Here is a 56,109-nt window from a genome sequence, read left to right as displayed (position 1 = left end):
CGGCTGCTCGGCCTGGTCGTCGAACTGACGACCCGCCGCCGTATCTTCCTGCCCATGACCCGGGTGACCGGCATCGAGTCCGGCCAGGTCATCACCACCGGCGTGCTGAACGTGCGCCGCTTCGAGCAGCGGCCCACCGAGCGGCTCGTCTTCGGGGAGCTGCTGGACCGGCGCGTCAAGCTCGTGGAGACCGACGAGGAGGTCACCGTGCTCGACCTCTCCGTACAGCAGCTGCCGGCCCGCCGTGAGTGGGAGGTCGACAAGGTCTTCGTGCGCAAGGGCAAGAGCGGGGCGTTCCGGCGCAGCAGGGGCGAGACCCTCACGGTCGAGTGGTCCGCCGTCACCGGGTTCTCCCTGGAGGAGCACGGACAGGGCGCCGAGAGCCTGCTGGCCACCTTCGAACAGCTGCGCCCCGCCGACCTCGCCAATGTGCTGCACCATCTGTCCGCCAAGCGCCGTGCCGAGGTCGCCGCGGCCCTCGACGACGAGCGGCTCGCCGATGTCCTCGAGCAGCTTCCCGAGGACGACCAGATCGAGATCCTCGGCAAGCTCCAGAAGGAGCGCGCCGCGGACGTCCTGGAGGCGATGGACCCGGACGACGCCGCCGATCTGCTCTCCGAGCTGCCGGAGGACGAGAAGGAGCGGCTGCTGAACCTGATGCAGCCCGACGACGCGGCCGACATGCGCCGTCTGATGGCGTACGAGGAGAAGACGGCGGGCGGTCTGATGACGACCGAGCCGATCGTGCTGCGGCCCGACGCGACCGTCGCCGACGCGCTCGCCCGGGTCCGCAATCCGGATCTGTCCCCCGCCCTGGCCGCCCAGGTGTACGTCTGCCGCCCGCCGGACGAGACGCCGACCGGCAAGTACCTGGGCACCGTGCACTTCCAGCGGCTGCTGCGCGACCCGCCGTACACCCTGGTCAGCGCCCTTGTCGAGGACGATCTGCAGTCTCTGTCCCCGGATGCCGCGCTGCCGGTCGTGGCCGGGTTCTTCGCCACCTACGACATGGTCGCGGCGCCCGTTGTCGACGAGTCCGGCGCGCTGCTCGGCGCGGTGACCGTGGACGACGTACTGGACCACATGCTGCCCGAGGACTGGCGCGAGGCGGAGTTCGACCTGAGCGACGAGGGGGCCTCTCATGGCACCTGAGCGCGAGAAGACGCCCTCCGGCGCGACGGCCGCCCGCGCCCGCATCCGGCTCGACCAGCCGCAGCCCCGGCGCACCCGGATGCTGCCCGAGTGGGACGCGGAGGCCTTCGGACGCATGTCGGAGCGGATCGCCCGCTTCCTTGGAACCGGACGGTTCATCGTCTGGATGACGGTCGTGATCGTCATCTGGCTGGTGTGGAACATCAGCGCGCCGCACTCCCTGCGCTTCGACCCGTACCCGTTCATCTTTCTGACCCTGATGCTCTCCCTTCAGGCCTCCTACGCGGCTCCGCTGATCCTGCTCGCGCAGAACCGCCAGGACGACCGCGACCGGGTCAACCTCGAACAGGACCGCAAGCAGAACGAGCGGTCGATCGCGGACACGGAGTATCTGACCCGGGAGGTGGCCGCGCTGCGCACCGGCCTCGGCGAGGTCGCCACCCGCGACTGGATCCGCTCCGAGCTCCAGGACCTGATGAGAGAGCTGGACGGGCACCGGCGTCCCGACGGGCATGTCGTAGTCCCGGCGGAACACGCGGGCGGACGTGACGTAGACGACCGCTGACGGGCTTTCCGGGGCCCCGGCCGGGCGCCGTACCATCATGCTTATGGCTACGGAAGACGCGGTGCGCGAGGCACTGGCGACGGTGAACGACCCCGAGATCCAGCGACCCATCACCGAACTGGGGATGGTCAAATCGGTGGAGATCGGCGCGGACGGGGCGGTCGCGGTCACCGTGTACCTGACGGTCTCCGGCTGCCCCATGCGCGACACGATCACCCAGCGTGTCACCGACGCGGTCTCCCGCGTCGACGGTGTCACCCGGGTGGACGTCACGCTCGACGTGATGAGCGACGAGCAGCGCCGTGAGCTGGCGACCGCGCTGCGCGGCGGCCAGGCCGAGCGCGAGGTCCCCTTCGCCAAGCCGGGTTCGCTCACCCGGGTGTACGCGGTGGCCTCCGGCAAGGGCGGCGTCGGCAAGTCCTCGGTGACGGTCAACCTGGCGGCGGCCATGGCGGCCGACGGGCTGAAGGTCGGTGTCGTGGACGCCGACATCTACGGCCACAGCGTGCCGCGCATGCTGGGCGTGGACGGCCGTCCGACCCAGGTCGAGAACATGATCATGCCGCCCCAGGCGAACGGCGTGAAGGTCATCTCGATCGGCATGTTCACCCCGGGCAACGCGCCGGTGGTCTGGCGTGGCCCGATGCTGCACCGCGCGCTCCAGCAGTTCCTCGCGGACGTGTTCTGGGGCGACCTCGACGTGCTGCTGCTCGACCTTCCGCCGGGCACGGGCGACATCGCGATCTCGGTGGCCCAGCTGGTCCCGAACGCGGAGATCCTGGTGGTCACCACCCCGCAGCAGGCGGCGGCCGAGGTGGCGGAGCGGGCGGGCTCCATCGCCGTGCAGACCCACCAGAAGATCGTGGGCGTGGTCGAGAACATGTCCGGGCTGCCCTGCCCGCACTGCGGCGAGATGGTGGACGTCTTCGGCACGGGCGGCGGCCAGCTCGTCGCCGACGGCCTCACCCGCACCACGGGCACCACGGTCCCGGTGCTCGGCTCCATTCCCATCGACGTCCGCCTGCGCGAGGGCGGCGACGACGGCAAGCCGGTGGTCCTGACGGACCCGGACTCGCCGGCGGGCTCGTCCCTGCGCTCGATCGCGGGCAAGCTCGGGGGCCGGCAGCGCGGCCTCGCGGGCCTGTCGCTGGGGATCACCCCCAAGAACAAGTTCTGAAATCGCCCGCCTGCGATCTGCGGCTCCGTCCTTGGTCAACCTTCTGACCAGCGGCGGAGCCGTCGACGTTTTGTCAGCGTTGGTGGTCGTCGGGCGTCCCCGCACGGCTGTTCCCCCTCGATCCGGCTCGCTCATGGCACGACACACCGGGACCACGATCACGCCTTCGGCGGGGTCTCAGGCGGCCGGTCTTTGCCCTGCCCAAGCACCAGCTCGCCTACGAGGAAGGGGGCCGTCACCGCGACGGCGCCCCCTTCCTCACAGGCTCTGTCAGACGACGTAGGCCTGAATGTCCTTGATCATCGCGAAGCCCAGCCCGTAGGCGCTCATGCCCCGGCCGTACGCCCCCACGTGCACCCCGGCCTGCGTGGTCCCGGCGAGGACCCAGCCGAACTCGGACTCCCGGTAGTGGAACGGCGTCGGCACACCGTCCACCGGAAGGGACAGGGTGGACCAGACGGGACCGGCCAGGTCGTCCGCGAGCACCCACGCCGTCTCGGTCTGCTGGTCGAGCCAGTCGTCCCGCAGGCCGTGGTCCAGCTGGCGGGGCCAGGTGAACGACAGCAGGCCCACACCGGCCAGCCAGGCCGCGGACGAGACCGAGGTGGCCTCCAGCAGCCCGGTGCCGTCCGCGCTGCGCCGTACGGGGTTGGCGGCGACGGTCACCACGACCGCGAACCGCTCCTTGTCCTCCGTGGCCTCGTGCCGCACGGAGGGCTCGTCGCCGTGTCCGACCGACCCGTGCTCCACGGCACCGTCGGCGGCGGTGGCCACCTGCATCAGCCAGCGCGGGCCCGTGAAGGCCTCGTCGAGGCCGTACCAGGGGAACGACGCCTGCTGGTAACCGTCGACCGTGCCCCGGGCGTAGGGAAGCCGCGCTCCGCCTTCCGCGGCGGACGTCTGCGCGCCCACCCGACTCGTCGTCTCCATCTGCCCGGACGCCTCCTCGCTCTCGTCGGACCCGAGCGGCCCGCCCCCCGCGGGCGTCCTCGCTCCCAAAACAGTCCGCACAACAACTGGGCAGCATAGCCACCGCAGTCCGAAGCGCAGCGAAACGCCCGGCGCATACGGCCTCTTGGACGTCGCAATACGGCCGCCCGCGCGCCGAAGGGCGTATGGCCTGCGTCACTCTCGGCGGCCGGCCTACCCCGCCACTCGCGTGCGCGGACGGCTCAGGTGGCGTCCGCGTCGAAGGGCGGGCGCTCGTCGGGGCCCGGCTTCTCGGGCCTCTTCGTCATGTCGACGGCGCCACCGGCCGTGGAGGGGCCGGACGGAGAGGACGGCGACTCGGACTCGCGGCCGTGTACCGCGTCCGTGATCTCGGCCATCTCCTTCTTGAGGTCGAAGCCGTTGCGGATCTCCTTCAGCCCCAGGTCGTCGCCCTCGAGCTGCTTGCGGATGAACGTCTTGGGGTTGAGGTCCTCGAACTCGAAGTCCTTGAACTCGGGACCCAGCTCCTCGCGGATGTCCCGCTTGGCGCTCTCCGAGAACTCCCGGATCTTCCGGATGGTGCGCGTGACATCCTGGATCATCTTCGGGAGCTTGTCCGGACCGAAGACGAGCACGGCGAGGACAACGAGCGTCAACAGCTCGAGCGGTCCTATGTCATTGAACACCTGAAGCTCCTTGCGAGGTCCTCGGTCCGCGGCCCTCGGTGGTCGGGCGGGTCTTCCGTGGTCCGGGCCGGATCCACGGTACCCGGCGTTCCCGCCGGATCGGTACTGTCCCGCCCTTCTCCGCCGCGTGTACACGTCGGGATTTCCGGGTTGTTTGCCTTGGGGAGCGGTCTTCGTCCGCATCCTGTGAGGTTGGTGTCAGTTGCCGCCCGTGGAGCCGAGGACGAGGGTGATCCTGCGCTGCCCGCCGTCGCGGGACACGCTCAGCTCCGGACGGTCGCCGGGCGGTGCGCGCGGGTCCTGACGATCCGTTCCTCCCCGGAGTGGACCCGCGCCCCGTCGACCTCCGTGATCGCATGTCCGGGCTTGGCGCCCGCCTTGTCGCCGGGTCCTCCCTGGTGACCGCGGGGCCGCCGTCGGTGCCCTTGGCGGCGACGCGGGCGCCGTCTCCCGTGTAGTTCATGGCGAACGTCACACCGAACGGGGAGGGCGGCCCGGCGGCCACCGAACGGGGTGGGCGGCCCGGCCGGCACTGATCAGCTCTCGGCGACGCGTCGGGCCTGGTTCCAGGGGATCGCGAAGCCGAGCCCGATGGATCCTGCGCCGCCGCTCCGGTCGGTGCTGGAACGTCGACGCCGCGCCCGCAACACTTCTGCGGGCGCGGTCCTCCACGGATTCAACCGGTCCGTGGGCCGACACGCCATCGTCCGGCTCAGTGGGCGAGGGGCGGGGAGACCGAGGGAGACGGGCCGGCGGACGAGGTGGGCGCCGGAGCCATGAGCAGCCCGGGAGCGGTGATCCCGGGGGCCGCCGACCAGGACGTCAGCGTGAGCGGCGCGGTCTCGGTGAACGGGCGTATCAGCGGGGACATCGCGGCGGCTCCGGCCAGCACCGGAGCTGTCAGCGCACGGATCTCCGAGGCGTCCCGCACCGGAGCGGGTCCCCCGGGCAGCAGCGGGGCCGATGCCGTCCTGGAGGCGACGGGTGCCTGGCCCTGCGTCCGCTGGCCGAGCAGCGGTCCGACGGCCCGCCGTCGCTGGACGTCGGGCGTCGTGCCGCCGCCGCCCGTGCCCGGTGAACGCATCGGGGTCACATTGCTTCCGGTGCCGGAACCGCGTGCCTCCGGGCTCATATCGCTCGGGACACCCACCGACACCCCGCCGAGCGCGATCGCGGCCAGGGACACGGCGCCCGCGGCGGCGAAGGCGAACCGCCGTCCTCGCGAGGACGGGCGCTCGGTGTCCGGGCGGCCGACGTGATGGATGCGGAACCCCCGGTCCCCGGTAAGGGTCCGGTCCTCGGACGGGGTCAGCGCCGCGGCGTGGGGTCCCGTCGGCACATAGCCGAAGGGCTCACCCCTCACTCCGAAGACGCCCGGCCCGGCGGGAAGCCCGGCGCCCGACGGAAGTCTTCTGCCGAAACCACCCCCGCCGAGCGGCGTGCCACCGCCGTCGACGTCACCTCCCGCGGACAGGCCCTGCAAGCGGGCCAGGAAGCTCTCGGAGGGCGGCGGCGGGGCCGCCTCCGCGAAGACGTTCTTCAGCCGGCGCTGGGCGTCGGCCTCGGCCTTGCACTTCGCGCATGTGGCCAGATGGGCCAGCACACGCTCGCGCGTGTCATGACCGAGCTCCCCGTCCACGAGGGCGGAGAGGCGGTCTCCCAGGTGTTGCTCTGCCGGTGTAGGGCGAAGGGATCCACTCACGCGGTCGCGCCCCCTCCCCCCAGCGCGGGCACACGCGGCATGAAGGTGCGACGCTCGGCCCGGGCCTCGGGCGAGCGGTGCGCCAGAGCCTTGCGCAGCTGCGAGCGACCGCGGTGGATACGGGACCGGACCGTGCCGAGCTTGACGCCCAGGGTCGCGGCGATCTCCTCGTAGGACAGTCCTTCGATGTCGCACAGGACGACGGCGGCGCGGAACTCGGGCGCGAGGGTGTCCAGGGCCTGCTGGACGTCCGCGTCGAAGTGCGCGTCGTTGAATGCCTGCTGCGGGGTGGGCTCCCGGCTGGCCAGCCGCTCGGCCGCGTCCTCGCCGAGCGCGTCGAAGCGGATGCGCTGCTTGCGGCGGACCATGTCCAGGAAGAGGTTCGTGGTGATGCGGTGCAGCCAGCCCTCGAAGGTGCCGGGCGTGTAGGTCGACAGGGAGCGGAAGACCCGGACGAAGACCTCCTGGGTCAGATCCTCGGCGTCGTGCTGGTTTCCGGTGAGGCGGTAGGCCAGCCGGTAGACCCGGCCGCTGTGGGTGCTGACGATCTCCTCCCAGGTGGGCGGAGTCCACGCCTGCGAGTCCGCGTCGGTGGCGAAGGTCGCGGTCTGCGCGGTGTCAGCGTGGTACGAGTCAGCGATGTCGGTCACGGATTTCGGCTCACCCGACGACCTGAGAAGGCGCCGCAGCACTCCTCCCCGATCCACAGGCGCAGCCGCACCTCCCCTGTCGGCTCTGGTGGTGTCCAGTGGAGCACCTACCATAGCCACCTCGCCCGTTAGCTCCGGATAAGCGGTTTTAGGAGAATTTGATGTGCGCTGATGCGGCTGCGTCAGCACTTGCTCGACGTCCAGATCCACCGGTCGTCCCCCGTCCTTCCCCCGCTGCCTTTCCCACCCTTCCAAACGCCTGGTCCCATCTGCGGGTTCCCGGGGCCAACGGATACAGTCACGCCCAGGCAATCACGGGGACAGGAGAGGGTCATTACCGGCAACCGGCAGACGAGCTGGGCGTTCGCCGACGCCTATGTCGCCGAGGACGAAGCGCTGCGCTGGGCCCGTGAGCGGGCCCGCGATGCAGGGCTGCGCTCGGTGTCGCCCGGCACGGGCGCCGCGCTGCGGTTGCTCGCCGCCACCGTGGACGCGAAGGCGGTGGCGGAGATCGGTACCGGATGCGGTGTCTCCGGAATCCATCTGCTGCACGGCATGCGGCCGGACGGCGTGCTGACCACGGTGGACCCGGAGCCGGAGCACCAGCAGTTCGCCCGCCAGGCGTTCCGGGCCTGTGGCTTCGCCAGCAACCGCGCCCGGTTCATCCCGGGCCGCGCCCTGGACGTGCTGCCCCGGCTCGCGGACGCCGGCTACGACCTCGTCTTCTGCGACGGTGACCGGCTCGAGGTGCTCGACTACCTCGCTGAATCGTTGCGCCTGCTGCGACCCGGCGGCCTCGTCGTCTTCGAGGGTGCCTTCGCCCACGGCCGCACGGTGGACTCGGGACCGCAGCCCAGCGAGGTCCTGCGGCTGCGGGAGCTGCTGCGCACCGTCCGCGAGAGCCCGGATCTGGTGCCCTCGCTGCTCCCGGTGGGTGACGGACTGCTGTGCGCGGTCAAGCGCTGAGCGGACTGCTGTGCGGGCAAGCGCTGAGCGGGACGCGCGGGTGGAAGGGCGAGCCGGGCCGAAAAGCAGTCCCCGGCACCGCGTACGATGCCGGGGAAGCCGGGAATCCGGGGTCGCTTGGGCGTCAGCCGACGACCTTCTTGAGGGCGTCGCCGAGCGCGTCGGCCTCGTCAGGGGTCAGCTCGACGACGAGCCGACCGCCGCCTTCGAGCGGAACGCGCATGACGATGCCCCGCCCCTCCTTGGTCACCTCGAGCGGGCCGTCGCCCGTCCGCGGCTTCATGGCCGCCATGCTCGTTCCCCTTCCTGAAACCAGCTCATCGTCAGCCGACAGCCCTTGAAGGGCACGCGACCCCTCGGGGGACACGCGACACCGGCATCGAACACATTGCTTCCAAGCCATTATCCCGCATCTCAGGACCCGATGACCAACATCAGTCGGCATCGCTTGCGCAACACGCCCGACCAAAACCACTCAATTCGGCGATGCGGCTGTGATACTGCGCCACCGCACCGAGATCGGACGCCCGCATACGGGCCGGCATTATTTGACGCAGGTCACACGTCCGGTCCGGTCCGCGGATGATGATCTCCGTCATGCTGTCCCTCGGACACAGGGCGTACCGACCGGTACGACGGAGCCGTGACACCGGAGGACCACCATGGCCGACACCGTGCTCTACGAGGTGAGCGACGGGCTCGCGACGATCACGCTGAACCGTCCCGAGGCGATGAACGCGATGAACATCGAAGCCAAGGTCGCCCTGCGGGACGCGGCGCAGGAGGCTGCGGCCGACGGGGCCGTTCGGGCGATCCTGCTCACCGCCGCCGGGGAGCGGGCGTTCTGCGTGGGTCAGGACCTCAAGGAGCACATCGGGCTGCTTCAGGCGCAGGACGAGGGTTCCGACTCCGGTGTGATGAGCACCGTTCGTGAGCACTACAACCCCATCGTGCGGGCGCTCACGGGAGCGGCCAAGCCGGTGGTCGCGGCGGTGAACGGGGTCGCGGCCGGGGCGGGCTTCGGTTTCGCGCTCGCCGCGGACTACCGCATCGTGGCGGACACGGCCGCCTTCAACACCTCCTTCGCGGGTGTCGCGCTCACCGCGGACTCCGGGATCTCCTGGACCCTGCCGCGGGTCGTCGGCCCCTCGCGCGCCGCCGACCTGCTGCTCTTCCCGCGCAGCATCAGTGCCCAGCAGGCGTTCGAGTGGGGCATCGCGAACCGGCTGGTCCCGCAGGCCGAGCTGCGCGCGGAAGGCGAGAAGACCGCCCGCTCGCTGGCCGAGGGCCCGACGCTGGCGTACGCCGCGCTGAAGGAGTCCCTCGCCTACGGTCTCTCCCACTCCCTGGACGAGGCCCTGGAGAAGGAGGACGAACTCCAGACGCGCGCGGGGGCCTCACAGGACCACAAGATCGCGGTACAGGCGTTCGTGAACAAGGAGAAGCCCGTCTATCTGGGCCGCTGAGGCCACCTGGGCGGGCCGGCCACCGGACACGGGGCCGCCCAGGATGAGCGGGCGCCTGGCCGCACCCGCGGTCGGCCGGCGCCCCGCACGCCGCCCGGAGTCAGCTGCTCCGGGCGGCGCAGTCCGCCAGGTGGTCGTCGACGAGGCCGCACGCCTGCATCAGTGCATACGCCGTCGTGGGTCCGACGAAACGGATGCCGCGCTTCTTCAGCGCCTTGGACAGGGCCGTCGACTCGGCGGTGACCGCCGGGACGTCGGCGAGGGTCTTCGGAGCGGGGCGGGACGCCGGGTCGGGCGCGTACGACCAGATCAGCCCGTCCAGCTCGCCGGGGGCCCACTCGGCGAGCGCGCGCGCGTTGGCGAGCGTCGCCTCGATCTTGGCGCGGTTGCGGATGATGCCGGTGTCGGCGAGCAGGCGCTCCTGGTCGGCGTCGGTGAACGCGGCCACCTTGAGGATCGTGAAGTCGGCGAAGGCGGCTCGGAAGCCCTCCCGGCGCCGCAGGATCGTGATCCACGACAGGCCCGACTGGAAGGCTTCGAGGCTCAGCCGCTCGTACAGCGCGTCGTCGCCGTGGACCGGGCGGCCCCACTCCTCGTCGTGGTAGGCCACGTACTCCTCGGCGGACAGGGCCCAGGGACAGCGCAGCACGCCGTCGGGCCCCGGCACGGCCGCGCGGCTCACTGCTGGTCCCCCTCGGCCGGCCGGTCGTGGCCCTGACCGGCCGCGCGGGCCCCGGCGAGCGCGGACTCCAGGTCGGCGATGCGGGCGTCCCGCTCGGCGATCTCGGCGCCGAGGCGGCCGAGCGCGTCGTCCACCTCCGCCATGCGATAGCCCCGGAGGGCGAGCGGGAAACGCAGGGCGTCCACGTCCGCGCGGGCCACCGGGCGGTCCGGCGGCAACGGGTCGTCGAAGCGCTCGGGCGCCGCCTCCGGCAGGGGCGCGCTCTCGCCGCCGCCCACCACGGCGAGTGTCACCGCGGCGACCACGACGGCGAGCGCGACGACCAGGAACAAGAACATGAGCATTACAGAGGTCCCCACGCTCGGTGCCGGCGCCCTGCGCGCCGGAACGGAAGTGCAGCTGTCGAATGTGTCCGGCTCCGATCGTGCCATGCGACGCTGACAATCAAGGCCGCAGGCGGCGAAGGAACGGGACGTATCGGAAGGGGTCACAGCGGATGCTCAGGCTGGGCAAGCGGGAATTCGGCGCGCATGAGCCGGTGATCATGGCGATCGTGAACCGGACCCCGGACTCCTTCTACGACCAAGGGGCCACGTTCCGCGATGAACCCGCCCTCGCGCGCGTGGAGCAGGCGGTGGCGGACGGTGCCGCGATCATCGACATCGGCGGGGTCAAGGCCGGGCCCGGGGAGGAGGTCACGGCCGAGGAGGAGGCCCGGCGCACGGTCGGGTTCGTCGCCGAGGTGCGGCGCCGCTTTCCCGATGTGGTGATCAGCGTGGACACCTGGCGCCACGAGGTCGGCGAGGCGGTGTGCGAGGCGGGCGCGGATCTGCTGAACGACGCCTGGGGCGGGGTGGACCCCCGGCTCGCGGAGGTCGCGGCGCGCCACCGGGTGGGACTGGTGTGCACGCACGCGGGGGGCGCACCGCCGCGCACCCGCCCGCACCGGGTGACGTACGAAGACGTCATGGCGGACATCCTGAAGGTGACGCTGGGGCTCGCCGAGCGGGCGGTCGCCCTCGGGGTGCCCTGGGAGTCGGTGCTGATCGACCCGGGGCACGACTTCGGGAAGAACACCCGGCACAGCCTGGAGGTGACGCGCCGGCTGGACGAGATGGTCGCCACGGGCCGGCCGGTGCTGGTGTCGCTGTCCAACAAGGACTTCGTGGGCGAGACGCTGGACAGACCGGTGAAGGAACGGGTCCTCGGCACCCTGGCGACCACGGCGGTGTCGGCGTGGCTGGGTGCGCAGGTGTACCGGGTGCACGAGGTGGCGGAGACACGGCAGGTGCTGGACATGGTGGCGTCGATCGCCGGGCACCGCCCCCCGGCGGTGGCCCGGCGCGGGCTGGTCTAGGGCCGGCCCGGCCGCCCCGCCCCCGCCCGCCGGTGCGGCGTCCGTGCACCGAGCGCCGCACCGGGCTGTACCCCCGAGGACCGGCCCCGCCACCAAGCACCGCTCAGAACCGGCTCCGGAGTCCCCGAGAGCGCCCGCCTAGCGCCCGGCCTCCTTGGAGACCAGCGCGACGGCCTCCTCCACGTCGTCCGTCAGATGGAACAGGAGCAGGTCCTTCTCGGCGGCCTTGCCCTGGGCGACCAGGGTGTTCTTCAGCCAGTCCACCAGGCCGCCCCAGTACGAGGTGCCGTACAGGACGATCGGGAAGCGGGTCACCTTCTGGGTCTGGACCAGAGTGAGGGCCTCGAAGAACTCGTCGAGCGTGCCGAGACCGCCGGGCAGGACCACGAAGCCCTGCGCGTACTTCACGAACATCATCTTCCGGACGAAGAAGTAGCGGAAGTTCAGGCCGATGTCGACGTAGGGGTTCAGCCCCTGCTCGAACGGCAGCTCGATACCGAGGCCGACCGAGATCCCCTTGGCCTCGCACGCGCCCTTGTTCGCCGCCTCCATCGCGCCCGGGCCGCCGCCCGTGATCACCGCCCAGCCGGCCTCCACCAGGCCGCGTCCGAGCCGCACGCCCGCCTCGTACTCCGGCGAGTCCACCGGTGTCCGGGCGGAGCCGAACACGCTGATCGCGGGTGGTAGTTCGGCCAGCGTGCCGAAGCCTTCGATGAACTCCGACTGGATGCGCAGCACACGCCACGGGTCCGTGTGGACCCAGTCCGTGGGACCGCCCGCGTCCAGCAGCCGCTGGTCCGTGGTGCTCCTGGTCACCTGGTCCCGCCTGCGCAGCACGGGACCGAGCCGCTGCTCGTCCGGCGGCACCTTCTTGCCCTGGGGGTTGCCAGTGGGCATCTGCGCTCCCTCCGCATCGGGGCCTTACCCGCTCACCGGGGTCCTCCCGGCTCGGACGGGGCCGGGAGCCGGGGGGAGGCCGGAAGGACGGGGCAGGTCGTTCCACCCCAGCGTAGATCCACGCGGGTTACGGACGGGGGACGTGTGCATGTCCGCCATGGGCCGCGGTACCGCACGGCCGCCGCCGGTCAGGACGTCAGCCAGGCCCGCAGCCGCTCCTCGCCGACGAGGATCTTCGCCGTCTCGACACGTTCGTCCCGCTTGTGCGCCAAGTGCGGATTGCCCGGGCCGTAGTTGACGGCCGGGACGCCGAGTGCGCTGAAACGGGAGACGTCCGTCCAGCCGTACTTGGGCTGGGGCGTGCCGCCGACCGCCTCGATGAACGCGGCAGCCGCCGGGTGGGAGAGGCCGGGGAGCGCGCCACCGCTGTGGTCGGTCACGACGAACTCCGCCACCCCGCAGTCCGCGAACACCTCGCGGACATGCGCGATCGCCTCCTCCTCGCTCCGGTCCGGCGCATAGCGGAAGTTGACCGTGACCACGCACTCGTCCGGGATGACGTTCCCGGCGACGCCGCCCGAGATGCCCACCGCGTTCAGGCCCTCGCGGTACTCCAGGCCGTCGATCACCGGGTAGCGCGGCTCGTACGCGGCCAGCCGGGCCAGGATCGGGGCCGCCGAGTGGATCGCGTTGGAGCCCATCCATCCGCGCGCCGAGTGCGCGCGTTCGCCCTTGGTCTTCAGCTGGACCCGCAGCGTGCCCTGGCAGCCGCCCTCGACCTGGCCGTCGGAGGGCTCCAGCAGCACCGCGAAGTCGCCCTCCAGCCACTCGGGATGGGCCTCGGACACATGCTTCAGACCGTTCAGATGTGCCTCGACCTCCTCGTTGTCGTAGAAGACGAAGGTGAGGTCCCGGTTGGGCTCGGGGACGGTCGCCGCGATGCGGAGCTGGACCGCGACGCCCGCCTTCATGTCGCAGGTGCCGCAGCCCCACAGCACACCGTTGTCGTCCAGGCGGGAGGGGACGTTGTCGGCGATGGGGACCGTGTCGATGTGGCCCGCCAGGACGACACGCTCCGGGCGCCCCAGACGCGTCCGGGCCACCACGTTGTTGCCGTACCGGTCGACCGTCAGATGCGGAAGGGAGCGCAGTGCCGTCTCGATGGCGTCCGCCAGGGGCTTCTCGGTTCCGCTCACGGAGGGGAAGTCGACGAGCCGCGCGGTGAGCTGCGCGGCGTCCAGCGTGAGGTCAAGCGGGGTATCGGCCATGGGCCCGACCCTAGCGCGCCCGGCCGCGCGCGCCCGCGACCCCGGTTGTCCACAGCCCCGGGCAACGCCCTTGAACGCCTCCAGTACCTTGTACGCGTGCCTGAGCCGTCCCCCAAACCCAAGCGCCGTGGCCGCCTTCTCCGTTTCGGGGCGGCCCTCGTCGTCCTGCTCTCCGTCGCGGGCTATCTCGCCGTCCAGTACCTCACGGGCCCGCCGGCGCCGAGTTGCCGCGTGGTCTCCGGCAAGGGTGACGGGGCGTCGTACGAGTTCACCCCCGAGCAGGCGGTCAACGCGGCGACGATCTCCGCAGTGGGCACCACACGCGGCCTGCCCGAGCGCGCGGTGACCATCGCGCTCGCGACCGCGCTTCAGGAGTCGGGCCTGCGCAACGTCGAGCACGGCGACCGGGATTCGCTCGGCCTGTTCCAGCAGCGCCCGTCGCAGGGCTGGGGCACCGAGAAGCAGATCATGGACCCGACGTACGCCGCGACGATGTTCTACGACCACCTGGCCAAGGTGCCGGACTACACCCGGCTGCCGCTGACCGTCGCCGCGCAGCGCGTGCAGCGCAGCGGCTATCCGGAGGCGTACGCCAAGCACGAGCCGGACGCCACGCTGCTCGCCGCCGCCCTGACCGGGCGGTCGCCGGCCACGCTGACCTGTCAGGGGCGCCCGGCCCCGACGAGCACCGGCGGCGCCGACGCGGTACGGGCCGCACTGGTACGGGACTTCGGGCGCGATGTGCTCCAGACGGCCGGGGCGGTGGTGAGCACCCGGACCTCGCCCCCGTCCCCGTCCCCCACGGCCACGGCCACCGCCACGGCGAAGCCGGGCTCCGACGCGCTGACGATCCCGGTGCCCCGGAAGTCCACCGCCTCGGGCACCGCCCGGCAGCGCGGCTGGGAGCTGGCGCACTGGGCGGTGGCCAACTCCTCGGCGCTGCACATCGCGCACGTCTCCTTCGCGGGCCGGGAGTGGTCGCGCGACGGCTTCGCGAACGAGTGGCGTACGACGACCGGCGGCTCGGACGCCCAGGACTCGGCCGGCCAAGTCCGGATCGTCACCGGGGAGTAGACCGGCCGACCGTACGAATCCTCACCCCTCCGGGTCATACGCGGCGCGCCTCGTCGACGGGGCGCGCCGCTGTTCACTTTGCCATCGCCGACGGTGCCGAATTCCTTGGGAACACAGGGCTGTAAGGATTCGGCGGACTTCCGGCCCAATTGCCGTTTGCCCGATTTCCTCCCCACCCGATAATGCGACGCATTGCCAACTCTTTACACCTGGGCACCGCAACCTTCGGGGGTTTCGAGCGGTAGTCACTGCGTCCGAGCCCGGAACGATCAACTTCCGGGCGCGGTCGGACACTTCACCGTTCCCTCCCGTCTAAGGAGCATCATGTCCCTCCCCCTGACCCGCCGGATCGCCCGTGCCGCGCTGCTCATCGCAGCGGGAGCGGCGCCCGTGGTCGGTGCGGCCGGCTCCGCCAGCGCGGCGACGGCCGGCCTGCCGGCCACCCCCGACCTCGCCGGGCTGACCGCCCTGGACCACGCGCAGGTCGGCCCCACCCTCGACGGTGCGACGCAGAAGGTCGACGGCGCGGCCCAGAAGGTGACCGGGCTCGCGGGTGACGCCGGCGGCCAGGCGGTCAAGACCGGCGGCCAGGCGGTCAGGAAGGCGGTGCCGACGGCGGCCGGGACCGTGGGGACGGCCGGCAAGAAGGCCACGCCGCTCGCACAGAAGGTCGCCGGGGACGCGGCCGGCCAGGCCGGCGGGCTGCTCGGCGAGACCGCCAGGAGCGGTCTGCCGGGGCAGCAGCTTCCGGTCCAGGGGCTGCCGCTGCACGGCTGAGCCTCGGCCTCGCACGCCGGAGGGGTCCAGGGAGCTGCTCCCTGGACCCCTCCGTGCATGCTCAGTGGCCGCGTGGCGCTCACGCCAGCCGCTGCACCGCCGCCTGGATCCGTTCGTCCGTCGCCGTCAGGGCCACGCGCACGAACTTCTCGCCCGCGGGGCCGTAGAAGTCGCCCGGTGCGACGAGGATGCCCAGGCCGGCCAGGTGGGAGACGGTCTCCCAGCACGCCTCGTCCCGGGTCGCCCACAGATACAGGCTCGCCTCGCTGTGCTCGATCCGGAACCCGTGCCCGAGAAGGGCCTCGCGCAGGGCCGTGCGCCGCGCCGCGTAGCGCTCGCGCTGCTCACGGACGTGGGTGTCGTCGCCGAGCGCCGCCACGACCGCCGCCTGCGTCGGCGCCGACGTCATCATGCCGCCGTGCTTGCGGATCTCCAGGAGCGGGCCCAGAACCGCCGGGTCACCCGCGAGGAAGGCCGCCCGGTAGCCCGCCAGGTTCGACCGCTTCGACAGCGAGTGGACGGCGACGATGCCCTCGTACGAGCCGCCGCACACGTCCGGGTGGAGCACCGAGACCGGGTCGGCCTCCCAGCCCAGCTCCAGATAGCACTCGTCGGAGAAGACCAGGACGCCGTGTTCCCGCGCCCAGGTGACGATCCGGGTCAGCTCCTCCTTGCCCAGCACCCTGCCCGTGGGGTTGGAGGGGGAGTTGAGCCACAGGAGCTTCAGGTTCGCCGGGTCCAGCTCGGTCGGGTCGTCGTAGACCACGTGATCCGCGCGGGCCAGGCGGGCACCGACCTCGTAGGTCGGGTAGGCCAGGCGCGGGTAGGCCACCGTGTCGCCGGGGCCGAGGCCGAGCTGGGTCGGGAGCCAGGCGACCAGTTCCTTGGAACCGACGATGGGCAGGACGTGCCGGTGGGTCACATCGCGGGCGCCGAGTCGGCGCTCCACCCAGCCCGTGATCGCGTCCCGCAGTTCGGGCGTGCCCCACACCGTCGGATAGCCCGGGGAGTCCGCCGCCGCGACGAGCGCTTTCTGGATCAGCTCGGGGACCGGGTCGACGGGGGTGCCCACGGACAGGTCGACGATCCCTCCCGGGTGCGCGGCGGCCGTTTTCTTGTACGGCTCGAGCTTGTCCCAGGGGAAGACCGGAAGGCGGTCGCGCAGCGACTCCTTCGAAGGGTGGTGGCCGGCGACGGGAGGGGGGTCGGTGACTGCGGACAACGGGATCGGCTCACTTTCTGGACGACGGGCGCCCTGCTACGAGCGTAGGGGCACCAAACGCCGCGGTCCCGTGCGGCGCCGGTGAGCGCCGTACGGGACCGGGACGGCACGTTGTGCTGTCGCTTACTGGTTCATCGGGGGCAGCGCCGCGATGAAGGGGTGGTCGCGCTCGATCAGCCCCAGCTTGCTGGCGCCACCGGGCGAGCCGAGCTCGTCGAAGAACTCGACGTTCGCCTTGTAGTAGTCCTTCCACTCCTCGGGAGTGTCATCCTCGTAGAAGATGGCCTCGACCGGGCAGACCGGCTCGCAGGCTCCGCAGTCGACGCATTCGTCCGGGTGGATGTACAAGGACCGCTGGCCCTCGTAGATGCAGTCGACCGGGCACTCCTCGATGCACGCCTTGTCCTTGACGTCGACACAAGGCTCTGCGATGACGTAGGTCACGCTGTCGTTCCTCCTCGGTAGGGCGCTGGCGGGCCTCCGCAGGCTCCGCCGCCTGGCGCGCGGGAGCGCGGCGTCGTCGATGCCCGCCCCTAGTATCTCCGTTCCCGGGCATGATCCGAACAGGAGGGGTGAACTGACCTGTGGAAATCTCTGCGGGCGGACGGCTGAAGGTCCGAATCACCGCTGCTGACGTGGGAAAACGCGTCTCAGTACGGCGGTGGAGGGAACATGCCGCCGAGGGTGAGAGGTTCACCGACACGGTCGGAGTTCTCACATCATGGGACAACGGTGTGCTACTGATCACACGACGTGACGGCGAGCGGGTCAGCATCGAGGAATCCTCGCTGGTCGCGGGCAAGGTGGTGCCCGCCCCTCACCCGGCCACCGCCCCTCATGGAGGCGCTTCGCGCCACGCGACGACCGCACCCGCCCGTCGGCGAGGTCCCGCGGCGTCCTGGGAGGAGCTGGCGCGGATCTCCGCCCGCGCCTGGCAGCCGGTGGAGCGGGAGCGGCTCGGGGAGTGGGAGCTGCGCGCCGCGGCCGGGTTCACGCGGCGCGCCAACTCGGTGCTGCCGCTCGGCGACCCCGGCCTCCCGCTGGACGAGGCGCTGGCGGCCGTACGGCGCTGGTACGCCGCCCGTGGTCTGCCCGCCTACGCACAGCTCGCGACCGGGGCCGGGGAGGACGCCCAGGAGCCGCTCCGCGCGGAGCTGGAGGCGCGCGGCTGGACCCGGGAGGTGACCGCCGAGCTGTGGACCGGCGCGCTGGCGCCGGTCGCGGACCGGGAGACCTCCGGGGTCGAGCTGTCCCGCACGGCCGACGAGGCGTGGCTCGCCCGCTACCGGCGCAAGGGGCTGGGCAAGGTGGCCCTGAAGGTGCTCGGCGGCGGGCCCTCGGTGTGGTTCGCGACGGTCCCGGGCAAGCGGGGCGCTCCTCCGGCGGCCATCGGGCGGTGTGTGGTGGACGGCCGTTGGGCCGGTTTCGCGGCGGTCGAGGTCGATCCGGAGCAGCGCCGCCGGGGCCTGGCCACGGCCGTGATGGCCGCGCTGGCCCGGCAGGCCCTCGACGAGGGCGCCTCGGCGGCCTGGCTCCAGGTGGAGACCGACAATGCGCAGGCGCGGGCGCTGTACGCACGGCTGGGCTTCGCGGCGCATCATGCGTATCACCACTACCGGGAGCCGGAGGGCTCCCGTGAACCGGGCGCGGGCGGCCCGTCGGGCGCCGGGACCGGACCGGTGGCATGAGAGGTTTCGAGGCTGCCATGCATGGCCCCTATCCCCCGGAGCCGGAGCGGGCCGCCGAGGTGCGACGGCGGTTCGGCGAGGAGGCGCGTGCCGCGCGGCCCGACCTCGCGGCCCTGTGTCTGCTGGTGGGCGCGGCGGCCGACGGGACGGTGGACGAGGCCGGGCTGGACGCGGCGCAGATCGAGTTGGACCGGCTCGCCGGGCTGCTGCCGTTCGCGCCGGGCGGGCCCCGGTCCTGGGCCCTGGCGCTGGCCGACGTCCTCGGCTGGCGCTGCGGGTTCCGCGGCTCGGCCGGTGACTACGAGCGGCTGGAGTCCTCGCTGCTGCACGAGGTGCTGCGACGGCGGCGGGGGCTGCCCATCCTGCTGTCGGTGGTGTGGATGGAGGTGGCCCGCAGGGCCGGGGCGCCGGTCTACGGGGTCGCGCTGCCGGGGCACTTCGTCGTGGGGTTCGGGCCGCAGGAGGACCGGGTGCTGGCCGATCCCTTCGACGGGGGGCGGCTGCTGAGCGTGGCCGACGCCGAGCTGCTGGTGGCCGGAGCGACCGGGGGGCCGCTGGATCCCTCGATGCTGACCCCCGCGGATCCGCTCGACGTCGTGCTGCGGGTGCTGAACAACATCCGCGCCTGGGCCGCCTCCCGGCCGGAGCGGACCGATGTCGCGCTGTGGGCGGTCGAGCTGTCCCTGCTGCTGCCGTCGCATCCGGCGCGGCTGCGCTACGAGCGGGCCCAGCTCCTCGTCCAGCGCGGGGACTTTCTGCGGGGTGCCGCGGAGCTGGACGCGTACGCCGATGTCGTGGCCGGCGTGGACGAGACGACCGCCGAGCGGGTGCGGGGGCAGGCGCGGGCGGCGCGGGCCCTGCTCAACTGAGCGAAGCGCCCGCTAGAGCCAGCCCTTCTCGCGGGCGATCCGGACGGCCTCCGCCCTGTTGCGAACCGCCAGCTTCTGTATCGCCGTGGAGAGGTAGTTGCGGACCGTGCCCTGGGACAGGTGCAGGGCCGCGGCGAGTTCCGCGTTGGTCGAGCCGTCGGCCGCCGCGCGCAGGACCTCGCGCTCGCGGTCGGTGAGCGGGTTGGCGCCGTCGGCCAGGGCGGCCGCCGCCAGTGTGGGGTCGATGACACGCTCCCCGGCGAGCACCTTGCGCACCGCCTCGGCGAGTTGGGCCGCGGGGGCGTCCTTCACCAGGAAGGCGTCGGCGCCCGCCTCCATCGCGGACCGCAGATAGCCGGGGCGCCCGAAGGTGGTCAGGACGACCACCTTGAGGTCCGGAAGCTCCCGCCGCAGGACGGCCGCCGCCTCGATCCCGGTGGCGCCGGGCATCTCGATGTCCAGCAGCGCCACGTCCACGTCGTGGGCGCGGGCCGCCGCCGGCACCTCGTCGCCGCGGGCGACCTGGACGACGACCTCCATGTCCTCCTCCAGGCCGAGCAGGGCGGCCAGCGCCTCGCGGACCATGGACTGGTCCTCGGCGAGCAGGACCTTGATCGTGCGGCTCATGCCCGGGATCCTACGTCCGCGGCGGTGCCCGCGGGCACCCGTGCCACCAGCCGGAACCCGCGCTTCTCCCAGCCCGCGTGAAGCGTCCCGCCGACCTTGTCCAGCCGCTCGGTCAGGCCCGTCAGACCGTTGCCCGGGCCCTTGCCGGCGCCGCCCGAGCCGTCGTCCTCGACGGAGAGTTCCAGCACCGGGCCGTCCAGCGTCTGCCGCCGGAGCACCTCCACCGTGCAGCGCGAGGCGCCGCTGTGCCGGACGACGTTGGTGACGGCCTCGCGCAGCGTCCAGGCCAGGGCGGACTCGCTCTCCTCGGGGACGCCGGTGAGGTCGGCCTCCGCGGGGATGTCCGCGCTGACCGCGGCCGCCGCGAGCGCGACCTGGGCGCCGGCGAGTTCGGCGGCGAGGCGGGGGCGGCGGTAGCCGGTGACCGCCTCGCGCACATCGACGAGGGCCTGACGGCTCACCTGCTCGATGTCGGCGACCTGCTGGGCCGCCTTGTCGGGGTGGTCGGGCAGCATACGGCCGGCCAGCTCGCTCTTGAGGGTGATCAGCGAGAGGGAATGGCCGAGCAGGTCGTGCAGATCGCGGGCCAGCCGCAGCCGCTCCTCGTTGGCCGCGAGCTGGGCGACGGTGGCCCGGGCCTTGCGCAACTCGACGGTCGTGCGGATCAGTTGGACGACGCCGGTCATCGCGAAGCCGATGAGCAGCACCAGGATCACCAGGTCCTGGGCGTCCCGCTCGCCGACGTGCCCTCCGACGAGGAGCATCACCCCGGCCGTCCCCGGGATCGCCCAGTAGGCCGCTCTCAGCGGGAGGGTCGCCCCGCAGGCCACGGAGACATAGCAGTAGAGGCCGAGCCAGGAGGGACCGAGCGTGAAGCACAGCAGGGTCGCGAGCAGAGCGAGGGAGACGACCAGGGCGACCACGAGCCGGCGGGGCAGCGGGGTGCCCATGTTCCGGAAGACGAGCGTCAGATAGACCCCGACGAAGACCGCCAGGCCCAGCCAGCCGCCCACGGTGCCCGCGGTGGTGTGGTGCCCGGCGGCCAGGTCGCGGACCGGCGCGCTGAGGAAGACGAGCCAGACGACGATCCACAGCAACTTCCGCAGGAGCAGATCACGCCCGGTGCGGGGCGGCTGTCCCAAGGGGATCACCCGCTCCGCACAGACGGTCTGCGTCCCCGGTTCCTCGGTCGTCGTGCTCACGCCTTCAGCGTGTCCTTCCGGTACAGCCAGGCCGCGCCGCCCGCGAACAGCAGGAAGAAGGCGACGAGGATGGCGATGTCCTTGGTGTGCGGGGCCTGGCTCTGTTCGATGGCCTGCCCCAGTGCAGCGTACGCGTGGGTGGGCAGCCACTCGGCGATGTCCTGCAACCAGGTGGGGAAGACCGCGGACGGCCACCACAGGCCGCCGAGGATGGACAGGCCGAAGTAGGTGATCATGGTGATCGGGCGGACCGCGTCCCCGGTGGCGACATAGCCGATGGCCACGCCGAGCGCGGCGAAGACCAGGCTGCCGGCCCAGATCGCGCCGGTCAGGGCGAACCACTGCCAGGCGTCGAGGCGGACGTGCTTGAGGGCGGCGGCCACCAGGAAGACGACGACGATGGACGGCAGGCTGACGACGGCGGCGCCGGCGGTCTTGGCCAGCACGTACCCGCGTCCCGGCAGGGTGGTCAGCCTGAGCTGCCGCACCCAGCCGCTCTCGCGCTCCTTGGCGATGCGCTCGCTGTTGCCCATGAGCACGGCCGTCAGGGCGCCGAAGGAGGCCATGGACACCATCATGTACGTCGCCACGGTCAGCCCGCTGCCGGGGATCTTGCTGTCGGGGCCGCCGGAGGTGCTCGAGATGAGCAGGAACAGGGCCGCGGGGTAGATCACCGAGAAGAAGAGGAACTTGCGGTTGCGCAGCGCGCGGGTGAGTTCCAGCTTGATCAGGGAGTTCACGACTGCCTGGCCTCCTCGGCCTCGGTGATGGCGACGAACGCCTGCTCGAGTCCGAGCCCGGCGACTTCGAGGTTGCGGGGGTAGACGCCGAGGCCGTACAGGGCGTGGACGGTCGCGTCGGCGTCGGTGGACTGCATACGGACGGTCTGTCCGGAGCCGTTCGTGGACATGGTGAGCGAGGTCAGGAACGGCAGCGCGCGCAGCGATGCCTCCTCGGCCGGGTCCTGGAGGTCGAAGGAGATCCGGCGGGCACCGGCCTTCGCCTTGATCTCGGCGGCGGTGCCGTCGGCGAGGAGCCGTCCGCGGTGCAGCACGAGCACCCGGTCCGCTATCGCGTCGGCCTCTTCCAGGTAGTGCGTGGCGAACAGGACCGCACGGCCCTGGTCGGCCTGCTCGCGCATGGTGGCCCAGAAGGCCTGCCGGGCGGAGACGTCCATGCCGGTGGTCGGCTCGTCCAGCACGATCAGGTCGTTGGCCCCGGCGGTGGCGAGGGCGAAGCGGACGCGCTGGGCCTGGCCACCGGAGAGCTTGTTGACCTTGCGGTCGGCGATCTGCGCGATGCCCGCGCGGGCGAGCACGTCGGTGACCTTGTACGGCTTCGGGTGCAGCGCGCAGGCGAGCTTGACCAGCTCGGCGACCGTGACCTCGTCCATCAGCCCGCCGCTCTGGAGCATGGCCCCCACCCGCCCGGCCACGATGGCCTCACGGGGGCTGGTCCCGAACACCCGCACCGAGCCGCTGTCCGGGTGCTTGAGCCCGAGGAGCAGGTCCAGGGTGGTGGACTTGCCCGCGCCGTTCGGCCCGAGCAGGGCCACCGTCTCCCCCGGGTGCAGCCGGAGGGTCAGGCCGTCCACGGCCCGGACCTCGCCGTAGGCCTTGGTCACCTGGTCGAACCCGACCACCGCTTCGGTGGCCGCCACTGTCGTCGTCATGCGTTCATCGTGGCGGTGCGGGGCTGTCGCCGGGCAGTGCCAGGTGTCGTCAGTCCGGCATGACAGATGTCATGCCCGGCAGGGTGACGCAGGGGGGCACCCGGTCTGAACCGGGCGCCCCCCTCTCCCCAGGCCTTCTGCGGCTGCCGTGTGGCCGCCGGTCAGCTCGGGTTGGTGTCGATCGTCGCGACGCGCGCCGCCGTGGTCCTGCCGAGCAGCGCCGGCCGCAGTGCGCTGATCACGTCCTCCACGGTGACCGGCGTCCTCTTGCCGGTGCCCCGCGTGATGAGGACGCCGTCGAAGGCGTGGCCGTAGAGGTTGCGGAGCGCCACCTTGTCGTACGACTCGACGAGCTTGCCGTTGATGGCCTTCACCCCGAGGAACTTCCACAGCGAGTTCTGGGGGCTGAACGCCACGGCATGGGCCGCGTCCGCGCGCACCATCACGTTGGCGGACATCGCGGGCTCGGCGAACGCCTTCATCATGCGGTCGACCTCGGCGTTGGGGACCGTGGGCTGCCGGGTGGTCGTGGGCACCCGCACGGGCGTGCTGGTGTCGGTCTCCACCTGGGTGCGGTAGGCCTCCTCGACGGCCCGGGTCGAACCGGCCACGTCGACGCCCTTGCCCGCCTTGCCGTACACCGCGACGGCCTTGCCGGACTCGAACTTGATCGTGCCCTCGGTCATCGAGCCGGCGCCGCCCGCGACCTGCTCGAGGGCGGCCTGGAGCTTCTCCTCGTCGACGGGCATCACAGGTTCGACGACGCGCTGCTGCCCGAAGAGCGAGCCGATCACCGACACCGGGTTGTAGTCGCTGCCCGCGGCGGCGGCGACGGTGGCCTTGCTGTCGAGCTGGAGGCCGGCCTGGTCGGGCCTGAGGGCGACCGTCTTGCCGTCGACCGACAACTGCAACGGCTTGTTCGTACGGCTGCCCAGCGCGGCATCCAGCTTCTGGGTCGCCTCGTCGCGGGTGCCGCCGCCGATGTCGACGCCGAGCACGGTGGTGCCCTTGGGCACGTCGGAGTGGTTCATCAACAACCCGGCGCCGTAGGCGACACCGGCGATGACGACCAGACCACCGGCCAGCAGGGCCAGCTTGCTGCGGCCCTTTTTCCTCGCCGGCTTCGCCGCGGCGGTGTTCTGCGTCTTGGGCGGGTCCGGCAGCTTCGGGGGCCGGTGCGACACCGATCCGTCGGAGGGGGTGGTCCCGTCGAACGCACCGATCTGGGCACCCGGCGGAACCACCGGGATACCGCTGGTGAGGGTGTGTCCGGAGATGTTGTCGCCGGGGCCGCCGAAGCCCGGGTGGCCCGGTTCCGGAGCCTGCTTCTGCGGGGTGAGGATCGCGGTGTCGTCGCTGAGCCCGCCACCGGGACCGCCCTGGCCCGCCGCGGCTCCGGGGACGCCGGGGCCGAACGGACCGCCGTGGGCGCCCGGCATGCCGGTCGCCGGCAGGCCCGGGCCGCCGGGTCCGGGGAGGCCGGGACCACCGGGGCCGGAGCCGCCGGGACCACCGGGACCGGAGCCGCCGGGCGTCGGGCCGGTGACGACCGGCGGGATGACCGGTCCGTCGCCCGTGACCGGGCCGCCGGTCGGGCCCGAGGGACCGGAGCGGCCCGGCTCGGAGAAGTACGGCAGATCGTCGCGGCGGGGCTCGCCGAAGGCGTCGGGATCGATGACCGGGAACGAGGCCGTGCTGGCCGCCACCGCGTCCGACACGTCGAAGGAGCCGGTGCCGCCGCCGTGTCCCGGCGCGATGGGGCCCGCACCGGTGGCACCCGGGAGCCCCTTCCCGTTCGTCGCGCCGGGGCGCGCACCGAACGCGCCCGCGCCTCGCGCGGCGCCTCCGGGCCGCGCACCGGGAGCACCCGGCGTACGGGAGGCATCAGGTCGCGCACCCCCGTTGCCGTGCGCGCCGGGAGCAGTCGGCGCCCCCGAGGCGCCGTTCGCGCCCAGGCCGGTACTCGCGCCGGGCGCACTGGGCGGGCCCTGTATGCCGGAGACCCCTGACAGACCCGCGCCGTTGGTCGCGCCGCCGCCCTGCGGGCCGGTGGCCGCCGAGGGCTTGCGGGGCGCGAACCAGTCGCTTGCCGCCTTCTCCTCGGCCGGGGCGGGGGTCTCCGCGGGGCTCTCCAAGGTGGAGAGCGCGCTGACGGTACCCGTGGTCTCGGCGTCGTAGCCGACGTCGCCCACGGTGTCGGCGGACTCGGCGTCCGCGACGGGCTTGCGCACGACGACCGGCGGAATCGGCCGCGACCCGGGGATGTTGATCCGGATCCGGGTCGTCAGCGTGGTCTCGGTCTTGCGTTCCTCCGGCTGCGTGGCCGGGCGGCTCGCGTCCGCGCCGTCCGAGGAAGCCATGGGGGTCCCGTACGGCGGCGTCCCCGACGGGTACGCGGATCCGCCGCGTCCGTTGGGTCCGGCGGACGAACTGTCAGTTTCACGACTCAAGGCAGGTTCTCCCGGTTGGCTCCACCGCCTGTTTCGACCTCAACAGGTGGCCCCCTGCTCGAACGAAGCCGACAGCGCGCGGGAGGCTCGGCGGCGCGCACCACCATACTGGCCGCTCGGGGCTCGCAAACCGCGCCCATGAGGGAAACCCGCACGGGACCCTTACGGACGCGCCCGGTTTTTCCGGGGGACATCCCGTGACCCGGGGGGCGAAGTGGTACGTCACTTGCCAAGTCGGGCGTCGGAGCCGCCCGTTTGGCGCCCCGGGCTGAGAGTGGCGCAGATCACAGCAAGGGCCATTCCACCGATCAGGAAGAGATACGAGCCGGTGCCCGCACCGAACAGGAAGTCCCCTTCCGGACGGCTGGCGGTGAGCAGGACCACGGCGATCATCCAGCCGACGGCGGGCGCGATGGCCCCCGCCCTGGTCTCCGTGGCCAGTCCGCCCCCGACGAACAGCCCGGCCGCGGCGGCGAGTGCGAGCAGCAGTCCGCCGGGGAACAGGCCGCCCTGGACGAGCGCGCCCGCCACCCCGGTGGCCGCGCCGAGCACGAAGAGGCCGAGACAGGCGGCGACCCGCCTGGCCGAGGGCAGAGTGAGCGGCTGTGCGAGCGCACTCTGCTGCTTGCCCGTGGGTGTCATGGGGCCACTCCTTCGAACAGATCCGTCTCACGGTCGCCGCCCCGCTCGCCGTGCGCCAACTCGTAGTACTCGGTGGTGAACAGCGGCTGCGCGAGCGCGTTGGAGAGCGCGAACCAGGGTTCCACCACCTCGATCTGGGTGGCGTGTGCACGCATCGCCGCGGCCTTCGCGGCAGCGAAGGCGGTGCCGTCGATCTCCGTGGTGACCATCGGGTCGTCGACCACGCCGGGGAGGTCGCCGACGGCCGCCGCCCGGGCGAAGGACGTCGTGCCGAGCGCCTCGCCGAGCCGGGCGAAGGCGGACTCGGCGACCGAGCGCGGCATCCGGTTCCAGTAGACCTTGGGGATGTCCCAGGGCGCGCCGAGGTCCGGCCGGAAGGCGGTGTCGGCGGCCAGTTCGGCGGCGCGCACCGCCACGCGGTGGGCCTGGATGTGGTCGGGGTGGCCGTAGCCGCCGTTCGGGTCGTAGGTGAGAAGGACCTGGGGACGGACCTCCCGGACGACCGCCACCAGATGGCCGGCCGCCTCGTCGAGGTCGGCGGACCAGAAGGCGCCCGGGCGGTGGTTCTGCGGTGCGCCCATCATCCCGGAGTCGCGGTAGCGGCCCGGGCCGCCGAGGAAGCGGTGGTCGGTGACGCCCAGCTCCTTCATGGCGGCGGCCAGTTCACCGGCCCGGTACGGCCCCAGGGCGTCGTCGCGGTCCGGCGCGAGGTGCGCCAGCTCGGGCGGGATGACCTCGCCCTCCTCGCCGAGGGTGCAGGTCACCAGCGTCACGCGGGCGCCCTCGGCCGCGTACCGGGCCATGGTCGCGCCGTTGTTGATGGACTCGTCGTCGGGGTGCGCGTGCACCAGGAGCAGACGCCGGTCCGGCAGATCCGTCATGGCACCACCCTACGAGAGCCCCGGCCCGGCACCCCGGCACCTCGGCACCCCGGCAGCCCGGCAGCCCGGCACCCCGGCAGCTCCCGGCCGCCCGGGCTCAGGCCTCGGGCTCGTCCCGGTAGCGCGGCAGGCCCTCGGTCGGGATCGTCCAGTCGCCGATGGTGACGTCCTCCCCGTAGACGAAGTCCTTGCGGGTGGCGTAGCGGGGACCGTCCGTGGTGGAGTGCATGTCGGAGAGGACGGCGCCGGTGCCGGTTCGGGGATCGAAGACCGCGTAGACGGGGATGCCCATCAGGGGGTAGTCGCGCATCTTGGTGACCCAGTCGTTGTCCGGGTTGGAGCGGGAGATGACCTCCACGGCGGCGGCGACCGACCGGGGGTCGAAGGAACCCTCTCCCTCCATCTCCGCCTCGGCGATCACCATCACATCCGGGCGGCGCATGATGCCTCGGGTTCGTCCTCCACGTCGGGCTCACCCGTGTGCGCCACGATCTCGTCCGGCATCACCTTTTCCAGGCGCTTCCGGACGCGCAGCACGGTGAGCTCGTGCGGCTTCATGGGCGACAGCATGTCGAGGACGATCCCTTCCTCGGTGATCTCGAACTTGCCGGGGAGGTTGTCGTCCGCGGACTGAACGAAATCCCGCATGGCCCGGTACAGGTGGGAGGCGCCCTGCCGCGCGTTCTCCGGGGCGATGGTCATGGCGCTCGCTCCTCGTCGTCTGTGCCCAGGGGCAAGGATCGTCGCCTTCATGCCAGGCGGCCTCCGGGAGATCGGTTCCGCAGTCACGGCAGCGGCCGGGTCCGGGTGCGCGGAAGGCGCGGTCGCAGCCGTCACAGGTCTGGAGCGGGTGCCGTACGGGCGGCGGGCCCGCCGGTGTGCGGAAGGGAGGTGGGGGTGGCAGCCGGGCGGTGAGGCGGTGGGCCGGGAGGGCTGCCGGGCGCCGCAGTCCTTCGGGGGGCAGGTCGTCGGTCAGCGCGTGCCGTACGGCATCGGGGCCGGCGTCCCGCTCCAGCCAGGCCGCGCGACGCCGGGGGCCAGATGGGCCGTGTCACAGGCCGACAGCAGCAGGCGGGGGTCGTGGCGGCGCAGGCTCGCGAGGAGGTCGGCCGCGGCCTGGAGCAGGGCGGGTGCGGGATGGGCGGGGCCCGGTACGGCGGGGAGCGGCTTGCGGGGTGTGTGCTTCTTCGGGGCCGCCGGCCTGGCGGGCGCGGCGCAGCCGGGCTCGTCCACGGCGCGCGGGGCCGACGGCCGGTTGCAGGAGATCGTGCGGGTGACGATACGGCCGCCGGGGACGCGTTCGCGGACGCGACGGAGGTAACCGTGGGCCTCCAGCTCGCGCAGGGCGGCGGCGATACGGGCCGCTCCCTCGGGGAAGCGCGCGGCGAGGCTCTTGATGTCGACGCGGGCGCCGTTCGGCAGCGACTGGAGGTGGACGCCGAGCCCGATCGCGAGGAGCGACAACTGCGCGTGCTGGGCGAGGTGGTTGCCGATCACCGTGAAGCGGCTGGTGTGCCGGGTGTTGTCGTGCACGAGTCCGCCGGAGTGGGGGCGCCGGTTCGGGGGCGCGTTGCCGGCAATCCGGGACTGGGCGTGCGGGGGCACGCTAGGGTGCGGGGTATCCATCGGGAAGCCTTCTCTTCCTCGGTGGTCAGGCCCTCGCACTGGGATTGCCGTCCCGGCGGGGGCCGTCGCATGTCTGTGGTTGTGTCGCGCTGAGCGTAGGACAGCCAACGGCCCCCGAATCCAGCCGAGTCGGTGATGTTCACCCACGCGGGTGATCGCGGCCCGCGGGCGGGAGGGGTGGGGCTTGGCCGGGTTCTTTCATCCCTTGGTTCCTTGGGAGAGAGCGCCCCTGCCACCGGAGCCCGCGCGACCGGGTTCCGGTGCGAAGTCGAGTTCCGCCCAGACTGTTTTACGGGGGCGCGGTCCGGGGGCCACACCCCAGCGGTCGGCCAGCGCCTCGACGAGAACGAGACCCCGGCCGGAGTCGGCGTCGGCGGCCGGCTGACGGGCGCTCGGAAGGCGGTCACCGCGCGTGTCGGTGACCTCGATCCGGAGGGTGCCGCCGGCGACGTAGAGCATGAGCCGGAAGTCTCGCCCGGGGACGCGTCCGTGCGTCGCCGCGTTGGCGGCCAGCTCGGCGACGATGTGCTCCGCCCGGTCCGTGGGCAGTCCCCAGCTCCGGAGCTGTTCGGTGGCGAGCAGCCGGGCCAGGCGGGCACCACGGGGGGTCGGCGACAGCCGGACATCGAAGTTCGGGACGAACGGGCCGAGTCGGGCTTCCGGGGAGGCAGTTCCTTGATTCACGTCACTCAGCGTGGCGACGTCCGCCTACCGTGAACAGTGACGATGCCCATGCGTACGGTGACTGTCCGGACGTTGTCCGGGCGTGTCCGGCCGGTCCGGAGCGGTCGTACGCGTTGAGGGCGTGGAGGCACGACGGCACGACGGAGGGGTGCGGCGATGCGCGTGGACGGTGAAGCGGTCCGACTCAAGAGCGAGGCGGACGAGCCGGGTTGGGAGGTGGACCCGGATGATGACTGGGGAGTGGCGGTCGTCGCGACCGTGGGGCGGCAGCTGAAGCTGCGACGGGAGGCCGTCGGCATGAGGGCCGCCGAGTTCGGGGTGGCGGTCGGGTACGGCGAGGACATGGTCTACAAGATCGAGAGCGGCAGGCGCATCCCCCGCCCCGAGTACCTGGACAAGGCGGACGAGGTGCTGAGGGCGGGTGGGTTGCTCGCCGCGATGAAGGAGGACGTGAGGAGGGTCCGGTACCCGAAGAAGGTGCGGGACCTGGCGCAGATGGAGGCGAAGGCGGTCGAGCTTCAGCTCTACGATCCGCTGAACATCCACGGGCTGCTGCAGACGCCGGAGTACGCACGCGCGCTGCTCCTGATGCGGCGTCCCGCATACAGTGAGGCGGAGGTGGAGCAGTTCATCGCCGCGCGCGTGGCCCGCAAGGCCGTCTTCGAACGAGGCCCGGCGCCTGAGATCAGCTTCGTCCAGGAGGAGTGGACGCTGCGACGCCCACTCGGCGGGAAGGCGGTGCTGCGTCGCCAGCTGGAGCATCTCCTAGAGGCAGCCCAGTTCCGTAATGTCGAGCTTCAGGTGATGCCGATGGAGCGCGAGGAGCATGCCGGTGTGGACGGCGGGATCGAGGTGCTGAAGTTCGATGACGGCTCAGCGGTGGGACGTTCGCCCGTGGTGGCCAACGGCCGTCCGGTCTCCGACCCAAGGCAGCTCCGTATCCTGGAACTGCGCTATGGCATCATCCGGGCTCAGGCTCTCACCCCGCGTGAGTCAACAGCCTTCATCGAACAACTGCTGGGGGAATCATGATCCGAAACACCTCGACCGGGGGTGCCGCCGGCCTGGCGTGGTTCAAGAGCAGCTACAGCAGCGGCAGTGAAGGCGACTCCTGCGTCGAGATGGCTACCACCCTCGACACCGTCCACGTCCGCGACTCCAAGGACATCACCGGCCCGCGCCTGACCTTCTCCCCCGCCACCTGGTCCGCCTTCGTCCCCTACGTGTCCGCAGGCTGAGGAAAATATGATCTTCGGAACCTCTGCCGCAGGAGCCGCCGGCCTGGCGTGGTTCAAGAGCAGCTACAGCAGCAGCAGCGAAGGCGACTCCTGCGTCGAAATCGCCACCAGCACCGGCACGGTGCACGTCCGCGACTCCAAGAACCCCGACGGCCCCCGCCTGGCCTTCACGCCTGCCACTTGGTCGGCCTTCGTCCCGTACGCCGGTGCGTAACCGGCAGCGGACGGCGGGCCCGGCCCGCCGTCCGCCACCCGTCAGAACTTGATGCTCCCGATCATCCCAGCGATGTTCGTCGTCAGGTCGTGGATCGTCGGAGCGACGGTCGACGAGGCGAGGTAGAACCCGAGAAGCATGCACACGATGGCGTGCCCGGCCTTCAAACCCGACTTCCTGATCAGCAGGACGACGATGATCGCCAGCAGCACCACCGCCGAAATCGAGAGTGCCACGGCGGCTCACCTCCAAAGATCCACAGGGACGCGGGGGGTCGGGCTATGGGGGCAATGTATCCATGTGGACCCATCAGGGGCAGATAAATCCACATGGATGCCAGCGGGTTCATACCCACTATGCGCTAGTGATCATAACTATCCGTACGTGCGCATCGGTCGGCGCACGGCCGCACAAGGGGGCGCATGGCCAATATGGTCGGGGCATGACGACCGAGCCTGTTTCCTTCCCCCGACGGCACGCGCGGACCCAGCGGTTCACGCTCGGCGCGCCCCGCGCGTTCACCGTCGCGCCCGACGGTTCCCGTGTCGCGTTTCTGCGGTCCGCCTCGGGCACGGACCGCGCACACCAGTTGTGGGTCCTCGATCTGTCCGACGGCACCGAGCGCCTGGCGGCCGACCCCGGCGCACTGCTCGGGGGCGCCGACGAACAGTTGCCGCCCGAGGAGCGCGCCCGCCGGGAACGCAGCCGCGAGGGCGGCGCCGGCATCGTCGGCTACGCCGCCGACACGGCCCTGGAGCTGGCGTCTTTCGCCTTGTCAGGGCGGCTTTTCACGGCGGAGCTGCGGGCGGGCACGGCGCGTGAACTCCCCGTACCCGGCCCGGTGATCGACCCCCGCCCGGCCCCCGACGGACGGCACATCGCCTACGTCGCCCAGGGCGCCCTGCGCGTGGTCGGAGCCGAGGGCGAGCACGACCGGGCGCTCGCCGAGCCGGAGTCGGAGGGGGTGACCTACGGGCTGGCCGAGTTCATCGCGGCCGAGGAGATGAGCCGTGCGCGGGGCTTCTGGTGGTCGCCGGACTCCGACCGGCTGCTGGTGGCGAGGGTGGACGACACGCCGGTGCGCCGCTGGTGGATCTCCGATCCCGCGCATCCCGATCGGGAACCGCAGCGGGTGGCGTATCCGGCGGCGGGCACCGACAACGCGGACGTCCGCCTGTTCGTTCTCGGCCTCGACGGGGTGCGCACCGAGGTCTCCTGGGACCGGTCGGGCTACCCGTATCTGGCGCGAGTGCACTGGTCGGCGGCGGGTGCGCCACTGATCCTCGTGCAGTCCCGTGACCAGCGCGGCCAGTTGTTCCTGGCCGTGGACCCGGACTCCGGGGCGACCCGGATGGTGCACGCCGAGGAAGATCCACATTGGCTGGAACTTTTCGCTGGGGTGCCGTGCTGGAGCCCCTCCGGTCAGCTCGTGAGGATCGCCGACGAGGGCGGCGCGCGGGTGCTCGCGGTGGGTGAACGGCCGCTGACCGGGGCGCAGTTGCATCTGCGGGCGGTGCTGGATGTGTCGGACGACGATGTGCTGGTGGCGGCCTCGGCCGGCGAGGCGGCCACCGATCCGGAAATCGGCGAGATCCATGTGTACCGGGTGAACGAACTGGGCGTGGAGCGTGTGTCGCAGGAGCCCGGTGTGCACTCGGCGGTACGCGCCGGGGGCGTGACCGTCCTCGTCTCGTCGGTTCCCGACCGCCCGGGCGCCCAGGTACAGGTGCTGCGGGATGGCAAGCGCATCGCGACCGTGGCATCTCATGCCGAACATCCGGGTTTGTCCCCGCGCGTGACGCTCACTCAGGGGGGCGCACGGCGAATCCCATGCGCTGTGCTTATGCCTAGGGACTACTCCGGTGACACCTCGCTTCCCGTCCTCCTGGACCCCTACGGCGGACCGCACGGGCAGCGCGTGGTGGCCGCCCACAATCCGCATCTGACCTCGCAGTGGTTCGCCGACCAGGGCTTCGCGGTGGTCGTCGCGGACGGCCGGGGAACCCCGGGCCGCTCCCCCGCCTGGGAGAAGGCGGTCAAGGACGACCTCGCGGACGTCGTGCTCCAGGACCAGGTCGACGCGCTGCACGCCCTGGCCGGCGAATTCCCGCTCGACCTGTCCCGGGTCGCGATCCGCGGCTGGTCCTTCGGCGGCTATCTCGCGGCCCTCGCGGTGCTGCGCCGCCCGGATGTGTTCCACGCGGCGGTGGTCGGCGCCCCGGTGACCGATCTGCGGCTGTACGACACCCACTACCAGGAACGCTATCTGGGACACCCAGGCGAGCAGCCCGAGGTCTACCGCCGCAACTCGCTGATCGACGACGCGGGCCTGGTCGACGCCGCCGAGCCGGCCCGCCCGATGATGGTCATCCACGGCCTGGCGGACGACAACGTGGTGGTCGCCCACTCGCTGCGGCTGTCCTCCGCCCTGCTGGCGGCGGGCCGCGCACACGAGGTGCTGCCGCTGTCCGGGGTGACCCATATGACCCCCCAGGAAACGGTCGCGGAGAACCTGCTGCTGCTCCAACGGGACTTTCTCCGGAAGGCCCTGCGTCTGAGCTGAGCCGGGAGCGGCGCCGGTTCCGACGCCAGGAGACGCCAAGAGACGCGGAGAGACGCGAGGAGACGCGAGGAGACGGGGAGAGGCGCGGAGAACCACAACGGGCCGGGATGACATGAGGCATCCCGGCCCGTCTACGGCACCCGCACGGCCGTACGCTGTTCACTCTCCTGCGTCCGTATATCGGAACCGCGTCGGTCGAGTTGCCTGCGTGTTAACGAACTTCCGCCACGTTTATGTGTTTATGCGGGTTCCTCGTGTGTCTCCTCCCCGGGTACCGGAGGCTTCATGGAGGACTGGTTCCGCGCCGCCTCCTCCGGCGGCACCACCCGCTTCTCCTCCGCGAAATGGCAGGCCGAGTCGTGTGCGGCCGGTCCGCCCGTCGCGCGGAACCGCGCGGGAACCGCAAGCGGCGGCACCTCCAGCGCGCACCGCTCCCGGGCCTTCCAGCAGCGGGTGCGGAAGCGGCAGCCGGAGGGAATGTTCGTCGGGGAGGGCACATCGCCGCTGAGGATGATCCGCTCCCGGCGCTCCCGTGCCTCCGGGTCGGGCACCGGCACGGCGGACAGCAGGGCCTGGGTGTAGGGGTGCGTGGGATGGTCGTAGATCTCGGCGTCCCTTCCGGTCTCCACGATCCGTCCGAGATACATCACCGCGATCCGGTCGGAGATGTGCCGGACCACCGACAGGTCGTGGGCGATGAACACATACGACAGACCGAACTCGCCCTGGAGCCGCGCCAGCAGATTGACCACCTGCGCCTGGACGGAGACATCGAGCGCGGAGACCGGCTCATCGGCGACGACGATCTCCGGGCGCAGCGCCAGCGCCCGCGCGATGCCGATGCGCTGGCGCTGGCCACCGGAGAACTGGTGCGGATAGCGGTTGACGTACTCGGGGTTGAGCCCCACCACGTCCAGCAGCTCCTGCACACGCCGGCGCCGGTCTCCCCTGGGCGCGGCCTCGGGATGGATCTCGTACGGCTCCCCGACGATGTCGCCCACGGTCATCCTGGGGTTGAGGGAGGTGTACGGGTCCTGGAAGACCATCTGGATATTGCGCCGCACCGCCTTCAGGGCGCGCCCGGACAGCCGGGTGATGTCCTCGCCCTTGTACCGGATCGCCCCCGAGGTCGGCCGCTCCAGGGTGACCAGCATCCTGGCGAGCGTGGACTTGCCGCAGCCGGACTCGCCGACGATGCCGAGGGTCTCGCCCCGGCCCAGGGTGAAGTCGACGCCGTCGACCGCCCGGACCGCGCCGATCTGCTTCTTGAAGAGGATCCCCCGGGTGAGCGGATAGTGCTTGACCAGCCCGCTCACCTCGAGGATCGGTTCAGGACCGGCCATGGAGGCACTCCCTCCAGAAGTGGCAGGCGCTCCTGCGGTCCGCCGAGACCTCGTGGAGGGGCGGCACATCGGTGACGCACACATCCCGCGCCAGGGGGCAGCGGGGGTGGAAGGCGCAGCCCGGCGGGATGGCCGTCAGGTTCGGCGGCAGGCCCTTGATCGCGTACAGCTCCCGGCCCTTGCGGTCGAGCCGTGGGATGGAGTCGAGCAGGCCCCTGGTGTAGGGATGGGCGGGCGCCTTGTAGAGGTCGTGCACGGGGGCGGACTCCACGATCCGGCCCGCGTACATGACCGCGATGCGGTCGGCGACGTCCGCGACCACGCCGAGGTCGTGGGTGATGAGAACGAGACCCATGCGGTACTCGCGCTGCAAGTCCGCGAGCAGATCCATCACCTGGGCCTGGACGGTGACGTCCAGGGCGGTGGTGGGCTCGTCGGCGATGATCAGGGCCGGTTCCAGCGCCAGCGCCATGGCGATCATGATGCGCTGGCGCATACCGCCGGAGAACTGGTGCGGATAGTCGCGCACCCGCTGGGCGGCGCCCGGGATCCGCACCCTGTCCATGAGTTCGACGGCCCGGGCCCGGGCGTCCTTCCTCGACATCCCGCGGTGCACCACGAACATCTCGCCGAGCTGGTCGCCGACGGTGAGCACGGGGTTCAGCGCCGACAGCGCGTCCTGGAAGATCATGGCCATGCCGGCACCGCGGACCTTCCGGCGCTCCTCCTCCTTCAGGGTGAGCAGGTCCTGCCCCCGGAAGAGGACCTGGCCGCCGGCGATCCGGCCGGGCGGCACATCGAGGATTCCCATCACCGCCTGCGCGGTGACGGACTTCCCGGAGCCGGACTCGCCCAGCACCGCGAGGGTCTCCCCCGCCTCGACGGCGTAGCTGACGCCGTTCACGGCCCGGGCGACCCCGTCCCGGGTCCGGAACTCCACGTGCAGATCCCGCACTTCGAGCAGCATGACGACGGCTCACCTCAGCTTGGGGTCGAGGGCGTCGCGCACCGCGTCGCCGAGCATGATGAACGCGAGCACGGTGATCGCGAGGGCGCCGGAGGGCCACAGCAGTGCGTGCGGGGCGTTGCGGACGTACGGGGAGGCGGCGGAGATGTCGATCCCCCAGGACACGCTCGGCGGCCTCAGCCCCACCCCGAGATACGACAGGGTCGCCTCCAGTGCGATGTAGGTGCCGAGCGCGATGGTCGCCACGACGATCACCGGGGCGACGGCGTTGGGCGCGATGTGCCGCAGCAGGATGCGGGCGGGGGAGGCGCCGAGGGCGCGGGCGGCCTGGACGTAGTCGTTCTGACGGGCGGTGATGACCGAGCCGCGGGCGATCCGGGAGATCTGCGGCCAGCCGAGCAGCACCATGAACCCGACCACCGGCCAGACCGTGTTGCTGGTCACGACCGAGAGGAGGACCAGGCCGCCGAGCACGACCGGGATCGCGAAGAAGATGTCGGTGGTGCGGGACAGGATCGCGTCCCAGGCCCCGCCGAAGAACCCGGCGAGCCCGCCGAGGACCGAGCCGAGGAGCGCGACGCCGAGGGTGGCGCAGACACCGACCGTGACCGACGTACGGGCGCCGTGGACGGTCCGGGTGTACACATCGCAGCCCTGCCCGTCGAATCCGAAGGGGTGCCCGGGCTGGGAGCCCTCCTGAGCCTTGGACAGATCGCACAGGAGGGGGTCGCCGGGGGCGATCAGGGACGGCCAGAGCGAGATCAGGAACAGGAAGAGGATCACGAGCGCGGAGACCATGAAGACGGGGTTGCGGCGCAGATCGCACCAGGCGTCGGACCAGAGGCTGCGCGGCTTGCCGACAGGGCCCAGGCCCTTCGGTGCGCCGGGGGGCCGCTCCAGCGTGGTCGCCTCGCTCGCGGCGAGGTCCATGGCGCCGCCCATCCCGGTCCCCGCGACGGCGCCTTCGGGCTCGTACGGCTGCTGCTCAGGCATAGCGGATCCTCGGGTCGAGTACGGCGTACAGGAGGTCGACGAGCAGGTTGGCGGCCAGGAAGACCAGCACCAGCACGGTCACGAAGCCGACGACCGTCTGGGTGTTGTGCCGAAGGATCCCCTGGTAGAGCTGGTAGCCGACGCCGTGGATGTTGAAGATGCGCTCGGTGACGATGGCACCGCCCATGAGGGCGCCGATGTCGGTGCCGATGAACGTCACCACGGGGATGAGCGAGTTGCGCAGCAGATGCCGGATGATCACCCGGCGGCGCGGCAGCCCCTTGGCGACGGCCGTACGGACGTAGTCGGACCGCCGGTTCTCGGCGATGGAGGTCCGGGTCAGCCGGGTGACATAGGCGAGTGAGACGGAGGCGAGGACGAGACCGGGCACGATCAGCTCGTCGAGGGGGGCCAGGGGGGAGACGGACGGCCTGACCCAGCCCCACTGGACACCGAGCAGCAGTTGGAGCAGCAGACCGGTGACGAAGGTCGGCACCGAGATCACCACAAGGGTGAGCAGCAGCACCGAGGTGTCGACGGGCCGCCCGCGGCGCATGCCGGTGATCACACCGAGCGCGATCCCGATGACGATCTCGAAGAGGATCGCGACCACGGTCAGCCGGATGGTGACCGGGAAGGCCGTCCCCATCAGCTCGGTGACCGGCTGCCCGTTGAAGGCGGTGCCGAAGTCCCCGGTGAAGACATTGCCCATATAGGTCGCGTATTGCTGCCATACGGGCTTGTCGAGGCCGAAGTCCCGGCGCAGCTGGGCCGCCGTCGCGGGGTCGCACTGCCGCTCGCCGCACAGGCCCGCGACGGGGTCGCCCATCACGTTCACCATCAGGAAGATCAGCAGAGTGGCGCCGAGGAAGACCGGGATCATCTGGAGCAGACGCCGGATGACATACCGTCCCATGGGGCCTCCGGGGGTAGGGCGTGGCCGTGAGGCTCAGCCGACCTTGATCTCGTTGTAGACGGGGACGCTGAACGGGTTGAGCGCCACATGGGACAGGCGCTGCGCATAGCCGGCGCTGCCGTTCTGGTACCAGAGCGGGATGGCGGCCATGTTGTCCCGTACGACCTCCTCGGCCCTCTGGAACAACTTCACGGCCTGTGCCCGGTCCGCCTCCGCGTTCGCCTGGTCCACGAGCTTGTCGAAGTCCTTGTCGGACCACTTGCCGTCGTTGGAGGAGGCGCCCGTGTAGTAGAGCGGTTGCAGAAAGTTCTGGATCAGCGGGTAGTCCATCTGCCAGCCGGCCCGGAACGGACCCGCCATCTTGTGCCCGCCGATCTGGTTGCGGAAGTCGGCGAAGGTGCCGATCGGGTTGCCGACGCACGCCTTGTCGTTGCCGAGGGCGTTGTTGATCGAGTTGCACACGGCGTCGATCCACTCCCGGTGGGAGCCGGCGTCCGCGTTGTACGCGATCCTGACCTGGCCGCCGGGCAGTCCGCCCCCCTCCCGGACCAGCCTCTTCGCCTCGCCCGGGTCGTAGGTGCAGGCCCTGCCGCACAGCCCCGCCTGGAAACCGCCGTCGGTGCCGAGCACCGGCGAGGTCCAGTCGCCGGCCGGGGTGCGGGTGCCGTGGAAGATCGTGCGGGTGATCTGGGCGCGGTTGATCGCCATGGACAGGCCCGTGCGGACCTTCTCCGTCCCGGGCCTGTTCCACCGCGGGTCGTAGAACGGGAAGGCAACGGTCTGGATGATGCCGGCCGGGGTGTTGATGTACCGGCCCTCCAGGTCCGCCTTGACGTTCTTGAGCTGGGCGGCGGGCACGTCGTCGACGAGGTCGAGGTTGCCGGACAGCAGATCGGTGTAGGCGGTGTTGCCGTCGGTGTACACCTTCAGGTCCACCCCGTTGTTCCGCGCCGGGTCCGGGCCCGGGTAGCCGTCCCACTTCCGCAGGGACATCATGAATCCCCTGGCGTACGACTTGACCAGGTACGGACCGTTGCCGACGGGCTTCTTCAGCCAGTCCGCGTGGTGGTCGAAGAACGCCCGCGGCAGCGGGGCGAACGCCACGTAGCCGAGGGTGTCCGGGAAGGTCGAGAACTTCTGGCTGAGCCTGATGGTGAAGGTGCGGGGGCCGGTCGCCCTGAGGCCGGAGAGGGTGTCGGCGCTCTGGGTGCCGTGCTCCGGGTGGACCTTGTCGTAGCCGTCGATGTATCCGAAGAAGTACGCGTTCTTCTGATTGTTCCTGAGGCCGGCGCCGTAGTTCCAGGCGTCGACGAAGGACCTGGCGGTGACGGGCTCGCCGTTGCTGAACGTCCAGCCGTCCTTGACGGTGACGGTGAAGTTCTGCGAGTCGGAGGTCTCGATCTTCTCGGCGAGCATGTTCTCGGCCGCGCCGGTTCTCGGGTTGTAGCGCTTGAGCCCGCGGAAGAGCATGTCGAGGACCTTGCCGCCCTGCACCTCGTTGGTGTTGGCCGGCTCCAGCGGGTTCGGCGGGTCGCTCCAGGACGAGCTGAGCACCCCGGGGCCGCCCTCCTCCCCGCCTCCGCCGCAGGCTGCCGCCGAGAGCGCGGCCGCCACCGCGGCCGCCGCCCATCCGGCGTGCCTGGCTCCACGCATGGGTGTCTCCTCGGAGTGCGCCGTGCCTCCAGCGCCGGGGCGCTGCCTCTTATGCGTCGATATCACCCTTAAGCCGATATGGGCTCTATGCCCCCCGCATTTTCGGCCATAGATCATCCGGATGACGCACGCACGGTTCGGCCGCTAATGGATCTTGACCAGGCAAAGCAACGAATCTTCGCCCATCGATGCCGAACCGTTGATTTAGGCACCCTCGATGTACACATTTCGGCACCTCTCTGTCCGCATATCGAACTCCTTGCCGGATTGGCCCGGTTGGTCCACCTAAGGACACGGATCGATCACAACGCGCTACCCGCGTAGCTACGGAAAGATCAAGCGAAGGTAAAAAGGGTAAAGAGAACCCCAACTCGACTGAGAATTTATTGACCGTGAATGAATTGCGTTGAAAAAGTCCGGCATAGCCCGTAGGGGAGCGTGCCCTGCGGAGTCATCAGACCCTCCCTTGGGCCAGGAGCACCATGACCCCCCCAACTCCATCTGCGGCTGCCCCGCTTGAGGTGACCGACGAGACCACCGAGAAGTCGACGGCTTCTCCTGGCTCGAAGGGCAGCGAGAGCAGGTCCCCCGGGCAACTGGCTTGGCGTCGCTTCAAGCGGGACCGCACGGGCGTCATCTCGGCGATCATCGTGATCCTCTTCTTCGTGATCGGTCTCGCCGCGCCGCTCATAGCCAAGCTGTACGGGAAGGACCCGTACACGACGTACGGCATCAACACGCCCGGCCTGCTCGGTGACAACGGCCTCCCGGCGAAGCCGAACGGTGGCATCGACAGCAACTTCTGGTTCGGCATCGACCCCCAGCTCGGCCGTGACGTCTTCAGCTTCCTGCTCTACGCCATCCGCAACTCGCTGCTGCTCTCCACAGCCATCACGGTCCTCGTCATGATCGTCGGTGTGGTGATCGGCATCACGGCCGGTTACCTCGGTGGCAAGACGGACTGGTTCCTCGGCCGGATCATCGACATCCTGCTCGCCTTCCCGCAGCAGCTGTTCTTCGTCGCCTTCACGCCGGTGGTCATCGCCTTGTTCGTGGCTCCCAACGAGAACACGCCGACCTGGCTCACCGTGGTCAGCCTGATCTCGCTGCTCACCCTCTTCGGCTGGGCCTCCATCGCCCGACTGCTGCGCGGTCAGGTGCTGGCTCTGCGTGAGCGGGAGTTCGTCGAGGCCGCCAAGGTCACGGGCGCGTCCCCGGCCCGGATCATCTTCAAGGAACTGCTGCCCAACCTGTGGACGCCGATCCTGATCCAGGGAACCCTCCTGCTGCCCGCGATGGTCACCACGGAGGCGGGTCTGGCCTTCCTCGGCGTCGGTGTTCAGGACCCGACCCCCGACTGGGGCGTCATGATCGGGTATGCCGCCAACTTCTACCAGGACGACATCACCTTCCTGTGCTTCCCCGGCATCACGATGGTGATCTTCGTACTGGCGTTCAACCTCCTCGGAGACTCGTTGCGCGACGCGCTCGACCCGAAGACCAAGCGCTGACCCGGACCTCTTCAGGGCCACGGCGACGAAGCCGGGGTGCCGGACCTCTCTCACTCAACTCACTTCAAGGCAGGATGCGATGTCCTTCTCGCGTAGAAACTTCCTGATAGCCACCGGTGTGGTCGCCGCCTCCAGCACCGTGCTGAGCGCGTGCAGCAGCGGCAACTCCAGCAGCGGCGGCACCGGCAAGCAGGAAGCGGCCAAGGCCCACACGACCACGGTCAAGATCGGCACGGCGGAGGACTCCAAGGGCCCGGCTCCGGAGGTCACCGGTGCCAAGAAGGGCGGGAAGGTCTACCTGCTCAACGACGACGACTTCTCGCACCTCGACCCGCAGCGCGTCTACTACGCCTGGAACTCGCTGGCCGCGATCGTCCTCTCCCGCACCCTGACCGGTTACAAGGTCGGCGACGACGGCTCCATGACCCTGGTCGGTGACCTCGCCACCGACACGGGCACCATGAAGGACAACGGCAAGACCTGGACCTTCACCCTGAAGGACGGGGTCAAGTGGGAGGACGGCTCCGACGTCACCGTCGACGACGTCCGCCACGGCTTCGAGCGTGCCTTCGCCAGCTTCATCACCGAGGGCGCCGTCTACGCCCAGACGTGGCTGACGGGCTCCCAGAACTACCGCAAGTCGTACCCGGGTCCCTTCAGCGGCAAGCACCTGAAGTCGATCGTGACGACCGGCAAGTCCATCACCTTCCACCTGGCCGAGGCGCGCCCGGACTTCAACTACGTCCTCGCGATGCACTCGTACGCGCCGACCCCGGTGAAGCACGACACCAAGCAGGACTACGACAAGAAGCCGTTCTCCAACGGTCCTTACAAGATCCAGTCGCACACCACCGACAAGTCGATGGTCCTGGTCCGCAACGAGCACTGGGACGCGAACACGGACCCGATCCGCAACGCCTACCCGGACGAGTTCGACTTCACCTTCGGCATCGAGGCGGAGACCGCCGCCGACCGCCTCATCGCCGACTCCGGCAACGACCAGTTCGCCGTCTCCTGGCGCACGGTCCCGCAGTCGCGCGTCCAGCAGGCCACCCTCAAGGCCAAGGACCGCCTGTTCGAGCACCTGAGCAGCGGCACCAGCGTCTACTGGATCAACCAGACCCGCGTCACGGACATCAAGGTGCGCGAGGCGATCATCCGCGCCTGGCCGACCGCCGGCATCCGCTCCCTCCAGGGCGGCGAGCACCGCGGTGACTACGGGACCGGCATCATGAGCCCGCTCGTGGCCGGCTACAAGTCGCAGGACGTCTGGGGCAAGCTGAAGAACCCGGCCGGTGAGCCGGCGGCCGCGAAGGCGATCCTGAAGAAGGCCGGCAAGCTCGGCACCAAGATCGTCTACGCCTACCAGAACGACCCGATCAACGCCAAGGTCAAGGTCGTCGTGGAGAACGCCCTCAAGGCGGCCGGCTTCGACGTCGTCTCCAAGGGCATCGACTCCACCACCTGGTACGACCAGATCGGCAAGGTCGACAACGAGTACGACATCTACTGGGGTGGCTGGGGCGCCGACTGGCCGACCGGTTACTCGGTCTTCCAGCCGCTGTTCGACAGCCACAACGTGGTGGACGAGGGCACCAACTACTGCCACCTGAAGAACGCCGACGTCGACGCGGCCATCAAGGCCGCCACGGCGGAGACGGACCAGAACAAGGCCAACGAGATGTGGGCCGCTCTGGACAAGCAGGTCACCGAGCTGGGCGCCTTCATTCCCGACGTGTACATGAAGCGCCTGTACCTGCACGGTTCGAAGCTCGGCAACGTGAAGATGGACCCGAACTTCGACGGCTGCATGCTCTACAAGATGTACGTCAAGGCCTGATCCATCCCTGAGAGGTGGGGCGGCCCAGCCCGCCCCACCCTCGGCTCGTCCACCGGGCCTCCGGTCATCCCGGCCCGGCCCGATCCTCACGACGGCCCTCCCAGGAAAGCCAACCCCCATGCTTCGCTTCCTCGTCCGCCGACTCCTCGGCGCCGCGATCACGCTGTTGATCATCAGCGCGGTCACGTTCATGCTCTTCTACGCGGTGCCGCGTGACCCGGCCAGGATTGCCTGCGGCAAGGTCTGCACGCCGGAGACGCTCGACGTCATCCGGCACAACATGGGAATCTCGGACCCGCTGCCGGTCCAGTACTGGCACTGGCTGTCGGCCATCTTCGTGGGCCGGGAGTACACCGGCTTCGGCCACTGCAACGCCCCGTGCCTCGGCTACTCGTTCATCAACCGTGAGTCCGTCCTGTCGACGGTCATGGACCGCTTCCCGACGACGGCCTCCCTGGCCATCGGCTCCGCGGTCGTCTTCCTCATCTTCGGCATCGGCGCCGGCATGCTCGCCGCGGTGAAGCAGGGCAGGGCCACCGACAAGATCGCCAGCTCCGCCTCGCTGGTCGCCTCGTCGATGCAGATCTACTTCGTCGGCCCCGTGGCCCTGTACCTCCTCGTGTACCAGACGCACCTGCTCGACCAGCCCTCGTACACGCCTTTCAGTGACAACCCGGGCGCCTGGTTCACCGGCCTGATCGTGCCGTGGCTGGTCCTGGCGCTGATCTGGACCGCCAACTACACCCGTATGACGCGCTCCCAGCTGGTCGAGACGCTCACCGAGGACTACGTCCGCACGGCCCGCGCCAAGGGTCTGTCGCGCCGCAACGTCTTCTTCCGCTTCGCCTGGCGCGGCGCCATGGGTCCGATCGTCACCATCTTCGGCATCGACATGGGTGTCCTGCTCGGCGGCGCGATGATCACCGAGAAGACCTTCAGCCTCCAGGGCCTGGGCATGCTGGCGGTGAAGTCGGTGACCACCAACGACCTCCCCATGCTCCTCGGCGTCATGATCATCACCGCCGCCTTCGTGGTGATCGCCAACATCATCGTCGACGCCCTCTACGCCATGATCGACCCGCGGATCCGGCTCGCCTGACCGCCCCCGCCAGCTACCCCGCATCACCCCCCTCTGGAGCGTCCCCGTGACGAGCACCGATTCGCAGCCCTTCCTGTCCATCAAGGACCTGAAGGTGCACTTCTCGACCGAGGACGGCATCGTCAAGGCCGTCGACGGTCTCTCCTTCGACCTCGCACGCGGCAAGACGCTGGGCATCGTGGGTGAGTCGGGGTCCGGCAAGTCCGTGACCAACCTGACCATCCTGGGTCTGCACAACCCGGACAGCACCACGGTCGAGGGCTCCATCGAGCTGGACGGCGAAGAGCTGAACGGCGCCTCGGAGAGGACGCTCGAAAAGCTCCGCGGCAACAAGATGTCCATGATCTTCCAGGACGCGCTGGCCTCGCTGTCGCCGTACCACACCATCGGCACCCAGATCGGCGAGGTGTATCGCAAGCACACCGGCGCCTCCAAGCAGGAGGCCCGGGCGCGGGCGATCGAGATGCTGAAGCGCGTCGGCATCCCGCAGCCGGACGTCCGGGTGGACGACTACCCGCACCAGTTCTCCGGCGGTATGCGCCAGCGCGCGATGATCGCCATGGCCCTGGTCTGCGACCCCGAGCTGCTGATCGCCGACGAGCCGACGACCGCGCTCGACGTGACGGTCCAGGCGCAGATCATGGACCTGCTCAAGGACCTCCAGCAGGAGTTCGGCACGGCGATCATCTTCATCACCCACGACCTCGGTGTCATCGCGGACATCGCGGACGAGGTGCTGGTGATGTACGGCGGCCGGTGCGTGGAGCGCGGCACCAAGCAGGAGGTGCTGCGCAACCCCCAGCACCCCTACACCTGGGGGCTGCTCGCCTCCATGCCGAGCCTGGAAGGCCCGGTCGACGTGCCGCTGACGCCGATCCCGGGTTCGCCGCCCTCGCTGCTGAACCCGCCGTCCGGCTGTCGCTTCCACCCGCGCTGTGCCTTCGCCGACAAGGTCGAGGGCGGCAGGTGCTCCAAGGAGCGCCCGCTGCTGGAGTTCGTGGACGGTCGCGGCAGCGCCTGCCACCTGACGGCCGAGCAGCGCCGCGAGTTCCTGACCGACGCGGGCACCAAGGCCCACTGACGTACAAGAGACGGGATTTCACCACCATGAGCAGCACCACTCCCCTCCTGGGCGTCTCCGGGCTGACCAAGCACTTCCCGATCAAGGGCGGGTTCCCGATCCGCCGCACGGTCGGCCACGTCCAGGCCGTCGACGGCCTGGACTTCCAGGTCGCCGAAGGTGAGAGCCTGGGTCTGGTCGGCGAGTCCGGCTGCGGAAAGTCGACCACCGGCCGGCTGATCACCCGGCTGCTGGAGCCGACCGGTGGCCAGATCACCTACCGCGGCCAGGACATCACGCACGCCGGGCGCAGGGAGCTGGCACCCATCAGGTCCGAGATCCAGATGATCTTCCAGGACCCGTACGCGTCGCTCAACCCGCGGCACACGGTCGGCAAGATCATCTCGGGGCCGATGGAGATCAACGGGATCAACCCGCCCGGCGGCCGGGAGAAGCGCGTCCGTGAGCTGCTGGAGATCGTCGGCCTCAACCCGGAGCACTACAACCGCTTCCCGCACGAGTTCTCCGGCGGTCAGCGCCAGCGCATCGGTGTCGCCCGCGCCCTGGCCCTGGAGCCCAAGCTGATCGTCGCCGACGAGCCGGTCTCGGCGCTCGACGTGTCGATCCAGGCCCAGGTCGTCAACCTGCTCCAGAAGGTGCAGAACGAACTCGGCATCGCCTTCGTGTTCATCGCCCACGACCTCGCGATCGTGCGGCACTTCTCGCAGCGCGTGGCGGTCATGTACCTCGGCAGGATCGTGGAGATCGCCGACCGCGAGGACCTGTACGGCAACCCGCGCCACCCCTACACCCGGGCCCTGCTGTCCGCCGTGCCCGAGGCGACGGTGGACGAGGAGCCGAGGGAGCGCATCCGGCTCGTCGGTGATGTGCCGTCCCCGATCAACCCGCCGTCCGGCTGCCGCTTCCGCACCCGCTGCTGGAAGGCGACGGAGAAGTGCGCGACGGAGGCGCCGCCGCTAGTGCAGGTCGAGGGCAACAAGCCCGGCCACCTGACGGCGTGCCACTACCCGGAGACCGGGGAAACGACTCCGGACTCGCGTCTCACCAAGAACCCCGAGGCGGCCGCCTGACACACCCCTTTCCGTCAGCCGTCGTCTGCGGAACGGACTTTCACCGGCCCATCGACCCGAGCCTTTGAGCGTCTGTTTCCGGGGGAAAGGCCCGCTCCTCCTCGAGGTGCGGGCCTTTGTGCTCACGTCGGGCCGTCAGACCCCGGTCCTGCCGTCGAGCAGTTCCCGGACGATGTCGAGGTGGCCGTTGTGCCGGGCCGTCTCCTCGACAAGATGCAGAAGGATCCAGCGCAGGTCGGCGGAATCGCCGTCGCGCAGGGGGCGTTTCGCCGGGGTGTCCAGGTCGTGCGCCGCGACCAGCTCCCGGTAGCGGGCGCTCTGTTCGTCGTACTCCCGCAACAGGTCGGCGAGCGGGAAGTCGACCGCGATCCGCATCTCGCGGTCGGGGTCCTCCTCCGTCCACGGCCCCTCGTCCTCCTCTCCGAGGAACACGACCTGGAACCAGTAGTACTCGACCCAGCGGAGATGGTTGATCAGCCCGCTGACGGTCATCAGCGGGGATCCGGGCAGGGGCGCGGTGCGGGCGTGCTCGGGCGAGAGGTCCTCGCACTTGGCACGGGCCGTGGCGCGTGCGTAGTCCAGGAAGGTGGTCAACTGGGTGCGTTCGTCCCAGGCAGAAGGCGTGTCTGTACGTGTCATCGCGCAGAAGCATCACGGAAAGCGGGCCGGAAGGCGAACGAATAAGAAGAACACGGTGACGTTCGACAAAGATCGCGTACAGACCACCCGGCCCACACCCGAGACTGACAAACTGTCAGTATGGTCCACCGCTCCTTCTCCGATGTCACCCTGGCCGGACTGTACGACGCTCTCAACGCCTGGGGCCCAAGTGACGACTTCTACCTGGGACTTGTGATGTCGGCACGGAGCGTGCTGGACGTCGGGTGCGGAACCGGCGCGCTGCTGGCGCGCGCCCGGGAGGCAGGGCACGACGGACAGCTGTGCGGGCTCGACCCGGCCGCCGCGATGCTCGTCCGGGCGCGAGATCGTGCGCCCGGTGTCGAGTGGGTGCTCGGCGACTTCCGCTCGCACCGGTGGCAGGGCGCCTTCGACCTCGTCGTGATGACCGGGCACGCCTTTCAGGAGCTGGTCCACGACGACGAGCTGAGGGACTGTCTCGACGGGGTGCGCGACGCCCTCGCCGCCGGCGGGCGGTTGGTCTTCGAGACCCGCAATCCGGAGGCCCGCGCCTGGGAGTCCTGGACCCCGGACCGGGTGCGCGAGGTGCCGTACGTCGACGGCGGTGTCGTCAGCGTCCGGCACGAGACCGAGACGCCGGTGCGCGGGGACCGGGTGACCTACACCTCGACCTTCGACGGCACCGGCTGGGAGCGGCCCACGGTCAGCCGCGGCACCCTACGGTTCCTCGGCCCGGACGCCCTGTCCCGCTTCCTGACCGGGGCGGGCCTCAGGGTCGTCGAGCAGTACGGCGACTGGAGGCGAGGCCCGCTCACGCCCACCAGTCCCGAGATCATCACCGTGGCGGAGGCGGCCGGCTAGTCCGCCGCCCCGCCCTCAGCCGTCCCCGTCCTCCAGCGCCGCGAGCGCCGGATCCAGGACGATGTCCTCATCCCGCGCCTCGGTCGTCGGCTCCTCCGGGAAGTGGCAGGCCGTCAGGTGCCCCGCGCGGTTCCCGGCGATCTGCACCAGCGGCGGTTCCTCGGTGGCGCACTTGTCCTGCGCCTTCCAGCACCGTGTGCGGAACCGGCAGCCCGACGGCGGGGAGATGGGAGACGGTACGTCGCCCGCCAGACGGATCCGTTCCCGCGGCGTCTGCTCCTCGGAGCCGAGACTCACCTCGGGCACGGCGGACAGCAGCGCGTGGGTGTAGGGGTGGCGCGGGCGGGTGTAGATGGAGTCGCGGTCACCGACCTCGATGATCTTGCCGAGGTACATGACCGCCACACGCTGCGAGAAGTGCCGCACGACGGCCAGGTCATGGGCGATGAACAGGAACGCGATGCCCAGTTCCCTCTGCACCTGCTGGAGCAGGTTGACGACCTGGGCCTGGATGGAGACGTCCAGGGCGGAGACCGGCTCGTCGGCGACGATCAGCTTGGGCTCCAGGGCCAGGGCGCGGGCGACACCGATGCGCTGGCGCTGACCGCCGGAGAACTCGTGCGGGAAGCGGTTGTAGTGCTCCGGGTTGAGGCCGACGATCTCCAGCAGCTCACGGACGCGCTTCTCCCGGCCGCCGGGCGGGTTGATCCCGTTGATCTCCATCGGCCCGGAGATGATCTTACCGACGGTCTGACGGGGGTTCAGTGACGAGTAGGGGTCCTGGAAGATCATCTGGATCTCCGACCTGATCGGCACCAACTGCTTGCGGGACGCGTGCGCGATGTCCCGGCCGCGGTAGGCGATCCGCCCGCTCGTCGGCTCCAGCAGCCGGGTGATCAGCCGGCCCGTGGTCGACTTTCCGCAGCCCGACTCGCCGACCAGACCGAAGCTCTCGCCGACGTGCACGGTCAGGTCGACGCCGTCCACGGCCTGGACATGGCCGACCGTGCGGCGGATCGGGAACCCGCCCTTGACCGGGAAGTGCTTGACCAGCTTCTCCACCACCAGCAGCGGCTCCCCGGCCCCGCCCGGGGCCTTGTCGCGCGGAGCGGGCAGGGTGGCCTCGGCCTTGGTGACGTCCACGACCTCTTCCTTCATGACGCTGTCTCCCTACCGCAGCCGGGGCTTGATCTGCTCGATGAAGATGGTCCGCTTCTGCTCGGCCGTGAGATGGCAGGCCGCGCCCCGGCCGGGAGGCAGCAGCGGCGACTCGTCCACGCACCGGGTCCCGCCCACCTCGCCCGGGAAAGTGCACCGGGGGTGGAAGCGGCAGCCGCTGGGCGGATGGAGCAGGGACGGAGGTGCGCCGGGGATTGGCGCGAGCGGGGCGTTGAGGTCGGAGTCGAGACGCGGCATGGAGTTGAGCAGGCCCCAGGTGTACGGGTGCTGCGGAGCCCTCAGCACCTCGTCGACCGTGCCGCGCTCCACCGCCTCGCCCGCGTACATCACCATGATGTCGTCGGCCATGTCGGCGATGACCCCGAGGTCATGGGTGATGAAGATGATCGCCGAGCCGAACTCCTGCTGGAGGTCCTTCAGCAGGTCCAGGATCTGCGCCTGGACGGTCACGTCCAGGGCCGTGGTCGGCTCGTCGGCGATCAGCAGGTCGGGGTCGCAGACCAGCGCCATGGCGATCATCGCGCGCTGGCGCATACCGCCGGAGAACTGGTGCGGATAGTCCTTCGCCCGCTCCTTGGGGTTGGGGATGCCGACCTTGCCGAGCATCTCCACCGCCCGCTCCCAGGCCGCCTTCTTCGAGGCGCCGGTGTGCTTCATGAACGGCTCCGCGATCTGCCGGCCCACGGTGTAGTACGGCGACAGCGCGGTCAGCGGGTCCTGGAAGATCATCGCGACCTTGTTGCCGCGCAGCTTCTCCAGCTCGGACTCGCGGGCGGTGATCAGCTCCTGGCCGTCCAGCACGATCTCACCGTCGACCGTGGTGAACATCGGGTTGTGCAGCCCGAGGATGGTCAGGTTGGTCACCGACTTGCCGGAGCCCGACTCCCCCACGATGCCGAGGGTCCTGCCCCGTTCGAGGTCGAAGGAGAGCCCGTTCACGGCGCGGACGAGGCCGTCCTCCGTCCGGAAGCTGACATGCAGGTCCCGCACCGAGAGGAAGGCGCCCGCGCCGGCCGGGGCGGGAGCGCCGGATTCCTTGGTCACTGTGGTCACGGAGTGCTCCTAGGCGAGCCGCACACGCGGGTCGATGAACGCGTAGCAGGCATCCACGATGATGTTGAACAGCAGGATCATGGCGGCGGAGAACAGCATCACGCCCAGCAACAGCGGCAGATCGCTGAAGAACACCGCCTGCACCGCGAGCTGCCCGAGTCCCGGCAGGCCGAAGGTGTACTCGGTGATGATCGCGCCACCGAGCAGGGACCCGAGGTCGATGCCGAAGATGGTCACGATCGGGATCAGAGAACCGCGCCAGGCGTAGCGGAAGAACACGTACCGGCGCGACATGCCCTTGGCCCGGGCGGTGCGCACATGCTCCTCCTGGAGCTGCTCGATCATCGACGAGCGCGCCATACGGGTGTACTGCGCGGCGAAGATCGTGGACAGCACCACCCACGGGATGATCAGTCCCGTGAACCAGGTGACCGGGTTGCCGGTGAAGTTGTTGTAGGCGGGCTTGTCGAACAGGTGCGACTGGTAGACGAGCGCCGCCAGGGCCAGTGGGCCCAGGAAGTAGATCTGCATCGAACTGAGCACCATAGAGCCGGCCGTGACCGTCTTGTCGATCAGCGAGCCGCGCTTCCAGGCGGCGAGCATGCCGGTGCCGAGGCCCACCATCAGGAAGACGACCGCCGCGCCCACGGTCAGGGAGACGGTGGTCGGCAGCCGGTCCATCAGGGTGCCCCACACCTGCTCGTTGGTGTGGTACGAGTAGCCGAAGCAGGGGGCCGGGCAGGGGCCCTGGTCGAAGCCGCTGCTGCCCAGGACGAGGTTGTGCAGGAAGGTCAGGTACTGCTCGGGAATCGGCTTGTCGAGGCCGAGGACATGGTGAATGTTCGCGAGGTTGGCCGGCGTGCATGTCTTGCCGCACATCAGCAGCCCCGGGTCCCGTGGCATCCCGAAGAACAGCAGGAACGTGACGATGCTCAGCAGGAAGAGGATGACGACGGCGCCGAGTGTCCGGCGAATGAGGAAGCGCAGCATGACAGGGGCAGCTCTCAGACGTCAGCGGGCCGGGCGGTACCCGGTGCGAGCGCCGCACGGGGCGGACGCACCGGGTACCGGCGGGTGGGGTCTTACTTGATGTAGAGACGGCGCGGGTCGACGCCGCCGATCACGTCGTCGTAGACCATTCCGCCGACCTTGGAACCGGCGATCTGGATCTGCTTGTAGTAGCCCGTCGGGACCACGTTCACGACCTTCGTGAGCAGGTACTTGTCGAGGCTCTCCCACGCGGCCGCGGCCTTCACCGGGTCGGTGATGGTGTTGATGCGGTCGATCTCACTGTTCACGTGCGGGTCGTTGACCTGCGAGTAGTTCTGCGCCCCGTCGGCGATCAGGCGGCCGTCGTACAGCGGCGGGAGCACGGTCGAAGCGGACGGCCAGTCGGCACCCCACGCGGTGTGGAAGATGTCGTAGGTGTTGTCGAGCTTGCTGACCTGGTCGTAGTACGTCTCCGCCGGGATCTCCTGGCGCTGGACGTCGAAGCCGGCCTTCTTCAGGCCCGCGGCCATGGCGGTGGAGTACTGCTGGCCTTCGGGGGTGTTGGTGTAGCCGAAGGTCAGCTTCATGCCGACCTTTCCGGCCTCCTGAAGCAGCTTCTTGGCCTTCTCCGGGTCACCGGCGGGCTTCTTCTTCTTGCCGAACGGGTCGAAGGTGGGGTCGTATCCGCTGACGGTGGGGCTGAGCAGGCCGCCGGCGACCTCCATCGCCGCGCTGCCGCCGAAGGCACGCACGAACGGCGTGATCGGCAGGGCGTAGGCGATGGCCTCGCGGACCTTGATGTCCTTCAGCTCGGGCTTGCTCATGTTGATGTTCATCTGGCCGACGTACGGCTGGAAGCCCTGGACGATACGGGCCTTCAGCTTGGGGTCGGAGAGGACCTTGGACAGGTTGCCCGCGTCGACCTGGTTGTTGAAGCTGATGCCGGTCTGGTCGGCGCCGCTGTCCGCCAGCAACGCCTTGGTGGACGCCTCGAACTGCTGGTTGAACGTGATGTTGAACTGGTCCACGTACTGGTGGCGGATCGGGTCCGTCTTCGGGTCCCACTGGTCGTTCTTGACGAGCACCATCGACTTGCCCGACTTGAAGGACTGGACCTTGTACGGGCCGGACACCACCGGCGCCCTGTCGTACTTCTCCTTGGTGTCGCCCTTGGCCTCCACCACCGCGTAGCCCGCCATGGCCAGCGCGTAGGGCAGGTCGGGGTGCGGCTTCTTGAAGTGGAAGACGACGGTCTTGGCGTCCGGCGTCTCCAGCACGCTGTCCGGCAGATGCTTGCCCTTGTAGGGGCCGTCCTTCAGCAGCTTGCGGTAGTCGGCGCCGGCGGTGTCGGCCAGCCACTGCTGGATGTAGGTCGGGCCCTGGTTGATGAAGGGCGCGAAGAGCCGCTCGAAGGTCTGGCGGATGTCCTTGGACGTGATCGGCGAGCCGTCCTGGAACTTGATGCCGTCCTTGAGGGTGTACTTCCAGGTCTTGCCGCCGTCGGTCGTCGTACCGGAGTCGGTGGCCAGGTCGCCGACGACTTCGTGCTGGCTGCCGTCGTCGCTGATCGCCTTGTACCCGGTGAGACCTCTGTGGAGCAGCTGCGCCAGCGAACCCTCGTCGGAGACGTAGATCTGGGCCGGGTCCAGGTGGGCGTAGCTGTCCCGCTGGAGGACCTCCATCGTGCCGCCGCTCTTGGCGCCGGGGACCGGAGCGGCCGGGCCGGTGGAGTCCGCCGCCCCGCCGAACTTGATCGAGGCCTGCTGGCGCTTGGCGTTGGTGTCGTCCTTCTTGTTGTTGCCGCCGCTGTCGCTGCCGCCCTTGCTGCAACCGGTGAGCACGAGAGCTCCGGCCGCGAGCACTGAGATTGCGGCGTATGCGTGGCGTCCGCCCCTACTCATCACTCAGTTTCCCACCCATCTGTGTGTCACCAGTGCACATGAAATGCCGTGAAACGGCAGGGAGTTGCGGGTCATTTCCGGCTTTGCCCGGACCGTGCCGGGTCGGCCGTTGGTGCCGAATCGGGGCATGGGCGCCCGTAACCTGAAGGTCAGCGCGCCGTCTTGGGGTCGAAGGCGTCCCTGACCGAGTCCCCGAGCAGGTTGAACGCGACGACGAAGATGATCATCGAGATGCCGGGGAAGAACATATAGGTGATGTCGTTCTGGAGCACCAGCTCCGTCGACGCCTTGGAGAACATCTGGCCCCAGTCGGGGGTCGGTTCGACGATTCCGACGCCGAGGTACGACAGACCCGCCTCGATGGTCACGAAGCTCGGGAGCAGATACGTGGCCTGCACCAGCAGCGGTGTCACCACATTGGGGAGGATCTCCCTGCTGATGATGCGCCAGGGGGTGGCCCCGCTCACCCGGGCCGCCTCGATGAACTCACGCTCCCTCAGCGACAGGGTCGTGCCGCGCAGGATCCGGGCGAGGCTCATCCAGCCCAGCACCCACTGGACCGAGATCAGCGCGACCACGCGGACGTAGGTCGGTGTCTCGTCCCGCGGGCTCACGAAGAGGGAGACCACCACGGGCATGCTCGCGATGAAGAACAGCTGTGAGGGGAAGGCGAGCAGGAAGTCGACGAGCCGGCTGATGGCGAAGTCGGTCCTGCCGCCGAGGTAGCCGGCCGAGACCCCGAGGATGATTCCGGTGAGGACCACGGCCAGCGTGACCGCGCAGGAGATCATCAGCGAGGTGCGGATGCCGTAGATCAGCTTGGTGAAGACGTCGTACCCGTTGCCGGGTTCGAGGCCGAACCAGAACTCACTGCTGATACCGCCGTTGGGCTGGACGGGCACGCCGGCGCTGTCGAACAGCTCGGGGCGCTCGTCCGCGTACACGGTGTACGGGCTCTTGCCGTACAACTTCGAGATCAGCGGCGCGAGCAGTCCGATCAGGAAGAAAAAGGCCACGACATAGGCGGAGATCACCCCGGCACGGTCCCGCTTGAAGCGGATCCACATAAGCCGGCCGGGCGACCTGCTCTCCAGTCCTGCCGCCTCCGGCCGCTTGGCCGGAGGCTTTTCGTCGTCCACGACGACCGACGTTCCGCCGCCCTCGGTCTCGAGAGGACTCGTCATGATGCGTCCAATTCATGGGTACGCCGAGCCTGCGGCGGCCACAGGGTACGGGCGCGCCACGGCTTGGACCACGCGGATCGGGTAAGACGACTGCTATCGCCCGCAAGGCGCGGCAAGTCGCAGGTGAACACGCGTAGTTGACATGTGGAACGCCTCCTTGACTCAAACGGTGCACGGACAGGAGGGGCGACCGTCTTCCCCTCCGACACCCCTGACGGAAGGTCAAACACCCCACCGGTGCTCGCGAGTCGGCGCTGCCCCCGCAGCGCATGACCCATTGACCCGAGCGTTGGGCCCAACTATCTGCCAATGAGCCAGATGCCGACCACAGTCTTTAGGTCTCGGTTCAATCACAGCTAGCCAGAACATCTTCCAAAATATGGACAAAGCGAGCCGAGAGAGAAGGCCGCGAAACGGGCGTGTTACATGTCTATCGGTCGACAGGACCCGCATTTCGGACACGGAAGGCCGGAAAACCGGTTGCAGGACGCGAGGCGGCGGGCTAGATCTACGCGGGTCCCGGCGAGGGACATCGCGGGCATACGAAAGCCCGGGTGCCCCATGACGGGGGCACCCGGGCCTGCGGTGGTGGAGAAGCCGTGGATCAGCTGTGCTTGGCGCGGCTGGCGGCGCGGGCGCGCTCACGCTGGTCGAGGACGACCTTGCGGATGCGGACGGCCTCCGGCGTCACCTCGACGCACTCGTCGTCGCGGCAGAACTCCAGGGACTGCTCCAGCGACAGCTTGCGCGGCGGCACGATCGACTCGGCGATGTCGGCCGTGGCGGACCGGATGTTGGTGAGCTTCTTCTCCTTGGTGATGTTGACGTCCATGTCGTCGGAGCGGGAGTTCTCGCCGACGATCATGCCCTCGTACACCTCGGTGCCCGGCTCCACGAAGAGCACGCCGCGCTCCTGGAGGTTCGTCATCGCGAACGCCGTGACGCTGCCGGTGCGGTCGGCCACCAGGGAGCCGTTGTTACGGGTCTGGAGCGGGCCGAACCAGGGCTCGTGGCCCTCGTGGATGGAGTGGGCGATGCCCGTGCCACGGGTACCGGTCAGAAACTCCGTGCGGAAGCCGATCAGACCGCGCGACGGCACGACGAACTCCATGCGGACCCAGCCGGAGCCGTGGTTGGACATGTTGTCCATCCGGCCCTTGCGGACGCCCATGAGCTGCGTGACCGCGCCCATGTGCTCCTCGGGCACGTCGATCGTCATGCGCTCGACCGGCTCGTGGACCTTGCCGTCGATCTCCTTGGTGACCACCTGCGGCTTGCCGACCGTCAGCTCGTAGCCCTCGCGGCGCATGGTCTCCACCAGGATGGCCAGCGCCAGCTCACCGCGGCCCTGCACCTCCCAGGCGTCGGGCCGCTCGCTGTCGAGGACCCGCAGGGAGACGTTGCCGATCATCTCGCGGTCGAGACGGTCCTTGACCTGGCGGGCGGTGACCTTGCGGTCCTTGACCGTGGCCTTGGCGTTGGCGCCCTTGCCGGTGCCGCCCTTGCCGACCAGCGGCGAGGTGTTGGTACCGATCACCATGGAGATCGCGGGCTCGTCCACCGTGATCAGCGGCAGTGCGACCGGGTTCTCCGGGTCGGCCAGGGTCTCGCCGATCATGATCTCGGGGATACCGGCGACGGCGCAGATGTCACCCGGGCCGGCCTTCTCGGCGGGCTTGCGGGTGAGGGCCTCGGTCATCATCAGCTCGCTGATGCGAACGTTGCTGATCGTTCCGTCGCGCTTGATCCAGGCGACCGTCTGACCCTTGCGCAGCTCGCCCTGCTCGACGCGGAGCAGCGCGATACGGCCGAGGAAGTTGTCGGCGTCCAGGTTGGTGACGTGCGCCTGGAGCGGGGCGTCCTCGTCGTACGTCGGGGCCGGGATGTGCTCCAGGATCGTGGAGAAGAACGGCTCCAGGCTGTCGCTGTCGGCCGGGACCGTGCCGTCCTCCGGCTTGGTGAGGGAGGCGATGCCGTCACGGCCGCACGCGTAGACGATCGGGAACTCGATCTGGTCCTCGTCGGCGTCGAGGTCGAGGAAGAGGTCGTACGCCTCGTTCACGACCTCGTCGATGCGGGCGTCGGGGCGGTCCGTCTTGTTGATGCACAGGATGACGGGCAGCCGGGCCTGGAGGGCCTTGCGCAGCACGAACCGGGTCTGCGGCAGCGGGCCCTCGGACGCGTCGACCAGCAGCACGACACCGTCGACCATCGACAGACCGCGCTCGACCTCGCCACCGAAGTCGGCGTGGCCGGGGGTGTCGATGATGTTGATCGTGATGGGCTCCCCGCCGTCCTTGGGGTGGTACTTCACCGCCGTGTTCTTGGCGAGGATCGTGATGCCCTTCTCACGCTCCAGGTCGTTGGAGTCCATGACGCGGTCGTCGACCTGCTCGAGCTGGTGGGCGGCGAAGGCACCGGCCTGCTTCAGCATGGCGTCGACGATGGTCGTCTTGCCGTGGTCGACGTGGGCGACGATGGCGACGTTGCGGATGTCGTGGCGCGTGGCCATATTGCGGCGTACTCCCGGAGTGGTGAGGACGGCCTGCGCGTACGTCTGTGCTACGCGGGCCCTGCCGGGCTGAACATGCCACGGCCTCACCCCATGGTACGGGGCTGCCGCAGGTTGGGCTCCCCGGGGCGTGCGGGGGCGGCCTCGGCCCTGGTGAGGGGCGGGCGATTTTCCGCTACGACGACGGGCACTCCGCGGGCGCCCGGGCCCCGGCGACGGATTCGCCACGGTCCGCCCAGGACCGGGGACGGAGTCCCTACGGCCGCCCCGGACCCGACGACAGCCTCGTCGCGGTCCGCCCCGGACCCGACGACAGCCTCGTCGCGGTCCGCCCCGGACCCGACGACAGCCTCGTCGCGGTCCGCCCCGGACCCGACGACAGCCTCGTCG

53 protein-coding genes and 3 pseudogenes (1 of these 56 cut by a window edge) are annotated in these 56,109 nt (G+C 70.2%); 20 read left to right on the top strand and 36 right to left on the bottom strand.

The features are described 5' to 3' along the window. The 3 genes in view from ACIP94_RS09110 to ACIP94_RS09100 are tightly spaced (at most 43 nt apart) and all read left to right on the top strand, a layout consistent with a single transcriptional unit that may run on beyond the window. On the top strand, positions 1–1,152 hold the 3' portion of the coding sequence (locus ACIP94_RS09110) for a magnesium transporter MgtE N-terminal domain-containing protein (RefSeq protein WP_402421673.1). It extends 129 nt beyond the left edge of the window; only the last 1,152 of its 1,281 coding nucleotides appear in the window; its start codon lies off the left edge, out of view; the stop codon is at positions 1,150–1,152. After that, the gene (locus ACIP94_RS09105; protein WP_402421670.1) at positions 1,142–1,717 is read left to right on the top strand and encodes a DUF1003 domain-containing protein; all 576 of its coding nucleotides are present in this window, start codon (positions 1,142–1,144) and stop codon (positions 1,715–1,717) included. Before ACIP94_RS09110 ends, ACIP94_RS09105 begins: the two co-directional genes overlap by 11 nt. Positions 1,718–1,760: 43 nt before the next feature. Beyond that, on the top strand, positions 1,761–2,894 hold the full coding sequence (locus ACIP94_RS09100; protein WP_402421668.1) for an Mrp/NBP35 family ATP-binding protein: 1,134 nt from the start codon (positions 1,761–1,763) through the stop codon (positions 2,892–2,894). Between the two features lie 270 nt (positions 2,895–3,164). Here the strand turns inward: ACIP94_RS09100 and ACIP94_RS09095 are convergent, their stop codons facing one another. From ACIP94_RS09095 to sigE, 5 genes and pseudogenes are all read right to left on the bottom strand, one after another. Further along, positions 3,165–3,824, bottom strand: a complete 660-nt coding sequence (locus tag ACIP94_RS09095) for a hypothetical protein (protein ID WP_402421665.1) — start codon at positions 3,822–3,824, stop codon at positions 3,165–3,167. 242 nt (positions 3,825–4,066) lie between these two features. Beyond that, positions 4,067–4,510, bottom strand: coding sequence for a sec-independent translocase (locus tag ACIP94_RS09090; protein ID WP_402421662.1), 444 nt, complete (start codon positions 4,508–4,510; stop codon positions 4,067–4,069). Positions 4,511–4,708: 198 nt separating this feature from the next. Further along, positions 4,709–5,121: pseudogene (locus ACIP94_RS09085) on the bottom strand (PDZ domain-containing protein); the annotation flags it as partial. A gap of 101 nt (positions 5,122–5,222) precedes the next feature. Beyond that, positions 5,223–6,212: an anti-sigma factor family protein gene (locus tag ACIP94_RS09080; protein WP_402421660.1), complete on the bottom strand. Its 990-nt coding sequence runs from the start codon at positions 6,210–6,212 to the stop codon at positions 5,223–5,225. Continuing rightward, positions 6,209–6,904, bottom strand: coding sequence for an RNA polymerase sigma factor SigE (gene sigE, locus ACIP94_RS09075; protein WP_402421769.1), 696 nt, complete (start codon positions 6,902–6,904; stop codon positions 6,209–6,211). Before sigE ends, ACIP94_RS09080 begins: the two co-directional genes overlap by 4 nt. A 225-nt stretch (positions 6,905–7,129) precedes the next feature. Between sigE and ACIP94_RS09070 the strand changes: the two genes are divergently transcribed. Then, positions 7,130–7,828, top strand: a complete 699-nt coding sequence (locus ACIP94_RS09070) for an O-methyltransferase (protein WP_402421767.1) — start codon at positions 7,130–7,132, stop codon at positions 7,826–7,828. Positions 7,829–7,952: 124 nt separating this feature from the next. On the opposite strand, the gene ACIP94_RS09065 is transcribed toward ACIP94_RS09070, so the two are convergent. Together ACIP94_RS09065 and ACIP94_RS09060 are read right to left on the bottom strand one after the other, a co-directional pair. After that, complete coding sequence (locus ACIP94_RS09065; protein WP_003966491.1) at positions 7,953–8,120, bottom strand: DUF3117 domain-containing protein; 168 nt, start codon at positions 8,118–8,120, stop codon at positions 7,953–7,955. Positions 8,121–8,262: 142 nt separating this feature from the next. Next, positions 8,263–8,427 (bottom strand): hypothetical protein, encoded by a 165-nt coding sequence (locus ACIP94_RS09060; protein WP_402421657.1) that lies wholly within the window; start codon positions 8,425–8,427, stop codon positions 8,263–8,265. 63 nt (positions 8,428–8,490) lie between these two features. Between ACIP94_RS09060 and ACIP94_RS09055 the strand changes: the two genes are divergently transcribed. Continuing rightward, positions 8,491–9,294 carry an enoyl-CoA hydratase/isomerase family protein gene (locus ACIP94_RS09055; protein ID WP_402421654.1) on the top strand — a complete coding sequence of 268 codons (804 nt, stop codon included), beginning with the start codon at positions 8,491–8,493 and terminating at the stop codon, positions 9,292–9,294. Between the two features lie 100 nt (positions 9,295–9,394). Here ACIP94_RS09055 and ACIP94_RS09050 read toward each other — a convergent pair whose 3' ends face one another. Together ACIP94_RS09050 and ACIP94_RS09045 are read right to left on the bottom strand one after the other, a co-directional pair. Further along, a complete protein-coding gene (locus ACIP94_RS09050) occupies positions 9,395–9,976 on the bottom strand; it encodes a DNA-3-methyladenine glycosylase I (protein WP_402421651.1) in 582 nt (193 codons plus the stop codon). Further along, positions 9,973–10,320: a DivIVA domain-containing protein gene (locus ACIP94_RS09045; RefSeq protein WP_402421648.1), complete on the bottom strand. Its 348-nt coding sequence runs from the start codon at positions 10,318–10,320 to the stop codon at positions 9,973–9,975. Before ACIP94_RS09045 ends, ACIP94_RS09050 begins: the two co-directional genes overlap by 4 nt. A 152-nt stretch (positions 10,321–10,472) precedes the next feature. On the opposite strand from ACIP94_RS09045, the gene folP reads away from it, so the two are divergent. Continuing rightward, positions 10,473–11,333 (top strand): dihydropteroate synthase, encoded by an 861-nt coding sequence (folP, locus tag ACIP94_RS09040; protein ID WP_402421645.1) that lies wholly within the window; start codon positions 10,473–10,475, stop codon positions 11,331–11,333. A 138-nt stretch (positions 11,334–11,471) separates the two neighbouring features. On the opposite strand, the gene ACIP94_RS09035 is transcribed toward folP, so the two are convergent. Both ACIP94_RS09035 and dapE read right to left on the bottom strand, forming a co-directional pair. Then, positions 11,472–12,230 carry a TIGR00730 family Rossman fold protein gene (locus tag ACIP94_RS09035; RefSeq protein WP_402421642.1) on the bottom strand — a complete coding sequence of 253 codons (759 nt, stop codon included), beginning with the start codon at positions 12,228–12,230 and terminating at the stop codon, positions 11,472–11,474. Positions 12,231–12,418: 188 nt separating this feature from the next. After that, the gene (gene dapE / locus ACIP94_RS09030; RefSeq protein ID WP_402421639.1) at positions 12,419–13,498 is read right to left on the bottom strand and encodes a succinyl-diaminopimelate desuccinylase; all 1,080 of its coding nucleotides are present in this window, start codon (positions 13,496–13,498) and stop codon (positions 12,419–12,421) included. A gap of 96 nt (positions 13,499–13,594) precedes the next feature. Here dapE and ACIP94_RS09025 point away from each other — a divergent pair, with 96 nt between their 5' ends. Together ACIP94_RS09025 and ACIP94_RS09020 are read left to right on the top strand one after the other, a co-directional pair. Further along, entirely contained in the window at positions 13,595–14,572 is a 978-nt protein-coding gene (locus tag ACIP94_RS09025; protein ID WP_402421637.1) for a heavy metal transporter, read from the top strand. 324 nt (positions 14,573–14,896) lie between these two features. After that, positions 14,897–15,349, top strand: coding sequence for an ATP-binding protein (locus ACIP94_RS09020; RefSeq protein WP_402421634.1), 453 nt, complete (start codon positions 14,897–14,899; stop codon positions 15,347–15,349). Positions 15,350–15,428: 79 nt separating this feature from the next. On the opposite strand, the gene ACIP94_RS09015 is transcribed toward ACIP94_RS09020, so the two are convergent. Both ACIP94_RS09015 and fdxA read right to left on the bottom strand, forming a co-directional pair. Then, entirely contained in the window at positions 15,429–16,571 is a 1,143-nt protein-coding gene (locus ACIP94_RS09015) for a bifunctional succinyldiaminopimelate transaminase/glutamate-prephenate aminotransferase (RefSeq protein WP_402421632.1), read from the bottom strand. A gap of 123 nt (positions 16,572–16,694) precedes the next feature. Continuing rightward, complete coding sequence (gene fdxA, locus ACIP94_RS09010; protein WP_043443616.1) at positions 16,695–17,015, bottom strand: ferredoxin; 321 nt, start codon at positions 17,013–17,015, stop codon at positions 16,695–16,697. Between the two features lie 140 nt (positions 17,016–17,155). On the opposite strand from fdxA, the gene ACIP94_RS09005 reads away from it, so the two are divergent. Together ACIP94_RS09005 and ACIP94_RS09000 are read left to right on the top strand one after the other, a co-directional pair. Continuing rightward, positions 17,156–18,259 (top strand): GNAT family N-acetyltransferase, encoded by a 1,104-nt coding sequence (locus ACIP94_RS09005; protein ID WP_402421628.1) that lies wholly within the window; start codon positions 17,156–17,158, stop codon positions 18,257–18,259. A 17-nt stretch (positions 18,260–18,276) separates the two neighbouring features. Beyond that, entirely contained in the window at positions 18,277–19,128 is an 852-nt protein-coding gene (locus ACIP94_RS09000) for a tetratricopeptide repeat protein (protein ID WP_402421764.1), read from the top strand. Between the two features lie 12 nt (positions 19,129–19,140). Here the strand turns inward: ACIP94_RS09000 and ACIP94_RS08995 are convergent, their stop codons facing one another. The 10 genes and pseudogenes from ACIP94_RS08995 to ACIP94_RS08950 all read right to left on the bottom strand — a co-directional run bounded on the left by ACIP94_RS08995 (position 19,141) and on the right by ACIP94_RS08950 (position 28,912). After that, a complete protein-coding gene (locus tag ACIP94_RS08995) occupies positions 19,141–19,755 on the bottom strand; it encodes a response regulator transcription factor (protein WP_402421625.1) in 615 nt (204 codons plus the stop codon). Further along, entirely contained in the window at positions 19,752–20,957 is a 1,206-nt protein-coding gene (locus tag ACIP94_RS08990) for a sensor histidine kinase (RefSeq protein ID WP_402421622.1), read from the bottom strand. The genes ACIP94_RS08995 and ACIP94_RS08990 overlap by 4 nt, the downstream gene beginning before the upstream one ends. Then, the gene (locus tag ACIP94_RS08985; RefSeq protein WP_402421619.1) at positions 20,954–21,697 is read right to left on the bottom strand and encodes an ABC transporter permease; all 744 of its coding nucleotides are present in this window, start codon (positions 21,695–21,697) and stop codon (positions 20,954–20,956) included. The genes ACIP94_RS08990 and ACIP94_RS08985 overlap by 4 nt, the downstream gene beginning before the upstream one ends. Continuing rightward, on the bottom strand, positions 21,694–22,629 hold the full coding sequence (locus ACIP94_RS08980; protein WP_402421616.1) for an ABC transporter ATP-binding protein: 936 nt from the start codon (positions 22,627–22,629) through the stop codon (positions 21,694–21,696). The genes ACIP94_RS08985 and ACIP94_RS08980 overlap by 4 nt, the downstream gene beginning before the upstream one ends. Positions 22,630–22,790: 161 nt before the next feature. Further along, the gene (locus ACIP94_RS08975; protein WP_402421613.1) at positions 22,791–25,079 is read right to left on the bottom strand and encodes a hypothetical protein; all 2,289 of its coding nucleotides are present in this window, start codon (positions 25,077–25,079) and stop codon (positions 22,791–22,793) included. A gap of 222 nt (positions 25,080–25,301) precedes the next feature. After that, positions 25,302–25,721: a DUF6113 family protein gene (locus ACIP94_RS08970; RefSeq protein ID WP_402421610.1), complete on the bottom strand. Its 420-nt coding sequence runs from the start codon at positions 25,719–25,721 to the stop codon at positions 25,302–25,304. After that, complete coding sequence (gene mshB / locus ACIP94_RS08965; RefSeq protein WP_402421607.1) at positions 25,718–26,602, bottom strand: N-acetyl-1-D-myo-inositol-2-amino-2-deoxy-alpha-D-glucopyranoside deacetylase; 885 nt, start codon at positions 26,600–26,602, stop codon at positions 25,718–25,720. The genes ACIP94_RS08970 and mshB overlap by 4 nt, the downstream gene beginning before the upstream one ends. A gap of 97 nt (positions 26,603–26,699) precedes the next feature. Beyond that, positions 26,700–27,304: pseudogene (locus ACIP94_RS08960) on the bottom strand (Uma2 family endonuclease). Between the two features lie 55 nt (positions 27,305–27,359). Further along, positions 27,360–28,228, bottom strand: a pseudogene (locus ACIP94_RS08955) (helix-turn-helix domain-containing protein); the annotation flags it as partial. Positions 28,229–28,426: 198 nt separating this feature from the next. After that, on the bottom strand, positions 28,427–28,912 hold the full coding sequence (locus ACIP94_RS08950) for an ATP-binding protein (RefSeq protein ID WP_402421604.1): 486 nt from the start codon (positions 28,910–28,912) through the stop codon (positions 28,427–28,429). 156 nt (positions 28,913–29,068) lie between these two features. Here ACIP94_RS08950 and ACIP94_RS08945 point away from each other — a divergent pair, with 156 nt between their 5' ends. Genes ACIP94_RS08945 through ACIP94_RS08935 form a run of 3 tightly spaced genes read left to right on the top strand, consistent with a single transcriptional unit; the run spans position 29,069 to position 30,364 of the window. Next, a complete protein-coding gene (locus ACIP94_RS08945) occupies positions 29,069–29,944 on the top strand; it encodes a helix-turn-helix domain-containing protein (RefSeq protein ID WP_402421601.1) in 876 nt (291 codons plus the stop codon). Continuing rightward, positions 29,941–30,150, top strand: coding sequence for a DUF397 domain-containing protein (locus tag ACIP94_RS08940; RefSeq protein WP_402421599.1), 210 nt, complete (start codon positions 29,941–29,943; stop codon positions 30,148–30,150). The genes ACIP94_RS08945 and ACIP94_RS08940 overlap by 4 nt, the downstream gene beginning before the upstream one ends. Positions 30,151–30,157: 7 nt before the next feature. After that, entirely contained in the window at positions 30,158–30,364 is a 207-nt protein-coding gene (locus ACIP94_RS08935; RefSeq protein WP_402421596.1) for a DUF397 domain-containing protein, read from the top strand. Between the two features lie 41 nt (positions 30,365–30,405). Here ACIP94_RS08935 and ACIP94_RS08930 read toward each other — a convergent pair whose 3' ends face one another. Next, a complete protein-coding gene (locus ACIP94_RS08930) occupies positions 30,406–30,600 on the bottom strand; it encodes a hypothetical protein (protein WP_311693133.1) in 195 nt (64 codons plus the stop codon). Positions 30,601–30,806: 206 nt separating this feature from the next. On the opposite strand from ACIP94_RS08930, the gene ACIP94_RS08925 reads away from it, so the two are divergent. Then, entirely contained in the window at positions 30,807–32,927 is a 2,121-nt protein-coding gene (locus ACIP94_RS08925; RefSeq protein WP_402421592.1) for a prolyl oligopeptidase family serine peptidase, read from the top strand. A 239-nt stretch (positions 32,928–33,166) separates the two neighbouring features. On the opposite strand, the gene ACIP94_RS08920 is transcribed toward ACIP94_RS08925, so the two are convergent. From ACIP94_RS08920 to ACIP94_RS08900, 5 genes are read right to left on the bottom strand one after another with little or no spacing between them, the layout of a single operon-like run. Next, positions 33,167–34,270 carry an ABC transporter ATP-binding protein gene (locus ACIP94_RS08920; RefSeq protein WP_402421589.1) on the bottom strand — a complete coding sequence of 368 codons (1,104 nt, stop codon included), beginning with the start codon at positions 34,268–34,270 and terminating at the stop codon, positions 33,167–33,169. Next, positions 34,257–35,237, bottom strand: coding sequence for an ABC transporter ATP-binding protein (locus tag ACIP94_RS08915; protein WP_402421586.1), 981 nt, complete (start codon positions 35,235–35,237; stop codon positions 34,257–34,259). The genes ACIP94_RS08920 and ACIP94_RS08915 overlap by 14 nt, the downstream gene beginning before the upstream one ends. A 9-nt stretch (positions 35,238–35,246) precedes the next feature. Further along, on the bottom strand, positions 35,247–36,230 hold the full coding sequence (locus ACIP94_RS08910) for an ABC transporter permease (protein ID WP_402421583.1): 984 nt from the start codon (positions 36,228–36,230) through the stop codon (positions 35,247–35,249). After that, entirely contained in the window at positions 36,223–37,146 is a 924-nt protein-coding gene (locus ACIP94_RS08905; RefSeq protein WP_402421580.1) for an ABC transporter permease, read from the bottom strand. The genes ACIP94_RS08910 and ACIP94_RS08905 overlap by 8 nt, the downstream gene beginning before the upstream one ends. 33 nt (positions 37,147–37,179) lie before the next feature. Then, complete coding sequence (locus ACIP94_RS08900) at positions 37,180–38,799, bottom strand: ABC transporter substrate-binding protein (RefSeq protein WP_402421578.1); 1,620 nt, start codon at positions 38,797–38,799, stop codon at positions 37,180–37,182. Between the two features lie 521 nt (positions 38,800–39,320). On the opposite strand from ACIP94_RS08900, the gene ACIP94_RS08895 reads away from it, so the two are divergent. From ACIP94_RS08895 to ACIP94_RS08875, 5 genes are all read left to right on the top strand, one after another. Continuing rightward, positions 39,321–40,310 (top strand): ABC transporter permease, encoded by a 990-nt coding sequence (locus ACIP94_RS08895; RefSeq protein ID WP_402421575.1) that lies wholly within the window; start codon positions 39,321–39,323, stop codon positions 40,308–40,310. 79 nt (positions 40,311–40,389) lie between these two features. Continuing rightward, positions 40,390–42,150, top strand: a complete 1,761-nt coding sequence (locus tag ACIP94_RS08890; RefSeq protein ID WP_402421572.1) for an ABC transporter substrate-binding protein — start codon at positions 40,390–40,392, stop codon at positions 42,148–42,150. A gap of 118 nt (positions 42,151–42,268) precedes the next feature. Then, complete coding sequence (locus tag ACIP94_RS08885) at positions 42,269–43,249, top strand: ABC transporter permease (RefSeq protein ID WP_402421570.1); 981 nt, start codon at positions 42,269–42,271, stop codon at positions 43,247–43,249. A gap of 46 nt (positions 43,250–43,295) precedes the next feature. Then, positions 43,296–44,330: an ABC transporter ATP-binding protein gene (locus tag ACIP94_RS08880; RefSeq protein ID WP_402421567.1), complete on the top strand. Its 1,035-nt coding sequence runs from the start codon at positions 43,296–43,298 to the stop codon at positions 44,328–44,330. A 26-nt stretch (positions 44,331–44,356) separates the two neighbouring features. Further along, complete coding sequence (locus ACIP94_RS08875) at positions 44,357–45,400, top strand: ABC transporter ATP-binding protein (RefSeq protein ID WP_402421565.1); 1,044 nt, start codon at positions 44,357–44,359, stop codon at positions 45,398–45,400. Between the two features lie 135 nt (positions 45,401–45,535). On the opposite strand, the gene ACIP94_RS08870 is transcribed toward ACIP94_RS08875, so the two are convergent. Then, entirely contained in the window at positions 45,536–46,039 is a 504-nt protein-coding gene (locus tag ACIP94_RS08870) for a DinB family protein (protein ID WP_402421563.1), read from the bottom strand. 120 nt (positions 46,040–46,159) lie between these two features. On the opposite strand from ACIP94_RS08870, the gene ACIP94_RS08865 reads away from it, so the two are divergent. After that, positions 46,160–46,900, top strand: coding sequence for a class I SAM-dependent methyltransferase (locus ACIP94_RS08865; protein ID WP_402421561.1), 741 nt, complete (start codon positions 46,160–46,162; stop codon positions 46,898–46,900). A gap of 15 nt (positions 46,901–46,915) precedes the next feature. Here the strand turns inward: ACIP94_RS08865 and ACIP94_RS08860 are convergent, their stop codons facing one another. The 6 genes from ACIP94_RS08860 to typA all read right to left on the bottom strand — a co-directional run bounded on the left by ACIP94_RS08860 (position 46,916) and on the right by typA (position 55,719). After that, positions 46,916–48,058 (bottom strand): ABC transporter ATP-binding protein, encoded by a 1,143-nt coding sequence (locus tag ACIP94_RS08860; RefSeq protein WP_402421558.1) that lies wholly within the window; start codon positions 48,056–48,058, stop codon positions 46,916–46,918. Positions 48,059–48,070: 12 nt separating this feature from the next. Continuing rightward, on the bottom strand, positions 48,071–49,132 hold the full coding sequence (locus ACIP94_RS08855) for an ABC transporter ATP-binding protein (protein ID WP_402421555.1): 1,062 nt from the start codon (positions 49,130–49,132) through the stop codon (positions 48,071–48,073). A 9-nt stretch (positions 49,133–49,141) separates the two neighbouring features. Continuing rightward, on the bottom strand, positions 49,142–50,122 hold the full coding sequence (locus ACIP94_RS08850) for an ABC transporter permease (protein ID WP_402421552.1): 981 nt from the start codon (positions 50,120–50,122) through the stop codon (positions 49,142–49,144). Positions 50,123–50,214: 92 nt separating this feature from the next. Next, positions 50,215–52,023 carry an ABC transporter substrate-binding protein gene (locus tag ACIP94_RS08845; RefSeq protein ID WP_402421549.1) on the bottom strand — a complete coding sequence of 603 codons (1,809 nt, stop codon included), beginning with the start codon at positions 52,021–52,023 and terminating at the stop codon, positions 50,215–50,217. A 149-nt stretch (positions 52,024–52,172) separates the two neighbouring features. Further along, positions 52,173–53,207 carry an ABC transporter permease gene (locus ACIP94_RS08840; protein ID WP_402421547.1) on the bottom strand — a complete coding sequence of 345 codons (1,035 nt, stop codon included), beginning with the start codon at positions 53,205–53,207 and terminating at the stop codon, positions 52,173–52,175. Between the two features lie 604 nt (positions 53,208–53,811). Further along, on the bottom strand, positions 53,812–55,719 hold the full coding sequence (gene typA / locus ACIP94_RS08835; RefSeq protein ID WP_402421544.1) for a translational GTPase TypA: 1,908 nt from the start codon (positions 55,717–55,719) through the stop codon (positions 53,812–53,814). Positions 55,720–56,109 lie beyond the last annotated feature (390 nt).

The sequence above is a fragment of the Streptomyces sp. NPDC093261 genome (genome assembly GCF_044753645.1).
Lineage (GTDB): Bacteria > Actinomycetota > Actinomycetes > Streptomycetales > Streptomycetaceae > Streptomyces.
The sequence above is the reverse complement of the archived record's forward strand: the minus strand, read 5'-3'. Positions and strand labels throughout refer to the sequence as shown.

Coding starts and splice junctions, on each gene's coding strand:
- ACIP94_RS08900 (WP_402421578.1), bottom strand. CDS start 38,799: ATGCGTGGAGCCAGGCACGCCGGATGGGCGGCGGCCGCGGTGGCGGCC.
- ACIP94_RS08945 (WP_402421601.1), top strand. CDS start 29,069: ATGCGCGTGGACGGTGAAGCGGTCCGACTCAAGAGCGAGGCGGACGAG.
- ACIP94_RS08885 (WP_402421570.1), top strand. CDS start 42,269: ATGCTTCGCTTCCTCGTCCGCCGACTCCTCGGCGCCGCGATCACGCTG.
- ACIP94_RS08905 (WP_402421580.1), bottom strand. CDS start 37,146: ATGGGACGGTATGTCATCCGGCGTCTGCTCCAGATGATCCCGGTCTTC.
- ACIP94_RS08940 (WP_402421599.1), top strand. CDS start 29,941: ATGATCCGAAACACCTCGACCGGGGGTGCCGCCGGCCTGGCGTGGTTC.
- ACIP94_RS09020 (WP_402421634.1), top strand. CDS start 14,897: ATGTCCCTCCCCCTGACCCGCCGGATCGCCCGTGCCGCGCTGCTCATC.
- ACIP94_RS09055 (WP_402421654.1), top strand. CDS start 8,491: ATGGCCGACACCGTGCTCTACGAGGTGAGCGACGGGCTCGCGACGATC.
- ACIP94_RS08875 (WP_402421565.1), top strand. CDS start 44,357: ATGAGCAGCACCACTCCCCTCCTGGGCGTCTCCGGGCTGACCAAGCAC.
- ACIP94_RS08910 (WP_402421583.1), bottom strand. CDS start 36,230: ATGCCTGAGCAGCAGCCGTACGAGCCCGAAGGCGCCGTCGCGGGGACC.
- ACIP94_RS08850 (WP_402421552.1), bottom strand. CDS start 50,122: ATGCTGCGCTTCCTCATTCGCCGGACACTCGGCGCCGTCGTCATCCTC.
- folP (WP_402421645.1), top strand. CDS start 10,473: ATGCTCAGGCTGGGCAAGCGGGAATTCGGCGCGCATGAGCCGGTGATC.
- ACIP94_RS08980 (WP_402421616.1), bottom strand. CDS start 22,629: ATGACGACGACAGTGGCGGCCACCGAAGCGGTGGTCGGGTTCGACCAG.
- ACIP94_RS08840 (WP_402421547.1), bottom strand. CDS start 53,207: ATGACGAGTCCTCTCGAGACCGAGGGCGGCGGAACGTCGGTCGTCGTG.
- ACIP94_RS08920 (WP_402421589.1), bottom strand. CDS start 34,270: ATGGCCGGTCCTGAACCGATCCTCGAGGTGAGCGGGCTGGTCAAGCAC.
- ACIP94_RS08970 (WP_402421610.1), bottom strand. CDS start 25,721: ATGACACCCACGGGCAAGCAGCAGAGTGCGCTCGCACAGCCGCTCACT.
- ACIP94_RS09105 (WP_402421670.1), top strand. CDS start 1,142: ATGGCACCTGAGCGCGAGAAGACGCCCTCCGGCGCGACGGCCGCCCGC.
- ACIP94_RS09095 (WP_402421665.1), bottom strand. CDS start 3,824: ATGGAGACGACGAGTCGGGTGGGCGCGCAGACGTCCGCCGCGGAAGGC.
- ACIP94_RS08890 (WP_402421572.1), top strand. CDS start 40,390: ATGTCCTTCTCGCGTAGAAACTTCCTGATAGCCACCGGTGTGGTCGCC.
- ACIP94_RS08915 (WP_402421586.1), bottom strand. CDS start 35,237: ATGCTGCTCGAAGTGCGGGATCTGCACGTGGAGTTCCGGACCCGGGAC.
- ACIP94_RS09035 (WP_402421642.1), bottom strand. CDS start 12,230: ATGCCCACTGGCAACCCCCAGGGCAAGAAGGTGCCGCCGGACGAGCAG.
- ACIP94_RS08860 (WP_402421558.1), bottom strand. CDS start 48,058: ATGAAGGAAGAGGTCGTGGACGTCACCAAGGCCGAGGCCACCCTGCCC.
- ACIP94_RS08925 (WP_402421592.1), top strand. CDS start 30,807: ATGACGACCGAGCCTGTTTCCTTCCCCCGACGGCACGCGCGGACCCAG.
- ACIP94_RS08935 (WP_402421596.1), top strand. CDS start 30,158: ATGATCTTCGGAACCTCTGCCGCAGGAGCCGCCGGCCTGGCGTGGTTC.
- ACIP94_RS09060 (WP_402421657.1), bottom strand. CDS start 8,427: ATGACGGAGATCATCATCCGCGGACCGGACCGGACGTGTGACCTGCGT.
- ACIP94_RS09100 (WP_402421668.1), top strand. CDS start 1,761: ATGGCTACGGAAGACGCGGTGCGCGAGGCACTGGCGACGGTGAACGAC.
- dapE (WP_402421639.1), bottom strand. CDS start 13,498: ATGGCCGATACCCCGCTTGACCTCACGCTGGACGCCGCGCAGCTCACC.
- ACIP94_RS09000 (WP_402421764.1), top strand. CDS start 18,277: ATGCATGGCCCCTATCCCCCGGAGCCGGAGCGGGCCGCCGAGGTGCGA.
- typA (WP_402421544.1), bottom strand. CDS start 55,719: ATGGCCACGCGCCACGACATCCGCAACGTCGCCATCGTCGCCCACGTC.
- ACIP94_RS09045 (WP_402421648.1), bottom strand. CDS start 10,320: ATGCTCATGTTCTTGTTCCTGGTCGTCGCGCTCGCCGTCGTGGTCGCC.
- ACIP94_RS08845 (WP_402421549.1), bottom strand. CDS start 52,023: ATGAGTAGGGGCGGACGCCACGCATACGCCGCAATCTCAGTGCTCGCG.
- ACIP94_RS08995 (WP_402421625.1), bottom strand. CDS start 19,755: ATGAGCCGCACGATCAAGGTCCTGCTCGCCGAGGACCAGTCCATGGTC.
- mshB (WP_402421607.1), bottom strand. CDS start 26,602: ATGACGGATCTGCCGGACCGGCGTCTGCTCCTGGTGCACGCGCACCCC.
- ACIP94_RS08870 (WP_402421563.1), bottom strand. CDS start 46,039: ATGACACGTACAGACACGCCTTCTGCCTGGGACGAACGCACCCAGTTG.
- ACIP94_RS09065 (WP_003966491.1), bottom strand. CDS start 8,120: ATGGCGGCCATGAAGCCGCGGACGGGCGACGGCCCGCTCGAGGTGACC.
- ACIP94_RS08865 (WP_402421561.1), top strand. CDS start 46,160: ATGGTCCACCGCTCCTTCTCCGATGTCACCCTGGCCGGACTGTACGAC.